Consider the following 57,671-nt stretch of genomic DNA (forward strand, 5'->3'; position numbering starts at 1 on the left):
AAGGTGCGGAGAGACACTCCCCCCCCCGCGTTGTGTGGTTGGGGGGGGGTTCCCCCCCCCGCGAAGGGTTTTACTGCGCGTTCAGTGCTTGGCCGTTCACTTCCTTGCTATCCGGCCCCATCAGGTACAGATACACCGGCATGATCTCTTCGGGCAGCGGATTGTTCTGCGGGTTCTCGCTCGGGTAGGCCTGTGCCCGCATCGCCGTGCGCGTGGCGCCTGGGTTGATGCTGTTGGCGCGTACCGGCGCCACGCCTTCCAGCTCGTCGGCCAGGGTCTGCATCAGCCCTTCGGTGGCGAACTTCGACACGCCATAGGCGCCCCAGTAGGCCCGGCCTTTGCGCCCGACGCTGCTGGAGGTGAACACCACCGAGGCGTCGTCCGACAGCTTGAGCAGCGGCAGCAGGGTGCTGGTGAGCATGAAGGTGGCGTTGACGTTGATGTGCATCACCCGCATGAAGTTGTCGCCCGACAGCTGCTCCATCGGCGTGCGCGGGCCGATGATCGAGGCGTTGTTGAGCAGGCCGTCGAGGCGGCCGAACTGCTCCTCGATCATCACCGCCAGTTCGTCGTACTGGTGCGGCAGGGCGGTTTCCAGGTTGAACGGGATGACCGCTGGCTGCGGATGACCGGCGGCTTCGATCTGGTCGTAGACCTCGTTGAGGTTGGCTTCGGTCTTGCCCAGCAGCAGGACCGTGGCGCCCAGGGCGGCATAGGCCTTGGCGGCGGCGGCGCCGATGCCGCGACCGGCGCCGGTGACCAGGATGATCCGGCCTTTGAGCAGGTCGGGGCGGGCGGTGTAGTCGAACATGTGATTTGTCCTTCGGGTTCGGTGATGCGACACAGTCCCTGTGGGAGCGGGTTTACCCGCGAACCCCGGCATAGCCGGGGCCTTGCACCGCGGTGGATTCTTCGCGGGTAAACCCGCTCCCACAGACAGGCGCTGTCAAACGGAAATCAGCAGCCGCAGAGCGCGCTGTCGATCACCTTGCGCAGCTCCAGCGGGTGGTCCACCACCACGTCGGCGCCCCAGTTGTTGGGGTTGTCCTGTGGATGAATATAGCCATAGCGCACGGCGGCGGTGCGGGTGCCAGCATCGCGGCCAGACTCGATATCGCGCAGGTCGTCGCCGACGAACAGCACGCTGGCCGGGTCCAGGTTAAGTGTCTTGCAGGCGAGGATCATCGGCTCCGGGTCGGGCTTGCTGTTCTTCACGTGCTCGGGGCAGATCAGCAGCGCCGAGCGCTCGGCCAGGCCCAGGCGCTGCATGATCGGCTCGGCGAAACGCACCGGCTTGTTGGTGACCACGCCCCACAGCAGGTTGCCGCGCTCGATGTCGGCTAAAAGCTCGGCCATGCCGTCGAACAGCTTGCTGTGCACCGCGCAGTCGCGCTGGTAGCGCTCGAGGAACTCCTGACGCAGGGCCTCGAAGCCATCGGCGTCCGGGTCCATGGCGAAGGTTGCGGCAACCATGGCGCGGGCGCCGCCGGAAATCTCGTCGCGGATGCGCGCGTCGTCGATGGCCGGCAGGCCGCGCTCGGCGAGCATCGCCTGGCAGATGGCGATGAAGTCTGGCGCGGTGTCCAGCAGGGTGCCATCCATGTCGAAGAGTACTGCTCGCAGGCGCATGCTCATTCCTCGCGCAGGGTCTGGATCATGTAGTTGACGTCGACATCGTTGTTCAGCTTGTAGTGTTTGGTCAGCGGGTTGTAGGTGAGGCCGATGATGTCCTTCACTTCCAGGCCGGCAGCACGGCTCCAGGCACCCAGCTCGGAGGGGCGGATGAACTTCTTGAAGTCGTGGGTGCCGCGCGGCAGCATCTTGAGGATGTACTCGGCGCCGACGATGGCCAGCAGGTAGGCCTTGGGGTTGCGGTTGATGGTCGAGAAGAACACCTGGCCACCGGGCTTGACCATGCGGTAGCAGGCGCGGATCACCGAGGACGGGTCAGGCACATGCTCGAGCATTTCAAGGCAGGTGACCACGTCGAACTGCTGGGGCATTTCCTCGGCCAGGGCTTCGGCGGTGATCTGCCGGTATTCGACTTCGACGCCGGACTCCAGCTGGTGCAACTGGGCCACCGCCAGCGGTGCCTCGCCCATGTCGATGCCGGTGACGGTGGCGCCGCGCTGGGCCATCGCTTCACTGAGGATGCCGCCGCCGCAGCCGACGTCGAGCACTTTCTTGCCGGCCAGGCTGACCCGCTCGTCGATCCAGTTGACGCGCAACGGGTTGATGTCGTGCAGGGGCTTGAACTCGCTTTCGCGGTCCCACCAGCGGTGGGCCAGGGCTTCGAACTTGGCGATTTCGGCGTGGTCGACGTTGCTCATCTGAACAGTCCTCTGAAACTTCGATAAAGAGTGTCACGGGGCGGCAGCCGTGGCTGCCGGCCAGTCATTCGTTGTGCCCGCCGATGCGGGCTCCCCAGGCGCGAGCCGTGGCGGCCAGGGCCTGCTCGTCCATCCGCGTCAGGCGGCGGTCCTGCACCAGGGGGTGGCCAGCGACCCAGACGTCCTTGACGCAGTCGCGGCCGGTGGCGTAGATCAGTTGCGAAACCGGGTCGTGCACGGGTTGCTGGGCCAGGCCGGACAGGTCGAACACGGCCAGGTCGGCGGCCTTGCCCGGCTCCAGTGAGCCGGTCACGTCCTCAAGGCCAAGCGCCCGGGCGCCATTGAGCGTGGCCATGCGCAGTGCCCGGTGGGCATCCAGGGCGGTGGCGCTGCCGGCGACGGCCTTGGCCAGCAGGGCGGCGGTGCGGGTTTCGCCGAGCAGATCCAGGTCGTTGTTGCTGGCCGCGCCATCGGTACCGACGGCCACGTTCACGCCGGCCTGCCACAAGCGCTCCACCGGGCAGAAGCCGCTGGCCAGCTTGAGGTTGGATTCCGGGCAGTGGACCACGCTGGTGTTGCTTTCTACCAGCAGCGCCAAGTCTTCGTCGCTGACCTGGGTCATGTGCACCGCCTGCAGGTTGGGGCCGAGCAGGCCCAGGCGAGCAAGGCGCGCCAGCGGGCGCTCGCCGGTGTCGTTGAGCGCCTGCTCGACTTCGCTGGCGGTCTCGTGGATGTGCATGTGCAGCGGCGCGTCGAGCTGGTCGGCGATGATGCGGATTTTTTCCAGGTTCTGGTCACTGACCGTGTAGGGCGCGTGCGGGCCGAGGGCGATGCTGATGCGCGGGTGGTGACGCAGGTCGCCGAACAGCTCGATGGCCAGTTGCAGGCCTTCTTCCGGGGTGCGTGCACCAGGGATCGGGAAGTCCAGCAGGGGCACGGCGATCTGTGCGCGGATGCCACTGCGGTGCACGCGGTCACAGGCTTCGCGGGGGAAGAAATACATGTCGGCGAAGCAGGTGATGCCGCCCTTGAGCTGCTCGGCGATGGCCAGGTCGGTGCCGTCGCGCACGAATGCTTCGTCGACCCAGCGCCCCTCCGCCGGCCAGATGTGCTCCTGGAGCCAGGTCATCAATGGCAGGTCGTCGGCCAGCCCGCGGAACAGGCTCATGGCGGCGTGGCCGTGGGCGTTGACCAGCCCGGGGCTGAGCAGGCAGTCGGGCAGCTCGCGCACCTCGTATGCCCGGGGTGCCCGCTCGCGCGGCCCGAGCCAGGCGATCAGGCCGTCGCGAATACCCAGCGCGTGCCCCGTCAGTACCACCCCTGCCGGCTCCACGGGCACCAGCCATTGCGGTACGAGCAGCAGGTCGAGAGGGGGAGTGGCGGTGGGCATGCGCGGCATATACCTGGGTCGGTTCGGCGAAACGCGCAGTATACCCGAGCGTCCGGGGCTGAGGGTCGCTATAATCGCCGGCTTTTGATGCCAGGGCGACGGGGAGAGGCGATGCGCGAGCAACTTTTGGCGGCGGAGACGGTGACGGGCATCCAGTGGCGCGACGGCGCGTTGCACCTGCTCGACCAGCGCCTGCTGCCGCTCGAGCAGCATTGGCTGACCTGCACCGACGTTGCGGCGGTGGTCGAGGCGATCGGCGACATGGCCGTGCGCGGCGCTTCGGCGATCGGCATCTGCGCCGCCTACGGGCTGGTGCTGGCGTTGCGTCAGCGGCTGGCGGAAGGCGACGGCTGGGAAGAGGCCCTGGAAGAAGACTTCATGATGCTGGGCGAGTCGCGCCCGACGCCGGCCAACCTGTTCTGGGCGCTTAACCGAATGCGTGAACGCCTGCAGCGCCTTCGCCCCGAAGAGGACGTGCTGGCGGCGTTGGAGGCCGAGGCGGTCGCCATCCATGAAAGCGATCGGGAGGCCAACCTGACCATGGCCCAGTTCGGTGTCGAGCAGATCCGCAAGCACCAGGGCAGCGAGCAGGTGCTGCTGACTCATGGCAATGCCGGGGCGCTGGCCAGCGGTGGTTTCGGTACCGCGCTGGGGGTGATCCGGGCCGCGGCGCTGGAAGGCATGGTCGAGCGGGTCTACGCCTGTGAGTCGCGCCCGTGGTTGCAGGGCTCGCGCCTGACGGCCTGGGAGCTGGCCGCCGATGGCGTGCCGGTGACTGTGGTCGCCGATTCTGCCGCCGGGCACCTGATGAAGGTCAAGGGCATCACCTGGGTGGTGGTCGGTGCCGACTGTATCGCCGCCAATGGCGACGTGGCGGCGAAGATCGGCACCTATCAGATGGCGGTAACGGCGATGCACCATGGTTTGCGCTTCATGGTGGTGGCACCGAGCACCAGCATCGACCTGAACCTGGCCACGGGCGAAGACATCCCGCTGGAAGTGCGCGGTGAAGAAGAGCTGCTGGAGGTGGAAGGCATCCAGGTGACGGCCGATGTCGAGGCCTACAACCCGGTGGTGGATGTCACGCCGGCCGACCTGATCGATGTGATTGTTACCGAAAGAGGCGTGGTCGAGCGCCCGGATACCGCGAAAATCGCCCAGCTGATGTGCCGCAAACGCCTGCATTGAGAGGGTTTCGGTGGCTTTGCCCTCTCCAAATGGATGGGGCTGTTGCGGGGCGCGGCGGCATCCTGCCATATCTCCCATGCGCCCAGCCTTTGTGGTAACATCCGGCAGTTTCCAAGGCCGCTCGTTGAGGCGGCCTTCATTGCGCAGATCCATGGCACAACTCATTGATTTGTCGTATGTCGTCGCACCCCTATGCGCTGCGGCGGCGAGCTTCGTTCGTCCTTCGAGGGATCAGGCGAAGTTTCACCAGAAAAAGGAATCAGGCTTCTCATGGGCGAACTGGCCAAAGAAATCCTCCCGGTCAATATCGAAGACGAACTGAGACAGTCTTACCTCGACTACGCGATGAGCGTGATTGTCGGGCGAGCGCTGCCCGATGCGCGTGACGGCTTGAAGCCCGTGCATCGTCGCGTTCTGTATGCGATGAGCGAACTGGGCAACGACTGGAACAAGCCGTACAAGAAATCCGCCCGTGTGGTCGGTGACGTGATCGGTAAGTACCACCCCCACGGCGACACTGCCGTGTACGACACCATCGTGCGCATGGCGCAGCCGTTCTCGCTGCGCTACCTGCTGGTCGATGGCCAGGGCAACTTCGGTTCGGTGGACGGCGACAACGCCGCGGCCATGCGATACACCGAAGTGCGCATGTCCAAGCTGGCCCACGAGCTGCTGGCCGACCTGCACAAAGAGACCGTCGACTGGGTGCCCAACTACGACGGCACCGAGCAGATCCCGGCGGTCATGCCGACCCGTATCCCCAACCTGCTGGTCAACGGTTCCAGCGGTATCGCCGTGGGCATGGCCACCAACATTCCGCCGCACAACCTGGGCGAAGTGATCGATGGCTGCCTGGCACTGATCGACAACTCCGATATCACGGTCGATGAGCTGATGCAGTTCATCCCGGGCCCGGACTTCCCGACGGCCGGCCAGATCAACGGTCGCCAGGGCATCATCGAGGCCTATCGCACCGGCCGTGGCCGCATTTATATGCGCGCCCGCTCCGAGATCGAAGACATCGACAAGGTCGGTGGTCGCCAGCAGATCGTCATCACCGAGCTGCCTTACCAGCTGAACAAGGCGCGTCTGATCGAAAAGATCGCCGAGCTGGTGAAAGAGAAGAAGATCGAAGGCATCACCGAGCTGCGCGACGAGTCCGACAAGGACGGCATGCGCATCGTCATCGAGCTGCGTCGCGGCGAGGTGCCGGAAGTGGTGCTCAACAACCTCTACCAGCAGACCCAGCTGCAGAGCGTGTTCGGCATCAACATCGTTGCCCTGATCGACGGTCGCCCGCGCCTGCTCAACCTCAAGGACCTGCTCGAAGCCTTCGTTCGCCACCGCCGCGAAGTGGTGACCCGGCGTACCGTGTTCGAGCTGCGCAAGGCCCGCGAGCGTGGCCATATCCTTGAAGGCCAGGCTGTCGCACTGTCCAACATCGACCCGGTCATCGCCCTGATCAAGGCTTCGCCGACGCCTTCCGAGGCCAAGGAAGCACTGGTTGCCATGGCCTGGGAATCCAGCGCCGTGCAGGTGATGGTCGAGCGCGCCGGTGCCGAGTCGTGCCGCCCGGAAGACCTGCCGGAGCAATACGGCCTGCGCGAAGGCAAGTACTACCTGTCGCCGGAACAGGCCCAGGCCATTCTCGACCTGCGCCTGCACCGCCTGACTGGCCTGGAGCACGAGAAGCTGCTGGCCGAGTACCAGGAGATTCTCGAGCAGATCGGCGAGCTGATCCGCATCCTCAGCAGCGCCGAGCGCCTGATGGAAGTGATCCGCGAAGAGCTCGAAGCGATTCGCGCCGAGTACGGCGATGCCCGCCGCACCGAAATCCTCAATGCCAGCCACGACCTCAACTACGGCGACATGATCCCGGAAGAAGAGCGCGTGGTGACCATCTCCCACGGTGGTTATGCCAAGACCCAGCCGCTGTCCGCCTACCAGGCCCAGCGCCGTGGTGGCAAGGGCAAGTCGGCTACCGGCGTCAAGGATGAGGACTACGTCGAGCACCTGCTGGTCGCCAACAGCCACGCCACCCTGTTGCTGTTCTCCAGCAAGGGCAAGGTGTACTGGAAGAAAACCTACGAAATCCCAGAGGCTTCCCGCGCCGCTCGCGGTCGTCCGCTGGTCAACCTGCTGCCGCTGGAAGAAGGTGAGCGCATCACCGCCATGCTGCAAATCGACCTGGAGGCGCTGCAGCAGCACGCAGACCCTGAGGAAGAGCTGGAGGACAGCGATGACAGCGTGATCGAAGGCGAGCTGGTAGAAGCCGAGGAGATCGACGAGGAAGACGGCGACACGCCAGAGTGGGTTGCCGAAGCGACAGGCGCCTACATCTTCATGGCCACCGCCTCCGGTACCGTCAAGAAGACCCCGCTGGTGCAGTTCGCCCGTCCGCGTTCCAATGGCCTGATCGCCCTGAAGCTCAAAGAGGGTGACACCCTGATCGCCGCGGCCATCACCGACGGCGCCAAGGAAGTCATGATGTTCTCGGACGCCGGCAAGGTGATCCGTTTCGCCGAGAGCGTCGTGCGTGAAATGGGCCGTACCGCCCGTGGCGTGCGTGGCATGAAGCTGGGCAAAGGGCAGCAGATCATCTCGATGCTGATCCCTGAGTCCGGCGCACAGATCCTCACCGCCTCCGAGCGTGGCTTCGGCAAGCGTACCCCGCTGTCCAAGTTCCCGCGTCGCGGCCGTGGTGGCCAGGGCGTGATCGCCATGGGTACCAAGGGGCGCAACGGCCTGCTGGTCGGCGCTATCCAGGTGCAGGAAGGCGAAGAGATCATGCTGATCTCCGACCAGGGCACACTGGTGCGCACGCGGGTTGGCGAGGTGTCCAGCCTGAGCCGTAACACCCAGGGTGTGACGCTGATCAAGCTGGCTGCCGACGAGACGCTGGTGGGCCTGGAGCGTATCCAGGAGCCGTCCGAGGACGAACTCGATGATGTAATCGAGACGGACGAGGAGGGCGCACCGCTCGACGCGGTGGATGCCGCTGACGAGGACAGCGCCGGCGCTGAAGAGGCGCCGCAAGAGTAAGCAAGTGCAACAACCCGAACGGGGCGACCAAGGTCGCCCCGTTTGACTGATTAGCGTCGGCAGCGTCCTGAAGGGCGGTGCAATACCCTGTGGGAGCGGGTTTACCCGCGAAGGCGTCGCCGCGGTGCAAGCCCCGGCCATGCCGGGGTTCGCGGGTGAACCCGCTCCCACAGGGTTCTGTGCAGTATCGAAGATTGCAGATTTGTACTATTTGGCAGAGCGAGAGTGGATGTGAGCAAACGAGCCTTTAACTTCTGCGCAGGCCCTGCCGCGCTTCCTGATGCCGTCCTGCAGCGTGCCCAGGCAGAAATGCTGGACTGGCGCGGCAAGGGTCTGTCGGTGATGGAAATGAGCCATCGCAGCGACGACTACGTGGCCATCGCCGAGAAGGCCGAGCAGGACCTGCGTGACCTGCTGTCCGTCCCCTCCAACTACAAGGTGCTGTTCCTGCAGGGTGGCGCCAGCCAGCAGTTCGCCGAGATCCCGCTGAACCTGCTGCCGGAAAATGGCACTGCGGACTATGTCGAGACCGGTATCTGGTCGAAAAAGGCCATCGAGGAAGCGCGTCGTTTCGGCAACGTCAATGTCGCCGCCAGCGCCAAACCCTACGACTACCTGGCCATCCCGGGCCAGAACGAGTGGCAGCTGAGCAAGAACGCCGCCTACCTGCACTACGCCTCCAACGAGACTATCGGTGGCCTGCAGTTCGACTGGGTGCCCGAGGCCGGTGACGTGCCGCTGGTGGTCGACATGTCCTCCGACATCCTCTCGCGCCCGATCGATGTGTCGCAGTTCGGCCTGATCTACGCCGGCGCGCAGAAGAACATCGGTCCGAGCGGCCTGGTGGTGGTAATCGTGCGTGAAGACCTGTTGGGGCGTGCCCGCAGCAGCTGCCCGACCATGCTCGACTACAAGGTTTCGGCCGACAACGGTTCGATGTACAACACCCCGGCCACCTATTCCTGGTACCTCTCGGGCCTGGTGTTCGAGTGGCTCAAGGAGCAGGGCGGCGTCGAGGCCATGGAGCAGCGTAACCGGGCGAAGAAGGACCGTCTCTACGGTTTCATCGACGCCAGCGAGTTCTACACCAACCCGATCAGCGTCAATGCCCGTTCGTGGATGAACGTACCGTTCCGCCTGGCCGACGAGCGTCTGGACAAGGCTTTCCTGGCCGGCGCCGACGCCCGTGGCTTGCTGAACCTCAAAGGCCACCGCTCGGTTGGCGGCATGCGCGCCTCGATCTACAACGCCCTGGGCCTGGAAGCGGTCGAGGCGCTGGTGGGTTACATGGCTGAATTCGAGAAGGAGCACGGCTGATGTCCGAACAGGAACTCAAGGCCCTGCGCGTACGCATCGACAGCCTCGACGAGAAGATCCTCGAGCTGATCAGCGACCGCGCGCGCTGCGCCGAAGAAGTGGCGCGGGTCAAGACCGCCTCGCTGGCCGAAGGCGAGAAGCCGGTGTTCTATCGCCCTGAGCGCGAAGCTGCCGTGCTCAAGCGCGTGATGGAGCGCAACAAGGGTCCGCTGGGCAACGAAGAGATGGCGCGGTTGTTCCGCGAGATCATGTCGTCGTGCCTGGCGCTTGAAGAGCCGTTGAAGATTGCCTACCTCGGCCCCGAAGGGACCTTCACCCAGGCCGCGGCCATGAAGCACTTCGGCCATGCCGTGGTCAGTCGCCCGATGGCGGCCATCGACGAAGTGTTCCGCGAAGTGGCGGCCGGTGCCGTCAACTTCGGCGTGGTGCCGGTGGAGAACTCCACCGAGGGTGCGGTCAGCCATACCCTGGACAGCTTCCTCGAGCACGACATGGTGATCTGCGGTGAGGTCGAGCTGCGCATCCACCATCACCTGCTGGTGGGCGAGAACACCAAGACCGACAGCATCACCCGCATCTACTCCCACGCCCAGTCGCTGGCCCAGTGCCGCAAGTGGCTGGACGCGCATTACCCGAATGTCGAGCGCGTCGCGGTTTCGAGCAACGCCGAGGCAGCCAAGCGGGTCAAGGGTGAGTGGAACTCGGCGGCGATCGCCGGCGACATGGCGGCGAACCTGTATGGCCTGACCCGCCTGGCCGAGAAGATCGAGGATCGCCCGGACAACTCCACGCGCTTCCTGATGATCGGTAACCAGGAAGTGCCGCCGACCGGTGACGACAAGACGTCGATCATCGTTTCCATGAGCAACAAGCCGGGCGCCCTGCACGAGCTGCTGGTGCCCTTCCATGAGAACGGCATCGACCTGACGCGCATCGAGACCCGTCCTTCGCGCAGCGGCAAGTGGACTTACGTGTTCTTCATCGACTTCGTCGGCCATCACCGCGATCCGCTGATCAAGGCGGTGCTCGAGCAGATCAGCCAGGAGGCTGTGGCGCTGAAGGTGTTGGGTTCTTATCCGAAAGCGGTGCTCTGAGGGTTGCTTGAGCGCCCATCGCGGGGCAAGTCGCATCGGCGCACCGCCGCTCCCACGCTTCAGGAGTGGGAGCGGGCTTGCCCCGCGATGGGCCTCACAGACTGTCTTGATTTCTGAACAGGGTTCGCACTCGTGGTAGATGCCGTAACAAATAAATCCACCCCGCTCATCGGTCGCCTGGTCGTCGTCGGCCTCGGCCTGATCGGCGGCTCTTTCGCCAAAGGCCTGCGCGAGAGCGGCCTGTGCCGCGAAGTGGTCGGTGTCGATCTGGATGCCGAATCGCGCAAGCAGGCGGTGGTGCTGGGTGTGGTCGACCGCTGTGAGGCAGACCTGGCTGCGGCCTGTGTCGGTGCCGACGTGATCCAGCTGGCCGTGCCGATCCTGGCGATGGAGAAGGTTCTGGCGCGTCTGGCGCAGCTCGACCTTGGCGATGCGGTCATCACCGATGTCGGCAGCGCCAAGGGCAATGTGGTGCGCGCCGCCCGTGAGGCCTTCGCCGCAGGCCTGTCGCGCTTTGTCCCGGGCCACCCGATCGCCGGTTCCGAGCAGAGCGGGGTGGAGGCTTCCAATGCCGCGCTGTTCCGCCGGCACAAGGTCATTCTCACGCCATTGGCTGAAACCGACCCGGCTGCCCTGGCCCTGGTCGATCGGCTGTGGCGCGCGCTGGACGCCGATGTCGAGCACATGCCGGTGGAGCGCCACGACGAAGTGCTGGCTGCCACCAGTCACCTGCCACACCTGCTGGCATTCGGCCTGGTCGACTCGCTGGCCAAGCGCAATGAAAACCTGGACATCTTCCGGTACGCTGCGGGGGGCTTCCGCGATTTCACGAGAATCGCCGGCAGCGACCCGATCATGTGGCATGACATCTTCCTCGCCAACCGGGAAGCGGTCCTGCGTACTCTCGATACATTTCGCAGCGACCTCGACGCCTTGCGCGACGCGGTCGATGCTGGAGACGGGCACCAACTGCTGGGTGTGTTCACCCGCGCCCGGGTTGCCCGCGAGCATTTCAGTAAAATCCTTGCCCGCCGGGCCTATGTGGACGCTATGAACGCCAACGACCTGATTTTCCTGGCCCAACCTGGTGGCCGCGTATCCGGACGGATTCGCGTACCGGGCGACAAATCGATTTCCCACCGTTCGATCATGCTCGGCTCCCTGGCCGAAGGCACCACCGAAGTCGAAGGCTTCCTCGAAGGTGAAGATGCGCTTGCCACTTTGCAGGCGTTCCGTGACATGGGTGTGGTCATCGAGGGCCCGCAACATGGCCGCGTGACCATTCACGGTGTCGGGCTGCACGGCCTGAAGCCGCCGCCTGGCCCGCTCTATGTCGGTAACTCCGGCACCTCGATGCGCCTGCTCTCGGGCCTGCTGGCCGGCCAGCCGTTCGACGTGACCATGACCGGCGACGCTTCGCTGTCCAAGCGCCCGATGAATCGCGTGGCCAACCCGCTGCGCGAAATGGGCGCAGTGGTGGAAACCGGCCCGGAAGGGCGTCCGCCGCTGACCATCCGTGGTGGCGCCAAGCTCAAAGCCCTGACCTACACGCTGCCGATGGCCAGTGCCCAGGTTAAGTCCTGCCTGCTGCTGGCGGGTCTGTACGCCGAAGGCACCACCACCGTCACCGAACCGGCCCCGACCCGTGACCACACCGAGCGCATGCTGCGTGGCTTCGGCTACTCGGTTGCTTCGAATGGCCCGGTGGCCTCGCTGCAGTCCGGCGGCAAGCTCACCGCGACCCGTATCGAAGTGCCGGCGGACATCTCTTCCGCAGCGTTCTTCCTGGTGGCTGCTTCGATCGCCGAAGGTTCCGAGCTGGTCCTGGAGCATGTCGGCATCAACCCGACCCGTACCGGCGTGATCGACATCCTGCGCCTGATGGGCGGCGACATCACCCTGGAGAACCAGCGTGAAGTCGGCGGCGAGCCGGTGGCCGACCTGCGTGTGCGTGGCGCCAAGCTCAAGGGCATCGACATCCCTGAAGAGCTGGTGCCGCTGGCCATCGACGAGTTCCCGGTGCTGTTCGTCGCTGCCGCCTGCGCCGAAGGGCGTACCGTGCTGCGCGGTGCCGAAGAGCTGCGGGTCAAGGAATCGGATCGCATCCAGGTGATGGCCGACGGCCTGATCACCCTGGGCGTGAAGTGCGAGCCTACCCCTGACGGCATCATCATCGATGGCGGCCAGATCGGCGGCGGTGAAGTGCACGGTCACGGTGACCACCGTATCGCCATGGCTTTCAGCATCGCATCGTTGCGCGCCACTGCACCGATCGTCATTCATGACTGCGCCAACGTCGCCACGTCGTTCCCCAACTTCCTGGCACTGTGCAAGGAAGTCGGTATTCGCGTCGCAGAAGAGGGCAAGTCGTGAATTCGCAAGCGCCGGTCATCACCATCGACGGGCCAAGCGGCTCGGGCAAGGGTACGGTCGCAGGGCTGCTGGCCCGTGAGCTGGGCTGGCGTCTGCTCGACTCCGGCGCGTTGTATCGCCTGCTGGCATTCAATGCCAGCAACCACGGTGTCGACCTGACCAACGAAGAGCTGCTCAAGGCCCTGGCGGCCCATCTGGACGTGCAGTTCATCGCCGCCGAGCCTGGCAAGCTGCAGCAGATCATTCTCGAGGGTGAGGATGTCAGCAACGTCATCCGCACCGAAACGGTTGGTGCCGGCGCCTCGATGGTCGCCTCGCTGCCGGCGGTGCGTGAGGCGCTGCTGCAGCGCCAGCGCGCTTTCCGTGAAGCGCCCGGGCTGATCGCCGATGGCCGTGACATGGGTACGGTGGTGTTCCCGGACGCGCCGTTGAAGGTGTTCCTCACCGCCAGTGCCGAGGAGCGTGCCCGTCGCCGTTACCTGCAGTTGAAGGGCAAGGGCGAAGATGTTAGTCTGTCGAGTCTGCTAGATGAGATCCGTGCGCGTGATGAGCGCGACACCCAGCGCGCAGTGGCCCCGCTCAAACCGGCGGCCGATGCGATCCAGCTGGATTCCACGGAGTTGTCCATCGAGCAGGTGCTGCAACGCATCAGAAGCGAGCTCGCCCTGCGCGACTTGGTCTGATGGAGAGGAGAGCGGGCAGGGGCACCAGTCAACGTCCTGTCAGCACTTCTTAACTTAACGAAACCCACATTGTCTGGAATGTGGCTATGGGCGTTTTTTTCGCCCGAATCTACAGGAATTAAAATGAGCGAAAGCTTTGCAGAACTCTTTGAAGAAAGCCTGAAAACCCTCAATCTTCAGCCGGGTGCCATCATCACCGGTATCGTTGTCGACATCGACGGCGACTGGGTTACCGTACACGCTGGCCTGAAGTCCGAGGGTGTCATCCCGCTCGAGCAGTTCTACAACGAAGCTGGCGAACTGACCATCAAGGTCGGTGACGAAGTTCACGTTGCGCTGGACGCGGTCGAAGACGGCTTCGGCGAAACCAAGCTGTCCCGTGAAAAAGCCAAGCGCGCTGAGTGCTGGATTGTTCTGGAAGCTGCTTTCGCTGCTGAAGAAGTGGTCAAGGGCGTTATCAACGGTAAGGTTAAAGGCGGCTTCACTGTCGACGTTAACGGCATCCGTGCGTTCCTGCCGGGCTCCCTGGTTGATGTCCGCCCAGTGCGCGACACCACCCACCTCGAAGGCAAAGAGCTGGAATTCAAGGTCATCAAGCTGGACCAGAAGCGCAACAACGTTGTCGTTTCCCGTCGCAGCGTCCTGGAAGCCGAAAACAGCGCCGAGCGCGAAGCTCTGCTGGAATCGCTGCAGGAAGGCCAGCAGGTCAAAGGTATCGTCAAGAACCTCACCGACTACGGTGCGTTCGTTGACCTGGGCGGCGTCGATGGTCTGCTGCACATCACCGACATGGCCTGGAAGCGTATCAAGCACCCGTCCGAGATCGTCAACGTTGGCGACGAGATCGACGTCAAGGTCCTGAAGTACGATCGTGAGCGCAACCGCGTTTCGCTGGGTCTGAAGCAACTGGGTGAAGATCCATGGGTTGCTATCAAAGCCCGTTACCCAGAGAGCACTCGCGTGACTGCTCGCGTTACCAACCTGACCGACTACGGCTGCTTCGCTGAGCTGGAAGAAGGCGTTGAAGGTCTGGTACACGTTTCCGAAATGGACTGGACCAACAAGAACATCCACCCGTCGAAAGTCGTTCAGGTTGGCGACGAAGTGGAAGTCATGGTTCTGGACATCGACGAAGAGCGTCGTCGTATTTCCCTGGGCATCAAGCAGTGCAAGTCCAACCCATGGGAAGACTTCTCCGGCCAGTTCAACAAGGGTGACAAGATCACCGGTACCATCAAGTCGATCACCGACTTCGGTATCTTCATCGGTCTGGACGGCGGCATCGACGGTCTGGTTCACCTGTCCGACATCTCCTGGAACGAAGCTGGCGAAGAAGCCGTGCGTCGCTTCAAGAAGGGCGACGAGCTGGAAACCGTCATCCTGTCGGTTGACCCAGAGCGCGAGCGCATCTCCCTGGGCATCAAGCAGCTGGAAGACGATCCGTTCTCCAACTTCGTTTCGATCAACGACAAGGGCGCTATCGTCAAAGGTATCGTCAAGGAAGTTGACGCCAAGGGCGCTATCGTGACCCTGGCCGACGACATCGAAGCTACTCTGAAGGCTTCCGAAATCAGCCGTGACCGCGTTGAAGACGCTCGTAACGTGCTGAAGGAAGGCGAAGAGATCGAAGCCAAGATCATCAGCGTCGACCGCAAGTCCCGCGTCATCAGCCTGTCCATCAAGTCGAAGGACGATGCTGAAGAGCGCGAAGCCATCCAGAGCCTGAAAAACGCTCCGGAAGCGGCTGCCGATACCACCATGGCTGCGCTGCTGCGCGAAGCAATGGCCAAGCAGAACTGAGTTCTGTTTGATCGGTAAGAAAAAGGGCGACTTCGGTCGCCCTTTTTCATGCCTGCAGTTCAGCTGCTGCCGCCCTGGGTTATCGGTAATCGCCGTTCAGGTGGGTTGTAGCCTTATCTTGAATTTTTTCTTTTAGTCAAGAACTACCCTGTTCAAATCTGCCGGAGCGTGCTACAAACTGATTAAGCAATGATCTAGCTGCTTGATAACGAAGGGAAAAATATGACGAAGTCGGAGCTGATCGAACGTATTGTCACCCATCAGGGGCTGCTCTCGTCCAAGGACGTCGAGTTGGCCATCAAGACCATGCTTGAACAGATGTCGCAGTGCCTGGCGACCGGGGATCGCATCGAGATTCGCGGCTTCGGCAGTTTCTCTTTGCACTACCGCGCTCCGCGGGTAGGCCGCAACCCCAAGACCGGCCAGTCGGTCAGCCTCGAAGGCAAATTCGTGCCGCACTTCAAACCGGGCAAAGAGCTGCGGGATCGCGTCAATGAAGACGAGCACGAACCTATCTGAATGCAGGGAGCACTTTGATGCGTAACCTCAAGCGCGCCTTGCTGGTGCTTTTCATGCTGCTGCTTGCGGCCTTGGTGGTGTTTTTCGTGCTGGAGAATCAGCAGTCGGTAGCCCTGGTGTTGTTCGGCTGGTCGGCGCCGGCGATGCCGGTTGCGGTGCTGGTGCTGGCTGCTCTGGTGGTCGGGCTGGCGGTGGGGCCGTTGCTCGGGGCCTACGGTCTGATGCGCGGCAAGCGAAAGATCCGTGCATCTGTACGCAGGGAAATGCTTTCCGATAGCTGAGACTTATCTCACAGCAGGCGTCGTGTTCGTGTTCTTTGTGGCGTGTTGAAGGAGTGGATTAATGGGTCACTTCTTCCATGGCTGCCGAAGGACCCAGCACAATGCACTTTCCCTCGATCTCCCATCATGGCGGTACCCGCGGGGTAACCGGCTCCTGTCATCGGCTTCATCTCGATCCTGTCACCAGCCTGCTGATTGATTGTGGGCTGGAGCAAGGGTTGGAAGTCGCGCCTGGGGTGCGTACCGCCACGCTCGGCTTCGATGTCTCCGGCATCCAGGCCTTGATCGTCACCCATGTCCATCTTGATCACGTCGGTCGCATACCTGCCCTTTTTGCAGCAGGCTTTCGTGGTCCCATCTTTTGCAGTGAGCCATCGGCCAGGTTGTTACCGATCGTCCTGGAGGACGCGTACAGGCTTGGGGTCAGCAATGAACCCGGGCAGGTGGCTCGGTACTTGGCATTTTTGGAGCAGCATATCGTCCCGGTGCCGTTCGAGCGTTGGCAGGTGGTCGTCGAGCGTCCGGCTCTGTGTTGCAGTATCCGGCTTCAGCGGGCAGGGCATCTGCTTGGCTCGGCGTATATCGAGTGCGAGGTGGAGCTGGATGGTAGCAGTACTCGGGTGGTCTTCTCGGGTGATCTGGGGACCTGCGGCAATCCATTGTTGCGTCCGTTGCTGCCGCCAGAGCGCGCCGATGTGCTGGTGCTGGAAAGCACCTATGGCGATCGCCTGCATCCGGATCGCAGTGGGCGGCGTCAGCAGCTGGAAGCGGCTATTGATCGCGCCTTGATTGATCAGGGTACGATCCTGATCCCTGCGTTCAGTCTTGGCAGGACTCAGGAGTTGCTCTATGAGCTGGAGGATTTACTCCATCACAAGAATCTGTTGAACAAGCCGGCCGACGAGGCCGCTGGTGACTTCCCTGGCTGGTCCCATCTGCCTGTGATTCTCGATTCTCCCCAGGCTCAGCGGGTTACCCGCGTGTACAGGGAATTGCATCAATTCTGGCGTTCCGAGGCCAGGGAGCGCTTGGTTCAGGGGCGTGATCCGCTGGGGTTTCGCCAGCTCATCACAGTCGATACCCATGCCCGGCATCAGCAGGTCGTCAACTACCTCAAGAGCACCGGTCGCCCAGCCATCGTGATTGCGGGCAATGGCATGTGTTCGGGTGGGCGGATTGTCAATTACCTCAAGGCCATGCTTGGGGATGCGCGCCATGAGGTCATGTTTGTCGGGTATCAGGCCAAAGGTACGCCAGGGGCGGTAATCCAGGCCAGTGAGGGGGCTGAGGGCTTCGTTTCGATCGACCTGGATGGGCGGTTGTACGAAATTCGCGCCAAGGTAGTGACCTTGGCTGGGTACTCCGGGCATGCGGATCAGGGGGAGTTGGTGCGGTTTGCCATGGGGCGTGGCGATCCGGCCAGGCGCGTGGTGCTCGTGCACGGAGAGGCTGGTGCCAAGCGCGCCTTGTTGCGAGCCTTGAGCGCGCGTCATGGGGAGGTTGGGTGTGCGGTGGAGGTCGTGGTTGCGCAGAGTGATCAGGAACAATAATGGCCATTTGCCTCCGGTTTTTCGGGGGCAGCCCAACCAGCCGATTATCGGCAGTGCATTTTCAGAAGCCATCCCGGCTCAGAACGGGCATAATGCGCCGTTTCCGTCTTGGGTTGTCGAGGTTGCCGAGTTGACCTTGCGGCCTTGAGGGGACTGTAAAGGCGATGCTACAGCCTGAGAAGTTTGTGCATTCCGGCGCGTAGGCCGATGGCGATACCGACCGCGGCGAGCAATAAGTTCATCGACAGTGCCAGGCAAGTGCCTGGCACTGCATACACCGTATTAGTGTTAGAGAAGGGGAGTTTCATCGATATGTCGGTTATCAAGCAGGCGAGCATCGCCAAATTCAAGGGCAAGGATGCGCTGATAGGGATTGTCGGGCTGGGTTACGTAGGCCTGCCCTTGATGCTGCGCTACAACGCTATTGGCTATCGTGTGCTGGGTATCGATATCGATGAAGGCAAGGTTGCCAGCCTGAATGCGGGTAAGAGCTATATCGAGCATATCCCTGCCCAGAGCATCGCTGCCGCTCGAAACAGTGGTTTTGAAGCCACTACCGACTTCAAACGTGTGGCCGAGTGTGACGCCCTGATCCTCTGCGTGCCGACGCCGCTGAACAAGTACCGCGAACCCGACATGAGCTTCGTCATCAACACGACCGAAGCGATCAAGCCGTACCTGCGTGCCGGCCAGGTCGTGTCGCTGGAGAGCACCACCTATCCAGGCACTACCGAAGAAGAGCTGTTGCCGCGTGTTCAGGAAGGTGGCCTGGTCGTGGGCGAAAGCATCTTCCTGGTCTACTCGCCCGAGCGCGAAGATCCGGGTAACCCGAACTTCGAAACCCGTACCATTCCCAAGGTGATCGGTGGCCACACGCCAGCGTGCCTGGAAGTAGGTATCGCCATGTACGAGCAGGCCATCGACCAGGTCGTACCGGTCAGCTCGACCAAAGCTGCGGAAATGACCAAGCTGCTGGAAAACATCCACCGTGCGGTCAACATCGGCCTGGTCAACGAAATGAAGGTCGTCGCTGACCGCATGGGCATCGACATCTTCGAAGTGGTCGATGCTGCGGCAACCAAGCCGTTCGGCTTCACCGCCTACTATCCAGGCCCTGGCCTGGGCGGCCACTGCATTCCGATCGACCCCTTCTACCTGACCTGGAAAGCACGTGAGTACGGCCTGCACACGCGCTTCATCGAGCTGTCGGGTGAGGTCAACCAGGCCATGCCTGAGTATGTCGTCAGCAAGCTGATGGACGGCCTGAACAACAAGGCCAAGGCGCTCAACGGCAGCAAGGTGCTGGTGCTGGGTATCGCCTACAAGAAGAACGTCGATGACATGCGTGAGTCGCCGTCCGTCGAGATCATGGAGCTGCTGGAAGCCAAGGGTTGCCAGGTAGCCTACAGCGATCCGCACGTGCCGGTGTTCCCGAAGATGCGCGAACATCATTTCGACCTTTCCAGCGTCGCGCTGACCGCAGAAAATCTGGCGGCCTTCGACGCAGTGGTATTGGCTACCGACCACGACAAGTTCGATTACGAACTGATCCGTCAGCATGCCAAGTTGGTCGTCGATAGCCGCGGTAAATACCGTGCACCAGAAGCCCATATCATCAAAGCCTGATGACAGGAGTGTTGCAGTGAAACGTTTTGCCCTCATTGGTGCTGCTGGCTATATCGCGCCACGCCACATGCGTGCCATCAAGGACACCGGCAACGAGCTGGTGTCGGCGTACGATATCAACGACTCGGTCGGTATCATCGATAGCCTGTCGCCACAGAGCGAATTCTTCACCGAGTTCGAGCGCTTCAGCGAGCATGCCTGGCGGCTCAAGCGCGATCCTGCCACGGCACTGGACTACGTGGCCGTGTGCTCGCCCAACTACCTGCACCATGCACATATCGCTGCAGGCCTGCGCCTGGGCTGTGATGTGATTTGCGAGAAGCCGCTGGTGCCGACGCCAGAAGTTCTGGATGAACTGGCACAGGTAGAGCGGGAAACCGGTAAGCGTGTCTACAACATCCTGCAGCTTCGCCACCACCAGGCCATTCTCGACCTCAAGGAAAAAGTCGCCCGCGAACAGCGTGACGGCAAGTACGACGTCGAACTGACCTACATCACCTCCCGTGGCAAGTGGTACATGGAGAGCTGGAAAGGCGACCCGCGCAAGTCCTACGGCGTTGCCACCAACATCGGCGTGCACTTCTACGACATGCTGCACTTCATCTTCGGCAAGCTGCAGCGCAACGTGGTGCACTTTGCCAACGACTTCAAGGCTGCCGGTTACCTGGAGTACGAGAAGGCACGTGTGCGCTGGTTCCTGTCGATCGATGCCAATGACCTTCCCGAGTCGGTCAAGGGCAAGAAGCCGACCTACCGTTCCATCACCGTGGACGGTGACGAAATGGAGTTCTCCGAAGGCTTCACCGATCTGCACACCACCAGCTACCAGGAAATCCTGGCGGGCCGTGGTTATGGCATCGAAGATGCCCGCCACTGCGTGGAAACGGTGAACACGATTCGCTCGGCTGCAATCGAGGCGCCGAAGGATCAGGAAGGTCATCCATTCGTTCACGCGCTGCTGCGCTGATCGATGAGTGAAGGGTGGCCGGCATTGGCCACCCGATTCCAGAGACGTTCCTCTACAGGGCCGTGAGTCAACGTGTCAAACGCAAAACCGACAATGCCAGGCGCCAGCTTCCCAGGGCGCGCGCAGAACAGCATCAGACTGGATATCCAGGGCTTGCGCGCGTTCGCTGTTCTGGCTGTTCTGGTCTGTTGCACCGATGCGGCGTGGTTGAAGGCAGGCCTCGTCGGTGTTTGCGTGTTTTTCGTCATTTTGGGTTTCTTCATCACTGCGTTGTTGAGCGAACGCGGTGAAAACGTCGAGCCTGGCGCCTTCCATGCCAGCCGAATCAAGCGGATCTTGCCCGCTTACCTGGCCATGTTGCTGGTTGTCTGCGGTGTGACGGCGATGCCGTTGCTGCCTGCTGACGCGACGATCAGGCGGATTGCGAACAGCGTGCCGGGTGTGACGTTCATCGACATGTCCGCCGCCGAGCTGTTCAAACAGGCCCCTTACTATCAAGGTGCCTTGATATACCTGGACAATCACTACCTCAACCCGTTGGGCGCACGCGAGTACGGCCATGTTGCGGCAGGCCAGTTCAGGCAGGTTTTCAACCCGTTAATTGCAAACAAGAGCTCTGAGCCATGAACCATTATCAGCATGCCACTGCCATCGTGGATGAGGGCGCGCAGATCGGTAAGGATTCCCGCGTCTGGCATTTTGTCCACGTTTGCGGCGGGGCCAGGATCGGTGCCGGTGTTTCCCTGGGCCAGAACGTGTTCGTGGGCAACAAGGTGGTGATCGGCGATCATTGCAAGATCCAGAACAATGTCTCGGTCTATGACAACGTCACGCTTGAAGAAGGCGTGTTCTGTGGCCCGAGCATGGTCTTTACCAATGTCTACAACCCGCGCTCGCTGATCGAACGCAAGAGCGAGTACCGCAATACGCTGGTGCGCAAAGGGGCCACGCTGGGTGCCAACTGCACCATCGTCTGCGGTGTGACCATTGGCGAATACGCCTTCGTCGGCGCTGGTGCGGTGATCAACAAGGACGTGCCGGCCTATGCCCTGATGGTGGGTGTGCCGGCTCGTCAGATCGGCTGGATGAGCGAGTATGGCGAACAGCTGGAACTGCCCCTCGAAGGCCAGGGGCGCGCGGTGTGCGAGCACAGCGGCGCGAACTACGTATTGAATGGCAAGGTGCTCGCCAAGGAGAGCGAACAATGATCGAGTTCATCGATTTGAAGGCCCAGCAGGCCATCATCAAAGACAAGATCGACGCCGGTATCCAGCGCGTCCTGTCACACGGCCAGTACATCCTCGGCCCTGAAGTGGCCGAGCTGGAAGAGCGCCTGGCCGCGTTCGTCGGCAGCAAGCACTGCATCAGCTGCGCCAACGGTACCGATGCCTTGCAGATCGTCCAGATGGCGTTCGGCATCGGCCCGGGTGACGAGGTCATCACACCTGGCTTCACCTACATCGCGACTGCGGAAACCGTTGCGTTGCTGGGCGCCAAGCCGGTCTACGTGGATGTCGACCCACGCACCTACAACCTCGACCCGGCGAAGCTGGAAGCGGCCATCACGCCCCGTACCAAGGCGATCATCCCGGTTTCCCTGTATGGCCAGTGCGCCGACTACGATGCGATCAATGCCATTGCCGCCAAGCACGGCATTCCGGTCATCGAGGATGCCGCACAGAGCTTTGGTGCCAGCTACAATGGCAAGCGCTCGTGCAACCTGACCACCGTCGCCTGCACCAGCTTCTTCCCGAGCAAGCCCCTGGGCTGCTACGGCGACGGCGGTGCCATCTTCACCAATGACGACGAACTGGCCAAGGTGCTGCGACAGATCGCCCGGCATGGCCAGGACCGCCGCTATCACCACATTCGTGTTGGCGTGAACAGCCGTCTGGACACCCTTCAGGCGGCGATTCTGCTGCCCAAGCTGGAAATCTTCGAAGCCGAGCTGCAACAGCGCCAGCAGGTCGCCGAGCGCTATGCGCATCTGCTCGAGCAGCAGGGGATTGCCGCGCCATTCATCGCCGAAGGCAACACCTGTGCATGGGCCCAGTACACCGTACAGGTCGAAGCGCGCGACAGCGTCCAGGAGCAGCTCAAGCAGGCCGGCGTACCAACGGCCGTGCACTATCCGATCCCGCTCAACCAGCAGCCGGCGGTCAAGGACGAGCAGGCCAGCCTGCCCGTTGGTGATGCGATCGCCCGCAAGGTCATGAGCCTGCCGATGCATCCTTATCTTACCGAGACCGACCAGCAAGCCATCTGCGCTGCACTGGCGGCCGCCACCCGTATTTAAAGGAGTACACCCCGTGAAAGTCCAAGGTTCCAAGATCCTCGTCATCGGCGGCGCCGGTTTCATCGGCAGCTTCGTGGTTTCCGAGCTGCTCAAGGAAGGCGCCGAACAGGTCGTCATCTACGACAACCTCGCCCGTGGCAAGCTCAGCAATGTCGCCGAGCAGCTGAAAGACCCGCGTTGCACCATGTACCCGCACGGCGGCGACATCCGTGAGATCGACCTGCTCAACGATGCCATGAAAGGCATGGACGGGGTCATCCACCTGGCCGCGATGTGGCTGCTGCACTGCAAGGACTTCCCGCGCACCGCGTTCCACGTGAACATCGAAGGCACCTTCAACGTGCTCGAAGCCTGCGTGAACAACAACATCAAGCGCCTGGTCTACTCCTCGTCGGCTTCGGTGTACGGCGACGCCGTACAGGTACCGATGACCGAAGACCATCCGTTCAACAACCGCAACTTCTACGGCGCCACCAAGATCGCCGGCGAAGCCATGTGCCATGCCTACCATGACCGCTTCGGCCTGAGCTATGTCGGCCTGCGCTACATGAACGTCTACGGCCCGCACCAGGACCAGACCGCCGCCTACACCGGCGTAATCCCGATCATGCTGAACAAGATCGATGCCAACGAAGGCCCTGTCATCAATGGCGACGGCACCCAGGCCTACGATTTCATCTACGTCGAGGACGTCGCCCGCTGCAACGTCAAGGCGCTGGAATCCGAAGTCACCGACCAGTTCTACAACGTCGGCACCGGCGTGCAGACCAGCATCAAGGAACTGTGCGACACCATCCTCGACCTCAAGGAGTCCGAGCTGGTGGTGCAGTACCGTCCGTACAGCGCCGACGACGCCCGCCGCATGGTGCAGAACCGTATCGGCTGCCCGAAGAAGGCCATCGCCGACCTGGGCTTCACCTACCAGTACGAGCTGCGTGAAGGCCTGCAGAAACTGATCGACTGGCGTGCCGAGAACGGGGCGGAGTGATTCTGATGGAAAAGCGCAATATCGCAATCTCGCTGCCATGCACGGGTGAAGAAGAGTGGCAGGCCACCCGCGAGCCGCTGATGAGCGGCTGGCTGACCCAGGGCCCTAAAGTCGCCGCCTTCGAAAAGGCCTTCGCCGAGCGCCATCAGGTGCCGCATGCCCTGGCAGTGACCTCGTGCACCACCGGCCTGCACCTTGCGCTGGCCGGCCTGGGCATCGGCCCTGGCGATGAGGTGATCGTTCCGGCCTTCACCTGGGTGGCCACCGCCAACGTCGTCCTGTACTGCGGTGCTACGCCGGTATTCATCGACGTCGACCCGCAGACCTTCAACCTCGACCTCGAGCAGATCAAGGCCAAGGTCAGCGACAAGACCCGCGCGGTGATTGCCGTGCATCTGTTCGGCCGTTGCCTGGACATCGATACCCTGCGCGCCGCGCTGCCGCCGTCGGTGGCCATCGTCGAAGACGCCGCCTGCGCCGCAGGTGCCAGCTGGAAAGGGCGTCCTGCCGGTAGCCTGGGTGATGTCGCCGCATTCTCGTTCCACCCGCGCAAGTCGGTCACCACGGGCGAGGGCGGCATGGTCACCACCGCCAACGCCGAACTGGCCGAACAGATGAACCAGTTGCGCAACCACGGTGCGTCGCTCTCTGAAGAGCAGCGTCACCATGGCCCGCGCCCGTACCTGCTGCCAGAGTTCAACCTGCTCGGCTTCAACTACCGCATGACCGACCTGCAAGGTGCGGTCGGCCTGGTGCAGCTGGCCAAGCTCGACGGCTTCATCGATGAGCGTGAGCAGTGGGCCCAGTACTACTGCGAGCAGCTGTCGGGCATCGACTGGCTGCGTCTGCCGACCGTCCCGGAAGGCGGGCGTCACGGCTGGCAGGCGTTCGTGCTGTATGTCGACCCGGCCAAGGCGCCAATGCCGCGCAACGAGATGATGGAGATCCTCCAGGCCAAGGGTATCGCTACCCGCCCGGGCACCCACGCGGTGCACATGCTGGCTTACTATCGTGACCGTTTCGACCTCAAGCCGGAAGACTTCCCGGCGGCGCGTGACTGCAACGATCACAGCATGGCGATTCCGCTGCACAACCGGATGGTTGCGGAAGACTATGCCTACGTGGTCGAGGCGATTCGCCAATTGGGCTGACGGTCAGGCAGGTCCCCGGTGGTAGACCGGGGGGCAATATCCGAGGCGGTGGTCCGGGAGCAGGGAGGCTTCCGGTCCACCGCCTTCACGAATTTCAGGAGCAGCAAAACGCATGTGTGGCATCACCGGCCTCATTCATCTCAACAACAACCCGGTTTCCCCGGTTGTCCTGCAGCGCATGACGGATGCAATCGCTCATCGCGGGCCGGATGGCGAAGGGCACTGGATCGAAGGGAATGTCGGGTTGGGGCATCGTCGCCTGGCGATCATCGACCTGTCGCCGGCCGGGCATCAGCCGGTTGCCTCGGTGTCCCAGCGTTACGTGATGGCCTATAACGGGGAGGTCTACAACTTCCGCGAGTTGCGTACGGAGCTCGAGACGCTGGGCTATCAGTTCCGCTCCCGCACGGATACCGAGGTGGTCCTCAATGCGTTGATCGCCTGGGGGACGAAAGCCCTCGAGCGCTTCAACGGTATGTTTGGGCTGGCCTTGTGGGATCGTCAGGAGCAGACCTTGCTGCTGGCCCGTGACCGTTATGGCATCAAACCGCTCTACTATGCGTTTCAGGGCCAGACCCTGGCCTTTGGCTCCGAGCAGAAGGCGATTCTCGCCATCCCCGAATTCAAGCGCAGCCTCGACAAGGAAGCGCTGCTCGAGTATTTCACTTTCCAGAACATCTTCACCGACAAGACGCTGCTCAACGATGTGAAGCTGATGCCGGCCGGGCATTACGCCGTGCTCGATATGAAGCGCGCAGGTACGCCAGCCCTGAAGCTGACGCAGTACTGGGATTACGATTTCCGCGAGCCTGAGCACAAGCACAGTGACCAGGAGTATCGCGAGGAGCTCGATCGTCTGTTCCGCCAGGCCGTCAATCGGCAGCTGGTAACGGATGTCGAGCTGGGCAGCTACCTGAGCGGCGGCATGGACTCCGGCTCCATCACCGCGATTGCCGCCAAGTCCTACCCCTACATGAAGACCTTTACCTGCGGTTTCGACCTCAACTCGGCGTCCGGCATCGAGATGGGCTTCGACGAGCGCAGCAAAGCGGAATACATGTCTTACCACTTCAAGACCGAGCATTATGAAATGGTCCTGAAAGCGGGGGACATGGAGCGCATCCTGCCCAAAGTGGCCTGGCACCTGGAAGAACCCCGGGTTGGGCAGAGCTATCCGAACTATTACGCGGCGCAACTGGCCTCGAAGTTCGTCAAGGTGGTCATGTCCGGCGCAGGCGGGGATGAAATCTTTGCCGGCTACCCATGGCGCTACTACCGTGCGGTGGTCAACGACGACTTCGAGCACTACATCGACAAGTACTACCAGTTCTGGCAGCGGCTGATTCCGAACAGCCAGATCCGTCAGGTGTTTTCACCGATCTGGCAGGATGTGAAGCATGTATGGACGCGCGATATTTTCCGTGACGTGTTCAAGCACCATGCGGAAAACCTCTACACGCCGGAAGACTATATCAACCATTCGCTGTACTTCGAGGCGAAGACCTTCCTGCATGGCTTGCTGGTGGTCGAAGACAAGTTGAGCATGGCCCATGGCCTCGAAAGCCGCGTGCCGTTCCTCGACAATGACCTGGTTGATTTTGCCATGCGCTGCCCGGTGCACCTGAAGCTGAACAACCTGTCCAATGTCATTCGACTCAACGAGAACGAGGCCGGCAGCAAGACCGCCAAGTATTTCGAAAAGACCCGCGACGGCAAGCAGATCCTGCGCGACGTGATGTCGAACTACATTCCCGGTGATGTCACCAAGGCTGAGAAGCAAGGCTTCTCCGCTCCGGATGCCAGCTGGTTCAAAGGCGAAAGTATCGATTTCCTGCGGGCCACCATCGATAACGACCGGTCGCCGCTGTATCAGGTCATGGACAAGAAAGCCATCAGAGGCCTGGTGGACGAGCACCTGACCGGTAGCAGCAACCGCCGGCTGCTGATCTGGTCGCTGCTTAACGTTAATTCCTGGTTGGAGCAATCCGGTGTTTATTGAGGATCGTTCAGGCGCTGCGATGGCCGAGGCACTGGATGCTTTCGTCATCGGCAGCCCTACTTCGCTTATCTATGCAACATCCGGCTTCATGGGGTTGGTCGCCGACCACCTGGGGGCCCAGGCCCGTTGCCTGTTCTGCCTTGAAGGGGAGCGCGTGGTCGCGGTCCTTCCGTACCTGGTAAAGGAAGGGCACCTCGGCAAGGTCTACAACTCGCTTGCCTACTACGGCAGCAATGGCGGTGTGATTCAGGTCGAGCGCAACGACGAAGTCGCGGGTGCGCTGGTCGAGTTCTTCTATCAGTTGGCCGAGCGTGAGGGTGCTGTTAGCGCCACCTTGATCTCGAACCCGCTGGAGCCGTTTGCCGTCTATGAGCGTCACAGCAAGTACGATTGCCGCGATGAGCGCATCGGGCAGATCACCCACCTGCCGGCACTGGCGAACATCGATGAACTGATGAGCCGTTTCAGTGACCCGCGGCCGCGCAACATTCGCAAGGCCATCAAGGAAGGCGTCACCATCCGCGAAGGCCGCAGCCAGGCGGATGTGGACTTCCTGTTCACTACCCACGTCGAAAACATTACGGCGATTGGCGGGCTGAGCAAGCAGCGCTCGTTCTTCGATGCCATTCCAGCCTTTGTCGATGCGCAGAACTGGAAGATCTTCGTTGCTGAAAAAGACGGCCAGCCCGTCGCGGCGTTGCTGTTGTTCTACCACAACCGTACCGTCGAGTACTTCACGCCGGTGATCGTCGAGTCGGCGCGCAGCACGCAGGCGCTTGCCTTGATCGTGTACACGGCGATGCAGGATGCCATCGCCAATGGCTTTGCAAACTGGAACTGGGGCGGCACCTGGCTTTCCCAGGGCGGGGTGTATGACTTCAAGAAGAAGTGGGGCACCAGCGACTACCCGTATTACTACTACACCCGGATTTTTGATGCGTCCTTGAAAACACGCTCCCGACAGGAGCTGTTGGAGGGTTATCAAGGCTTCTTCCTTCTTCCATTCTCCGAGCTGGGGGCGTGATGAAATCAAAAAAATTGGTGATTGTGGGCACCGGGCTGTTTGCCGAGGTGGCCGGCGATTACTTCAATGAGTTCTCCGACTATCAGGTTGTTGCCTACGCCTGCCACCGTGAGTACCGGAACGCCGAAGCGATTTACGGGTTGCCACTGGTCGCGGTCGAGGATCTGCCCGGCCTTTACCCTGCCGCCGAGGTCGAGGTGTTCGTGGCCATTGGCTACGCGAAGATGAACCACGTGCGTCGACGGGTGTACGAGGAGATGGTTGCGGCGGGCTACCGCTGTGCGACGTTCGTGCACCCCAGCGTCAAAGTCTGGAGTTCCAATACCTTGGGCGACAATGTCTTCATCTTTGAAGACAATACCTTGCAGCCCTATGTCTCCATCGGCAGCAACACCATGCTGTGGAGTGGCAATCACATTGGCCACCACAGCACGATCGGGCACCACAACTTCATCAGTTCCCATGTCGTGATTTCCGGGTCCTGCGTGATCGGCGATCACGTGTTCATCGGCGTCAACGCAACGCTCAGGGACAGCCTGAAGATTGCCGACGAAACCTTGATCGGTGCCGGCGCCTTGTTGATGAAAAACACGAAACCCAAAGAGGTTTACATTGAGGAGCGCACCCGTGCGCACAAGTTGAACTCTGAGGAGATTGGTTTCTGATGGCTGTCGATTCGCAACTCAAACAAATTGAAGCGATGTATTCCGATAACCTGCGCAAGATGGGTGAGGATTCGCGTTCGGTGGGCTGGAACACCGAAGCGTGCCAGAAACTGCGCTTCTCCAAATTGGCGGCCGTGCTCGATGCTGCAGGCGAGCCGTTTTCCATCAACGACCTGGGTTGTGGTTACGGCTCCATTCTGGATTTCCTGGAAAAGGACCTGGGCTGCGAAGTGTCCTGCTACCACGGCTATGACATCAGCCAGGAGATGCTCGATGCCGCGGCCAAGCGCCTGTCGGTGCACCCAGCCGACAAGATCGACCTGCGTCTCGCCAAGGAAGTGACCAGCCTGGCGGACTACTCGTTCGTTTCGGGTACCTACAATGTGCGCTTCGATGCCTCTTATGAAGAGTGGGAAGCGTACATCAAGGAAAGCCTCCACACGCTCGACAAGCACAGCTCGAAAGGCTTCGCCTTCAACTTGCTGACCTCCTATGTCGACTGGGAAGAACCGCACTTGTTCTACGGCAAGTCGGTCGAGTGGTTCGACTACTGCAAGAAGCACTTCTCGCGCAAAGTGGCTCTGCTGCACGATTACGACCTGTGGGAATGGACCATTGTGGTGAAGAAATGAACTGGCAAAGGATTGGCAGGATTTTCACTGCCTCTGGCCAGTTCGAGTGGATGAACAGTCATACCGCGTGCCCGGTGCCGTATCGCATCGACGAACGCCGTTACCGTATCTACTTCGGCACAAGGAACACCAGCGGCCATCCCAGCGTGGGTTCGCTGCTGATCGACCTTGAGCAACCGACGGCGGTCTTGCAGTTGTCCGACGCCCCCCAGCTCACGCATGGGGCGAGGGGGATGTTCGATGACAACGGCGTCTACCCCGGGCCGATCCTCAAGGTCAACGGCCAGGACTGCATGTACTACATGGGGCGTAGCAATGGCGAGGACGGCCTTTACTACATGTCGGTCGGCCTGGCCGGCCTGACTGCCGATGGCGAGCTTGCCCGGCTGTTCAAAGCGCCCGTCCTGGGGCGTAGCGAGCATGATCCCTGGATGACCTCCACGCCCTGCGTGCTTGAGCGCGACGGGCTGTTCCGCATGTGGTACCTGTCGGGTATCGGCTGGGACAGCGCGTCGGTATCCCGCTATCACATCAAGTATGCCGAGTCCGCCGATGGCGTGACCTGGCAGCGTGATGGCCGGGTCGCGATCGACTTCGAGCCTGGCGAGACCAACATCGCCTCTCCCGCGGTCTGGCAGGAGAATGGCAAGTACCACATGATCTTCTGCGCCAGCGCCGCAGCCGCCCAGAACAGCAAGGGCTACGGCCTGTTCCACGCCGAGTCCGATGATGGCTGCCAATGGCAGCGTAAAGGTGCCGTCAATCTGGAGGGCGGGGACAACGAAGCGTGGGACTCGGAAAGCCGGGCCTACCCTTCGGTGTTCATCGAGGGCGGGAAAATCTACCTGCTGTATTCGGGCAATGCGAATGGCAAGGCCGGCTTCGGCATCGCGGTGAGGGATTATCATGGCTAACCCGTTGCACCTGACACTGGATGTGGACTGGGCGCCCGATGCCGTTATTGACCATGTTGCCGAGCTGATCCTTGCACAAGGCGTGAAGGCTACCTGGTTCGTTACCCACTGGTCCCCTGCAATCGAGCGCCTGGCCCAGCATCCGGCGCATTTCGAGCTGGGCATCCACCCGAACTTCCTCAAGGGCAGTTCGCACGGGGAGAGCGTTGCAGACGTCGTGGCGTTCTGCCGCGACATGCTGCCGAAGGCGCGCAGTGTCAGAGCCCATTCGCTGTGCATGAACGGCGAGATCATGGCCGCGTTCTGCCGTTCTGCCGATATCGGCGTCGACAGCAGTCTGTTCATGCCCGGGGTGGAAACGATCGAACCCTTCGTGTTCGAAACGGCCGCTGGCCGAGTGGTGCGAGTCCCGGTCTATTGGTCCGACGACTACCAGTTGGCGGCGAACCAGGCGAATTTCACCCTGCCGCAGCCTGCTGCGACGGGGGTGAAGGTGTTCATGTTCCACCCGATACATGTATTTCTGAACTCACCGGACTTTTCGTACTACGAGTCGCGCAAGGGGCTGATCTTCTCGGGGGCAGCCGAGCCTGAGCAACTCACTACGGTGCGCCACCCTGGAGAAGGTGTGGGCAGCAGTTTCGAGGCACTTCTGCGCCTGCTGAAAAACAACGGCGGCGGCGGCCACATGTCTGACTTCTGCGCGTAAGGAAATACCCATGAAATCCCATGCTACCCATGCACGGCTAAAAAAAAACGCGCTGCGTCTGATCGAAGACCTGCGCCTTGATCTGAGTGGGCTCACCGTCTACACCGAGGCGGCTTCCGGCTCCTACCTGGCATCGCCGGTACTGGCTGCCCTGGCGGGTGCCCAGGTGGTCGCACAGGCGCGCGACTCTCGCTATGGCATGGCCAGCGATGTGATTGCCAACACCCAGGCGCTCGCCGACTTTTGCGGTGTGGGTGACCGTATCAGCTATACGGCGTCGCGGGACCACGTGGCGCTGGGGCAGGCGGACATCGTCACCAACAGTGGTTTCGTGCGGCCGATCGACAAGGACCTGATTGGGGCCCTGAAGCCGACTGCGGTCATTCCACTGATGTGGGAAACCTGGGAGTTCCGCAGTTCTGATTTCGATCTCGATTTCTGCAAGGCCCAGGACATCCTGACCTTGGGCACCAATGAGCATCACCCGGATTGCAACATGATGCCCGTCTGCGGGCATCTGGCACTCAAGCTCATCTATGAGCTGGGTTACGAAGGCTTTGGCACGCGTGTGCTCGTCCTCGGCAATTCGCCGTCGCCGGGCAAGGTCATCGCCGAGCAACTGCGGGCGCTGGAGATGGATGTCGTGTGGTTCTCGTCCACTGACGAGAGCGACTATCGCTATGAAGACCTGCAGGCCTATTTCGACAAAGAAGGCAAGCGGGTCGACGTGATCCTGTTGGCCGAGCACATGCACGGGCACAAGTTGCTGGGCGAGGGGGGCTATCTGGACCTTGGCGCCGTGGCGCAATTGAATCCAGAGCTCGCCATTGGCGTGATCGCAGGCAATGTCGATGGGGCCGAGCTTGCGGCATCGGGTTTGCACTACTACCCCACCTTGATCCAGCCATTCGGTTTCATGACCTACCAGCCTTATGCGCTCGGCGAATACCCGGTTCTGCTGCTCTACGCGGGCGGTTTGAAAGTAGGGGAAGCGATGGCGCGTGCCCGCCTGAGTGGCATGCCTGTGGCGTCGGCGTGCCAGGTTGCGCTGGATAACAGCCCGGCGATGGACTTCATAGGGGGTGATGCATGGCTGAAGGTCTGAACGACACTTTGTTGCTCGAGCTGCGAAAGCTGGCCACCTGCCTGCGTGAGCACACCAAGGGTACCTACAACCGGGTGAACCCTTGGTATGAAGACGTGATGCCATGGAAAGAGCGCGGCGAGTTTTGCGCGGGCGCCGGTTCGAATGTCACTGTTTACAATTCAACCACCGTCAGCGGTGACGTGGAGATTGGCCAGGATTCGTGGATCGGCCCTTTCTGTTCGCTGGATGGCGGGACGGTTGGATTGAAGATCGGCCGCAACTGTTCCATTTCCGCTGCCTGCCACATCCTCACCCATGACACGGCCAAATGGGCGCTGAGCATGGGGCGTCACCCCTACGAATATGCCAGGACCGAGATCGGTGATGGTTGCTTCATCGGCAGCTCCAGCGTGATCACCAAAGGTGTCATTCTGGGGCGTTCCTGCCTGGTGGGCGCAGGCAGTGTGGTGACGAAGAGCTTTGGTGACTGTTCCATCATTGCCGGTGTACCTGCCAGGCAGATTGGCAGGGTTGTGATTACTGATGATGACGTGCGCTTTGAATATGATAAGTAAGCTAAGGCTCTACCTGAGCCTTGCCAAGAAAGACATGCTGTTCCTGTGGGCGCTGCTCGAGCGACGTGTTCGCGCTAAATCGGGCGAGCGTGAAGTGGTTCTGTTTGGCCACCCGATCATTTCGCTGGCCTATGTGGGGCATGCGATTCGTCGCGGCGGTTATGCCACCACAGTAATCGTGCCGGGCGTCTACGCCATCAACAAAGCCAGCGACTTTGACATGGTCGCGCCGGCGCCCCTGGCCTTTTACAGAAAGGTCGTGTCGGCTTCGGTTTGGGTCTACTACTTTGACTCCTTCGATTGTTTCTTCGGCTTCTTGAGGTATTGCCCCGGCCTGGTTCGGCGGCTGGTGGGTGCCCGGTTCGTCGTCATGCCCTACGGCGCTGACGCCATGGAATATCAGAAAGTCTCCGATCTGACGCTGCGCCATGCCTTGATGCTCAGTTACCCGAATACTGTCCAGCGCGAAGCGAAAGTTCGCCGGAATGTGGAGCGTTTGACCGGGGCTTCGGATGTGGTAGTGGGGTGCATCAGCCATACCTTCAACCTGCTGAAGTGGGACGTATTGCCCGTTCACTATTACCCGATCGATCTCGAGAAGGTCGATCGCCTGAAGCCGGGAGTGGTCAAGCATGATGTGTTCACGGTTGCCCATTCCCCCAATCACCGAGGTGTGAAGGGCACTCACCTGATTCTCCAGGCGATCGACGAATTGCAGGCGGAAGGGGTGAGTGTCCGGTTGTCGCTGATCGAACGCAGTTCCAATGAAGATGTGATCAGGCAGCTTCATGCTTCGCACCTGTTGATCGACCAGGTGATCGGTGGCGGCTATGCCTTGAGTGCCATGGAAGGCATGGCATGCGGCATTCCGGTGGTCGCCCATATCAGCAAGGAGGTGGCAGAGGTCTTCGAGATCTATTCGTACCTGAACCACTGCCCCATCGTCTCGTGCGAGCGGACGGTTGCCAGTATCAAGGCAGCGATCCTGCGTGCCATGCACGACCATGAGCAGCTGTCTTCGGCTTCTCGCCAGTATGTCGAAACCTTCCATAGCGTTGAGGCATTGGCGCAACTGTGGGCGGCCATCTGTGATCGCAACCGCACTGAAGATTTGATGAACTTTTATCTGGAGCGGCCTTAGGTGAAGTTCATCAAGTCCGTTGCGATTTACGGCGGGGCCGATTTCGTTTCAAAAATCATTGCCTTTCTGACCTTCCCGGTATTGGCAAAAGCGCTGAATCCCGCAGCCTTTGGTCTGCTCGAACTGGCCTTTACCCTGGTCTCCATTTTTGGTCTTTTCGTGGGCTGCGGCATCAATGGCGCGGCCCAGCGTTATTACTGGGAAGGCGATACGTCACGCGAGCGCCAGCGCGACGTGATCAGCACGGGGTTGTACATCCAGATTGGCCTGGGCTTGTGCTTTCTGCTGCTCTACCTCTTCGGTTATTACCTGGCGGTTGAGCAGTTTGGCCTGGTCTCTCCCCTTGGTGCCTGGGGCGGGTTGGCCTGTGTCCTGCTGATTCTGACGGGCCAATGGGTGCAATACCTGCAGGACACCACGCGGCTGCATTTTTCGCCTTGGAGCTTCTTCTCTGTCGCCCTGACATCCAAGGGGCTGACAAGCATCCTCGGTGTTTGCGCGGTGTTGTATTTTGGCGCGGGTGTCCCAGGGCTGCTGATCGCCCAGGTCTGCTCCATGGTGCTGGTGATGCCGCTGGGCTTGTATCTGGTCAGGCGCGATGTCGGCCTGGTGTTCGACAAGCAACTGGCCGTTGAAATGCTCCGTTTTGGCTACCCGTTCATCTTCGTCGGGTTGGCCTACTGGGTATTTGGCGCTATCGATCGCTGGATGCTGACTCTGATGTCCTCGGTGGAGGACACCGGTATTTTCTCGGTAGCCAGTCGATTCGCTTCCATCCTGTTGTTTGTTTCGATGGCATTCGGGCAGGCGTGGAGCCCGTTTGCGCTGAAGTTGAAGCATGACAAGCCCGAGGGTTACCGCGAAGTCTATTACCTGGTGTTGAATGCGCTGATACTGTGCATGGGCTTCCTTGCATTTGCACTGTCCGTGTTTTCCAAGGAAATCGTCCAGTTGACGGTGGGCGACACTTATGTGGGCGCGGTATTGCCTTTTGTCATCCTGGTATTTGGCGTGGCCTTGCAAGCGGCCACACAAGTTACTGCAATCGGTATCTCCCTCGAACGTAAGACGCACTTGTTTGCGCGATTGTCCTGGGCGGCCGTTGCATTGTGTGCCGGTTTGAACTATTTCCTCATTCCATTATGGGGTGGGGTGGGTGCGGCGTGGTCGACCTTTGTTGTTTACCTGTTCCTGAGTTCTTCTTACTTGTACTTTACCCAGCGCCTCCACCCCTTGCCGATAGTATGGTCCAGGTTGATAGTGGCGGTCATTTGCTTTATGATGATGTTTGCTGTTTCTTTGTTGTTGTATGTTAATTTCGCTGCATGGCAATACGTGTTTGTGAAGTTCTTGCTGGTGTTCGGGTTCCTTGCTTTTATTATTGTTGTTTCTCCGGTAAAGAGATATCTACATGCTTTCAAATAAGAAAATTCTGATCACCGGAGCCAGTGGCTTGCTGGGCGGCCGGGCCGTGAAGGTGCTGAGTGCTGCGAACGACGTGTACGCGCTTAGCCATCGCTCGCCGGAAGTTCCGGTGGCAGGTGTCAACTATATTACTTCTGACTTTTCCAGCCATTTCGATTGCGCCGAGTTCCCGGCGCAGGTCGATGTGGTTATTCATTTATCGCAGTCTTCGCGTTTTCGCGAATTCCCTGAGCAAGCGATGAACATATTCAATGTCAACGTCGCTTCTACCGCGCGTCTGCTCGAATATGCGCGGACTGCCGGGTGTAAACATTTTGTCTATGCGTCGTCGGGCGGTATCTATGAAAGTGCCAAGTCCCAGGTCAATGAAAATTCGCCCATCGTTTCCCACGGCAGCCTTGGCTATTACCTGGCCAGTAAGCTGTGTGGTGAACTGTTGGTGAAGAGTTACGTGTCGTCGATGGATGTCTCGATTCTTCGCTTCTTCTTCATGTATGGCGAGGGGCAGCGGCGCTCCATGCTGCTGCCGCGGCTGGTGGACAACGTCCGTGCCGGCAACCCTGTTCAGCTGCAAGGCGAAGAAGGCCTGATGATCAACCCGGTGCATGTCGCTGATGCGGTGCGTGCCCTGGAGTCTGTCATCAGCACCAAGGGCAGCAACACGTTCAACGTGGCGGGGAACGAAGTGGTTTCATTGAAGCAGCTGGCCGGTCAGATCGGGTCAATCGTTGGAACCGTCCCGGCATTCGAGTCTGCAGCAGGCGAAGCGAGCGGCCTGGTGGCTGACATCTCGGCGCTCAAGGCCCTGGGTTGGGCGCCGCAGGTGTCACTGCAAGAGGGCTTGAAAGAGCTACTGTGATGAAAAAGATTCGCGTATTGCACGCCCCCACCGCAGTGGGCGGGAACCCGCCTGCGTTGAGCCGTGAGCTGAAGCGCCTGGGCTGGGACAGCACGTGCTGCATCATCTCGCAGAATTACCTGGCCTACGCGGTGGATAAAGTGCTGGTGCCTTCGCCCGTGGGCTTTTTCAGGTGCGAGTGGCGGCGCTTCTGGTTCATCGTTTCGTGCCTGTGGAAGTATGACGTCATTCACTACAATGCCGGTGTCACGATCGCCACTGCCAATGTGATCGAGTGGCCGCGCGCGGGCATCAACAAACAGTCGTTGAAGCGCTTCATCTATTCCGCCTACCTGCGGGGGCTGCAGTCCTTCGAAGTGTCGCTGTTCAAGTTGTTCGGCAAGCGCTTGTTCGTTACCTACCAGGGCGACGATGCCCGCCAGGGTGGGTATTGCCAGGCGCATTATCCAATCAGCATTGCTTCCCAGGTGGACGAGGGGTATTACTCGGCACGCTCGGACGCCTTCAAGCAACGCAATATCGCCTACCTCGCCAAGCATTGTGAGCAGGTGTACGCGTTGAACCCGGACCTGCTCAATGTGCTGCCGGCGGACGCGAAGTTCGTGCCTTACTCCCACGTCGATTTCAGTGACTGGAAGGCCAGTTATGAAGGGCTGCGCAGTGATCGGCCACTGCGGATTGTCCATGCGCCGACGCATCGGCGTGTCAAAGGTACCGACCTCATCCTCGAGGCCCTGGAGGCGCTCAAGGAAGAGGGTTTTGCGTTCGAATTGATACTGGTCGAAGGGCTGTCGCAGGCTGAGGCGAGAACCCGCTATGAGCAAGCAGATGTGCTGATCGACCAATTGTTCGCCGGGTGGTATGGCGGCCTGGCCGTTGAGTTGATGGCGTTGGGCAAGCCCGTGCTGGTTTATCTGCGCGAAGAAGACCTGCACTTCATCCCGGAGCAGATGCGTGCGGACCTGCCGTTCATCAATGCCAACCCTTTCACCGTCAAGGATCGCTTGCGTGAAGTGCTGGGCATGCCGCGGGAGGCGTTGGTCGACCTGGCGCAGAGGAGCCGCGCCTATGTCGAACGGTGGCACGATCCGAAGCAGATCGCCGCTTTGGTGGCCGACGACTATTTGGCTTCTATCAACACGCGATCGAAGTGAGCAGATTCGAGCAACCATGAAAACCGTTCTGATACTGAGTTTCTCCAATTTGCAGCGCGACCCTCGCGTGCGCCGGCATGCGCAGGCCCTCGAGGGCCAGTTCCGAGTGGTCACTGCCGGTTACGGCGGTGCGCCAGGATATGGCGATGAGCATGTCGAGATTCCGGAGCCCGGCCGTTCAAGCCTGCCGAAAAAAATGGCCAAGGCCCTGTGTCTGCTGTTCAGGCTCTATGCTGCGGTTTTCTGGCTGGACACCGACAAGCGCGCGGCCTTGCAACGCCTCAAGGGGCAGCAGTTCGACCTGATCATCGCCAATGACGCTTCGGCGTTGCCGGTGGCGTTCTCGTTGTCCGGGCAGCAGGTGCCAGTGGTGGCGGACATGCACGAGTTTGCGCCGGGCGAGCAGCTTTCCGGCTGGAAATGGAACCTGTTCTGGAAAGGCTATCCGCGCTACCTGTGCCGTCGATTCCTGCCCAGGGCCAACCATGTACTGACGGTGTGTGACTCCATCGCGGAACTCTATCGTCAAGAGTTCCTTGCGACCTTGCCCGATGTTCTGATGAACTGCCCCAGCTACATAGAGGCCGCCCCTCAGCAGGTCGGGGAGAAGATCCGCCTGATTCACCATGGCCTGGGCTGTCCCAGCCGCAAGCTGGAGTTGATGGCCGAGGCTGCGTTGCAGCTCGATGAGCGTTTCGAATTCGATTTCATGCTGGTCGAGTCGGACAGCGCCTACTGCCAGTGGCTGAGAGAAACCTACGCTGGTGAGCGCATCCGGTTCCGCGAGCCTGTGCCGATGCCGTCGATCCCTCAGGTGCTCAATCGGGACTACGACATCGGGGTGTTCCTGCTGGAGCCCGAGGCAATCAACTACAAGTACGCACTGCCCAACAAACTGTTCGAATTCATGCAGGCACGGCTGGCGATCGCTGTTTCGCCGAGTCACGAAATGGCCAGGCTGGTGCGTTCGACAGAGGTTGGGGTAGTGGCCGAGGACTTTTCCTCGGCGGCCCTGGCCCAGGCGCTCAACGCGCTGGACAAGGCAACGATCATGTCGATGAAGCAGGCTTCCGCTGTGGCTGCGCAACGTTACTGCGCCGAGACGGTGTATTCCGATTTCAAGCGTCTGGCTGACGCCCTTACGAGATAAGTTTGCATGTGTGGAATTTTAGGTGGTGCCTGGTTTGACGGGGCTTCGGTGCCCGTGGGCAAAGTTGACGAGGCGCTGCATACCCTGCGTTTTCGTGGCCCGAACGACAATGGCCGGGAGCTGTATGCCTGCGCGGGTGCCAATGTGGCGCTGGGCCATACGCGCCTGTCGATCATCGACCTGAGTTCCGGCGGCCATCAGCCGATGACCACGGACGACCAGTCGATGTCGATCGTATTCAATGGCGAGATCTACAACTACCGCGAGCTGCGCGCCGAGCTGCAGGCGGCAGGCCAGGCCTTCAAGTCGGACTCCGATACCGAGGTGCTGCTGGCCGCCTGGCGCACCTGGGGGGCTGCATGCCTCGACCGGCTGGTGGGCATGTTCGCCTTCGTCGTCCTGGACCGTAATGCCGGCACCTTGACCTGCGTGCGCGACCCGTTCGGCATCAAGCCGTTCTTTTATGCCGTGGAGCAGGGGAGTTTCCTGTTCGCCTCGGAACTGCCGGCCATCAAGGCCCTGAAGCGCGACAAGGCGCAGCTGAACTGGCAGCGCTCTTACGATTACCTCGTGCACGGCGACTACGACAGTTGCCCGCAGACCTTCTTTGACGGTGTCTCGCAACTGCTGCCAGGCCATATCATGCGCGTCGACCTCAAGTCGGGCGCGCTTGGCGAGCCGCAGTGCTGGTGGCGCCCGACCATTGACGAGCGTCATGACCTGAGCTTTGCCGATGCGGCCGAGAAGGTTCGCGAAGAATTCCTCTCCAGCATTCGCCTGCATCTGCGCAGCGACGTTGCCATAGGTGCGGCCCTTTCCGGTGGTATCGACTCCTCTGCGGTGGTCTGCGCGATGCGCCACGTCGAGCCGGACCTGCCGATCAATACCTTCAGCTACATCGCCCGCGGCAGTGAAGTCAGCGAGGAAGTCTGGGTCGATCGGGTCAATGAACACGTCGGCGCCGTGCCGCACAAAGTGGTGGTCAGCGCCGAGGAGCTTGCCCGCGACCTGGACGACATGATCCTCGCCCAGGGCGAGCCCTTCGGCAGTACCAGCATCTATGCGCAGTACCGGGTGTTCCAGCTGGCCAAGGAGCAAGGTGTGACCGTCACGCTGGACGGGCAGGGCGCGGATGAAATGGCGGCCGGCTACAGCGGCTACCCGGGGCAGCGCTTGCGCAGCCTGGTGGAAAAAGGGCAGTTGGGGCAAGCCTGGCGTTTCCTCGACCAGTGGTCGCAGTGGCCCGGCCGCAGCCGCATGGGCGGCGCCAAGCGTTGCGTTGCCGAAATGACTCAGGGTTCGTTGTACCAGGCCCTGCGCTCGCTGAACGGCATGGGCGCATTGCCTTCCTGGATTCGCAACGAGCCGCTGGCAGAGCGGGGGATCGAGCTGCGCTTCCCGCATCAGCGCGCCGAAGTGACTGCCCGTGGCCGACGCCTTATGGCTGAGCTGGGGTTGTCGCTGACCAAGCGTGGCTTGCCGGCGTTGCTGCGCCATGGTGACCGCAACTCGATGCGCTTTTCCGTGGAAAGCCGTGTACCGTTCCTCACCACGGGCATGGTCGACCTGATGCTTTCGTTGCCGGAGTCGTACCTGATTTCGCCACAGGGCGAGACCAAGTCCGTGTTCCGTGCCGCCATGCGCGGTATCGTGCCCGATGATGTGCTGGATCGGCGTGACAAGATCGGGTTCGCCACGCCGGAGCAGGTCTGGTTGGGCTCGATGCTCGACACGGTTCGCGGTTGGCTGAGCCACGACCTGCGGCTGCCGTTTTTCGATCAGGCGCAGGCCCTGCAAGAGTTCGAGCTGATCATGGCCGGCAAGAAGCCGTTTTCCTGGCAGGTATGGCGCTGGATCAACTTCAGCCGCTGGCACCAGCATTTCATCGAGTGATGCACCACTAAGGCTTTATCTTGAAGCGCATATTGATCATTTCATTTTCCGCCATCCACAGCGATCCGCGGGTCATGCGGCAGGTGCGCCTGCTTGAGGGCGACTATCGGTTGACGGTGGCGGGCTATGGCCCGCGTCCGGACGCCGACATCCAGTTTGTTGCGCTTGAGCGTTCGCCCGCCAGTATCGTGCGCAAGGCGTTCTGGGCCGCCAAATTGATGCTCGGCGCTTTCGACAGCTATTACTGGAACCAGCAGCAGGTACGCAGCGCCATTGCTCAGCTTGGAGCAGAAAAGTTCGACCTGGTCATCGCCAACGATGTGTCCAGTGCGCCACTGGCGTTCAGGCTGGCGGGCGAGGCACCGGTCATGGTCGACGCGCACGAGTACTCCCCCCGTGAGTTCGAGGACAAGCGCTTGTGGCGGATGCTGTTCGGTCGCTACATCAATGACCTCTGCGCCCGCTACCTGCCACGTGCGGCCTCGATGACCACGGTTTGCCGTGGGATTGCCGATGAGTACGCGCGGGTTTATGGGGTCAAGCCCCTGGTGATCCACAACGCGCCCGTTCATCAGCGCTTGGCGCCGACTCCGGTGGAGGAGGGGCGCATCCGCCTTATCCACCATGGTGCCGCCATTCGTTCGCGTCACCTCGCCGTGATGATCGAGATGATGGGCTACCTGGATCAGCGCTTCAGCCTGGATTTCATGCTGATGGACAGCGACCCGGCCTACCTGCTGGAGTTGCGCGAAGCGGCGAAGGGCGATTCGCGCATTCGATTCATCCCGCCTGTGCCGATGCCTGAAATCTGCCAGCACCTCAATGGCTATGACATGGGGGTGTTCTTGCTGCCGCCCGTCAACTTCAACTACGAGCATGCGCTGCCCAACAAGTTCTTCGAGTTCGTGCAGGCTTGCCTGGGCGTGGCGATCGGCCCTTCGCCAGAAATGGCGAACCTCTTGCGGGCCTATGAGTGCGGGGTCGTCGCCGATTCCTTTGCGGCCAGGTCCCTGGCCGCGTCGCTGCAGCAACTGGATGCCGAGGCTGTGACGGCCTTCAAGCAGGCTTCCCATGCCGCTGCGGCCGAGTTGAACTACGAACGCGACGGCGAACGACTGTTGTCGGAAGTGGCACGCCTGGCCTGAAGCCGCGTGCATGGGCGGCAAACCAATCAAAGCAGACGCCGAAACCTGCGGGTTTCGGCGTGCAGGTGCGAGAAGGAGCGGCATTTGAGGGGGATGGCATGAAGGTGCTGTTTCTGCACCCGGCGGGCGCCTTTGGTGGCGCCTCCAAGAGTTTGATCGAGCTGTTCACCTGCCTGAGGTCGATGGGCGTTCAGGGTACCGTGCTGACACCGGGGGGGAGCGCCGTGCCGGCATTCTCCAAGGCCGGCATGTCTGTTCGAACCGTCAAGGGGCTTAGCCAGTTCGACAATACCCGTTACGGTCATTATCGCCGGCTGCGCTGGATCATCCTGCTGCGTGAACTGCTGTTGCTGCCGTTCTCGCTGGCAGCGATCTGGCGCCTGCGCCGCGAGCGATTCGACCTGCTGCATGTCAACGAAATCACGTTGTTGCCGCTGGCCCTGCTGGCCAAGCGTTTGCTGCGGGTGCCAATGGTGGTTCACGTACGCTCACTGCAACGGGCCCCGGGGTCGGATCTGCGTACCCGGATCATCAACGGCTGGCTGCATCGATTCGCCGATGCCGTGGTTGCCATCGACCATACCGTGGCGGCGACGCTGGACCCGCGCCTGCCGGTCACGGTAGTGCACAATGGCCTGGGTATCGATGGCCCTGTCGCTGGCCCCGTTGCGCGGGCAGCCGCGCAGCCCGTGAGCGTGGGGTTCCTGGGGGTGTTGATCGCGCTCAAGGGGGTCTACGAGCTGGTGGAGGCCATGCGCATACTCAAGCAACGGGGTGTCAGGCTGCAGTGCCTCATCGCCGGTGAGAATGCTCGAGAGCTGTCAGGGCTCAAGGCATGGGTGCTCGCGCGGTTGGGTTTTGCCCGTGATGTGCGTGCTGACCTCGAGCGTCTTGTCGACCAGCATGGGCTGCATGAGCATGTCCGGCTGCTGGGCTTCGTGGGTGATGTGCGGACCCTCTATCCGCAGCTCGACATCCTGTGTTTCCCATCGCACCTGGATGCGGCCGGTCGGCCGGTTTTCGAGGCGGCGTTCTACTCGATTCCCAGCGTGGTGGCAGTCGCCAACCCAGTGGCGGACGCGATCATCCACGAAGTGACCGGCCTGGCCATTGCCCGGCCCGACCCTGAATTATTGGCCGATGCCTTGCAGCGCCTGGTCGAAGACGAGGCGCTTCGCCTGAACTTGGGGCGCCAGGCTCGGCAGTGGGCTCAGGACAACTTCGCGATCCTGCCCAACGCCGAGCGAGTGCATCAGCTGTACCTGCAACTCGTGCCATACCCTTCGAGCCCGGAACCGGACAAAAGTAAATGACAGATATCGATTGCATGGTCATTGGCGCGGGCGTCATCGGCCTGGCCTGCGCCGCGCAGATGGCCCGCCAGGGCAACAGCGTCATGCTGGTCGAGCAGGAGTGCAGGATTGGCGAGCATACCTCCAGCCGCAACTCCGAAGTCATCCACGCCGGCATCTACTATGCGCCGGGGTCGCTGAAGGCGCGCCTGTGCGTCGAAGGGCGCGAACTGCTTTACCGCTGGTGCGAGGAGCGCGGGGTGAGCCACCGCCGAATCGGCAAGCTGCTGGTCGCGGTGAGTGAAGCAGAAATCGCTGCGCTCGAGGCATTGCAGCTCAATGCCCGGCGTTCGGGCGTGGAAAGCCTGCAAGACGTGTCGCGGGCCCGCCTGCGTGAGATGGAGCCTGCCGTCACCGGTGTGGCTGCGCTGTTTTCGCCGGAAACCGGGATCATCGACAGCCATGGTTTCATGGAGTCATTGTTGGCCGAAGCGCAGGCCCATGGCGCGGATCTTGCGCTGGAGACGCGGGTCACGCGCATGGCGCCCTCGGCCGAAGGCTGGGTTGTCGAGGGGGTGAGCTGTGGCGAACCCTTCAGCCTCACGGCGCGCAGGGTGATCAATGCGGCCGGGCTGTTCGCCAGCAAGCTGGCCGAGGTGATCGAAGGGCTGGCGTCTGAGCATGTGCCTGCCACCTATTGGTGCCAGGGGCGATACTTCTCCTACGCTGGTCGCGCGCCATTCAACCACTTGGTCTATCCAATGCCTGAGGCCAACACGGCAGGCCTCGGCGTGCACGCTACCCTTGATCTTGGCGGGCAAGTGCGTTTCGGGCCCGATGTCGCCTGGACGCAGTCGTTGGACTATCGGGTGGATGAGTCTCTTTGCGAGGAATTTTCCCACGCTATCAAGAGATATTTCCCATCTATTGATAAGACAAAGCTATCTCCCGGATACAGCGGGATAAGGCCTAAACTTTCCGCTCCAGGCCAGCCAGCTGCCGACTTCATGATCCAGGGGCCAGAAGTACATGGTTTGCCTGGGTTGGTTAATCTTTACGGAATTGAATCACCCGGGCTAACAGCAAGCCTTGCAATTGCACAGCATGTTTCCCGGCTATTTGACTGAGTTTCCTGGCGCCCCATGAAGATCCTCGTTCTTTCGCAATATTTCTGGCCTGAAAGTTTCATCATCAACGACATCGTGCGCACCCTCGACGAGCAGGGGCATGAAGTGGTTGTGGCAACCGGCAAGCCCAACTATCCGGATGGCGACATCTTCGAGGGCTACCAGGCGGGAGGCACGCAGCGCGAACGCTACCTCGACCGTGTAGATGTCGTACGCGTACCGCTGTGGCCTCGGGGGGCGGGAGGGGCGAAGAACCTCATTCTCAACTACCTGTCGTTCGTCCTGGCGGGGCTGTTCTGCCTCCCCTGGTTGCTGCGCAAGCGCCAGTTCGACGCGATTCTGGTGTTTGCGCCGTCGCCCATTCTCCAGGCCATTCCAGCGATACCGCTGAAGTGGATCAAGGGCGCCAGGCTGGCATTGTGGGTGCAGGATCTGTGGCCGGAGAGCCTGGCAGCCACGGGGTTTGTCAAGAATGCTGCGGCGTTGCGCATGGTTGGCTGGCTGGTGCGGGGCATCTACCGTTGTTGCGATACGCTGCTGGTTCAGTCTCGGGCCTTTGTCGAGCCTGTTTCGCGTTATGCCCCGCTGGAGAAGATTGTTTACTACCCCAACTCGATGGATTCACGCACCGAGGTGGCGGCGACCGTTCTGCCCGAGCCTCTGGTCGATGTGCTGGCCAAGCATTTCTGTGTGGTCTTCGCTGGCAATCTCGGTACCGCCCAGGCCCTGGATACGCTGGTTGAGGCCGCCGTTCAGTTGCGAGATGACCCGGATGTGCGGCTGGTGCTGGTGGGCAGCGGCAGTCGGCTGGCCTGGCTGCAGTCGCAAAAAGAGGCACTGGGGCTGGATAACCTGGTGTTGCCCGGGCGTTTCCCCATGGAGTCGATGCCGGCAATCTTCGAGCGATCGGCTGTATTGCTGGTGTCACTCAGCGATCAGGAGATCTTCGCCCAGACGGTGCCGAGCAAGATCCAGGCTTACCTGGCTGCTGGCAGGCCAATCGTAGCCAGCCTTAATGGTGAGGGCGCCAAGGTCGTGATCGAAGCGGGCGCCGGCATGGTCTCGGCCGCCGAGCAGGCAGAGCCACTGGTGAGCAACCTGCGGCGGATGAGGGCCATGGATAAAGACGAGCGTGAACAAATGGGGCGCTCGGGCAGGAAGTATTTCAACGTGCATTTCGATATGGACGCTCAAGTGAAGCGACTCGTGGAGATTCTGTCATGAGTCAATGGATTGCCATCGGATACCGAGCCTTGAAGTTCATCAGGCTGGCACCGGTCGTGCGCAAATGGGGATATTTACGATTATGAGTCTTATGTGGGATTTCAGGGCTTTACCGGTTTATTTAATATTGCTTATCTATTTGCCTGCAGCCTGTCTGGGGCACTTTTTATTCAGGGATGAGGGTTCTCAAACTTTTTTATTCTTGCTCGCTGTTTTCTCCCTCATTTACTGGCTTAGCTACCCTTTCTTTTCTCGACTCTATCGTCTGTTGGCCCGCACGCTGACAGCGCGGTGCCGAATTTCCTCATCCTATTGGCGGGCGTTGGCCGGGCTCAGTGTATTGGCCTATGCCTGTGCGCTGGTCTATGCGGCGTTGCTGGCAGACTCGTTGCCATTGCTGGTAGCGCTCAAAGGCGGCAGCGTGATGGACATTGCCCATTCGCGCAGTCAGTTTCTTGCCGGGCTCGAGAGCTATCAAAGTCTGCTGCGCTATGCAGTGTTCATACTTGGGCGCGCCATCATGCCTCTGGTTCTGGTCGCGGCGTTCATGATGAGGGCGCGTTTCAGGCATGCCCTGCTGGCATTGTTGATCGTGCTTTCACTTTTGGCCATGGAGAAGGCCGCACCGATCTTCATGCTGCTACCGCTGTTGTGCCATTTCGCCTTTGGCAAGTGCCGGAAAACACTGGCGGGCGTCCTGCTGCTCATGATCGCGAGCGTCATGCTGGTTTCGTTTCTGGCGATGGGGGCCAACAGCACCCCGAGCGGCGCCGGAAGCGTGAAGCTGGCCACCCATGAGGAGGCCGCAGTCATGATGATCCCGCCGGGGATGCCGATCGATCGGGCCATGGGGCATCATGCCCGGTCGCTGCTTCCCTATTACCTGCACGAGGAGTACCGGCAGGATGCCTATCTGTTCGACCCGGCTACGGTTTCGGGCAAGCTGACCCTCCTGCTCAACCGTATCATCTGGGTGCCCTACATCACGGCTTATGACTGGCTGGCATTCCAGCGTCTCATTTTCGAAGGCCACACCACCATGGGGCGTTCGATCAGTCTGGTTCACCTGCTGCACGGTGAGCCGAAGATGCCGCTGGAACAGATGGTCTACGTTTTCGAGTACGGCCCATCCCCTGGAGGGGAAGGGGCGTCCAACACGGTATTCTTCGTCGATGCCAAGCTGGCCTTCGGCTGGCCGGGTGTCGTCGTCTATTGCCTGATCTTCACCTTGTGCGCCGCCTGCATTTTCACGTCGGGCAGCCGGGTGCTGATGGTATCGAGCATCGCCTGTTTCCTGGTCGCCGCCGTGAGCTCGCTCACGGCAACCTTGCTCAGCGGTGGTTTGTTCATCTATGTGGTTCTGTCGTTATTGTTGGGCAATGCCATCAGTCGGGAGGCCGCAGGCAAGGAGTCCGGCAAATGAAACCGGGCATGGCAATATCGACCCTGAAAACAGCCAGCGGTCAGTTCTTCGGGCTTTTGTTCGGTGCGGTGGCCATGAAGCTCCTGGCGATTCTGGCCGGGCCGGCGGGGGTTGGGCTGTATTCGGTTCTGCGCCAGCTGCAGCAGGTGCTGTCGTCGGTTGCCTCGGTCGGCGGGCAGAACGCCGTGGTTCAGGGCTTGAGCAGCCAAAGCGGGCCTGCGCGGCAGCGATTCTTCCTGTCGACCCTGTATATCTTCCTGTTGACGAGCTTGCTGGTGGGCGTTGCCGTGTTCGCGGGAGCCGAGCTTATCGCCAACTGGACCTTGGCCGGGTCCAATGTGTCGGCAGTGCGCTGGCTGGTGATTCCCGTCACGCTCGGGGCTTTGCTGTTCTTCCTGCGCGGGGTCCTGACCGCGGACATGCAATATGGATCGGTGGCGCTGATCAACCTGCTCACCGGCGTGGGGAGCGCCGTGGTGGCGTTGCCCGCAGGGCTTGCGTTCACGCGAGGCTATCCGGCGTTTCTGGTGCTGCTGGTGGGCGGCGGGTTGTTGCCAGCGCTGGTGGTCGCATTCATCCATGTTCGCCGCCTGGGTTATCTGGCCAGCTTGCACGATCTCGCACCCAGTGGGGCGGGCTGGGATGCCGCGCGGCGCTTCCTCAGCGTTGCGCTGCCGTCGCTGCTGTCGCTGATGCTGACATTGAGCTGTGTTCTGGCCATTCGCGCCAGGGCCGTCCAGCTCTATGGCCTGGAAGGCGCAGGTCAGTTCGATGCTGCCTGGAGTATCAGCGCCATGTACCTGGCGCTGTTCCTGACGTCGCTGCAGAGCTACCTGCTGCCGGTATTGAGCACGCTCGACAAGGGCGCAGCGTTGCATACCGCGTTATCCAAGGCGTTTCACTTCGCATTGATGTTATCCTTGCCGCTGATCGTCGGCCTGGTCGTGTTCAAGCCGCTGGTGGTGTACCTGCTGTTCAGCGAGGCGTTCATGCCGGCGCTGGATGTGCTGCGCTGGGTGCTGTTGGGGGATTTCGTCCGGGTACTGGGCTGGATCATGTCGACCACCCTGATTGCACGCGCCGACATGAAGGGCTTCGCCCTCGCGGAGGGCTTGTGGAGCCTGGTGTTCGTGTCGCTCGCCTGGATGCTGCTGCCGCTGGGTATCGAGTGGGTCGGCGTGGCTTACCTGGCGGGCTATGTCAGCTACCTGGGCTTCTTGAGTGCGCGTTTATGGCACGCCCACGGCGCACGCCTGGAGTTGCACCGCATCGGTCAGTGGGGGGTCGGCCTGGCCCTGGTCATCCTGGCATCCTGGTTGTGCTGGGGCGAGCACCGGGTAATCGCCTGGCCGCTGTTGATCGTCGTGCCGACGATACTCTTCAGTGGGTATATCATGCAGGCGGACGAGCGCCGGTTCGCCTTGCACCTGGCTAGCCGTTCGCTGAGACGGTTGAAGCAGTTTTCTGGCCGGCGCTGAGTCGGCTTCGGTTTTTGAGGGATGTGATGAAGATTCTGGTTCTGGGTGTAACCGGCATGCTGGGCAATGCCGTTTTTCGCGTGTTCGGTGCAGATCAAGCACACGAAACTTGGGGCACATTGCGCGGCCAGGCGGCTTTGCGTCATTTTCCCCAGGCCAGCCATGATCGTCTGATCAGCGGTGTGGATGTCCTCGACCAGGATGCCCTGGCGGCGGTACTGGGCAAAGTCCGCCCCGACGTGGTGATCAACTGCGTGGGGCTGATCAAGCAGTTGGCCGATGCCAAGGATCCGCTCACGGCGCTGCCCATCAACGCCATGCTGCCGCACCGCCTGGCGCGCCTGTGCAACCTGGCGGGGGCTCGCCTGATTCATGTCAGCACCGATTGCGTGTTTGCCGGGCGCAAGGGCAATTACCTGGAAAGCGACCTTTCCGACGCTGAAGACCTGTACGGTAAATCCAAGTACATCGGTGAGCTGCATGACGCGCCCAACGCGATCACCCTGCGCACCTCGATCATCGGGCATGAGCTGGGTTCCAGCCATGCTCTGGTTGACTGGTTCCTGTCCCAGGAGGGTTCGGTGCGCGGCTTCGGCAAGGCGATCTTCTCTGGCCTGCCTACCGTTGAGCTGGCACGGGTGATGAAGGATTTCGTACTTGCGCACCCAACCCTCAGCGGCCTCTACCATGTCGCCGCCGCCCCGATCGCCAAGCTCGAGCTGTTGCAGCTGGTGGCCAGCCGGTATGGCAAGCAGATCGAAATCCGCCCCGACGATGCCTTGGTCATCGATCGTTCACTGGACGGCTCGCGTTTTCGTGAGGCAACCGGCTATGTCGCGCCGGACTGGCCGGAGCTGATTCGCCGGATGCACGCCGACCGTTGAGGTGTTCCGGCTTTCGTTCAGCGGGTGAGTGACATCCCGTTCGCGGCCGACATCCTATTCACAGCGTTTCAATTCATTCCGTGCAGGCCCAGGCCTGCACGCACCAGCGGGAAGCTACTATGTTCGACAACAAGGTATTGATGATCACCGGGGGTACCGGCTCCTTCGGTCACACGGTGTTGCGGCGTTTCCTCGATACCAATGTGCGTGAAATCCGCATTTTTTCCCGCGATGAGAAAAAGCAGGAAGACATGCGTATCGCCCTGGCCAATGACAAGGTCAAGTTCTACATCGGTGACGTACGCGACAGCGACAGCCTGAAACAGGCCATGGTCGGCGTCGACTACATCTTCCACGCTGCGGCCCTCAAGCAGGTGCCTTCGTGTGAGTTCTACCCGATGGAAGCGGTGCGCACCAATGTCATCGGCACCGAAAACGTGCTCAATGCCGCGATTGCCTGTGACGTCAAGCGTGTGGTGGTGCTGTCGACCGACAAGGCGGTGTACCCGATCAACGCGATGGGCATTTCCAAGGCGATGGCCGAGAAGCTCGTCGTGGCCAAGTCGCGGATGATCCCCCATGGTGGCACCGTGGTTTGCTCGACCCGTTACGGCAACGTCATGGCCTCGCGCGGTTCGGTGATCCCGCTGTTCATCGAGCAGATGCGCAAGGGCGAGCCCCTGACCGTCACCGACCCGGCCATGACCCGTTTCCTGATGTCGCTTGAAGACTCCGTCGACCTGGTGCTGCATGCCTTCGAGCACGGCGAGCAGGGCGACCTGTTCGTGCAGAAGGCCCCGGCGTCGACCGTGGGTGATCTCGCACAGGCCCTGAAGGAGCTGTTTGCCAGTGACAGCCAGGTGCGGGTGATCGGTACCCGGCATGGCGAGAAACTCTATGAGTCGCTGGTCTCTCGCGAAGAGATGGCCAAGGCCGAGGACATGGGGCGCTACTACCGCATTCCCGCCGACAATCGCGACCTCAACTACAAGAAGTACTTCGTTGAAGGCGAGGAGAAGATCTCCGAGCTGGAAGACTACACCTCACACAACACCGAACGCCTCGATATCCCCGGCGTCAAGCAGTTGCTGTTGAAACTGGATTACATCAAGGAGCAACTGAATGCTTAAGGTCATGACCCTGGTCGGTACTCGTCCCGAGCTGATCAAGATGAGCCGGGTGATCGCCGAGCTCGATCGCCAGGTCAACCATGTCCTGGTGCATTCCGGGCAGAATTACGACTTCGAACTGAACCAGGTGTTCTTCGACGACCTGGAAATTCGCAAGCCCGATCATTTCCTCGGTGCCGCCGGTGAGACTGCCGCGCAGACCATCGCCGAGGTGATCGCCAAGGCCGACGCGGTATTCGAGCAGGAACAGCCCGACGCGCTGCTGCTCTACGGGGATACCAATACCTGTCTGGCGGTGATCGCGGCCAAGCGTCGCAAGATCCCGGTGTTCCACATGGAGGCCGGCAACCGCTGCTTCGACCAGCGTGTCCCGGAAGAGCTCAACCGCAAGGTGCTCGACCACCTGTCCGACATCAACATGGTGTTGACCGAGCATGCCCGCCGTTACCTGATCGCCGAGGGTATCCGCCCGGAAACCATCATCAAGACCGGCTCGCATATGCATGAAGTGCTCGAGTACTACATGCCGAAGATCGAAGCCTCCGACGTGCTGGCGCGCAGCGGCCTGGAAGCGGGCAAGTTCTTCATCGTCAGCGCCCACCGTGAAGAGAACGTGGACAGCCCGGACAACCTGCGCGACTTCCTGGCCACCCTGCGTGCCCTGGTGGACCAGTATGGTTACCCGGTGATCGTCTCGACCCACCCACGTACCCGCAAGCGCCTGGAAAGCCTGGGTGAGAGCCTGGACCATCCGCTGATCCGCTTCGTCAAGCCGTTCGGCCTGCTGGACTACATCAAGCTGCAGATGGCTGCGTTCTGTGTACTGTCCGATAGCGGCACCATCACCGAAGAGGCCTCGTTGCTGAACCTGCCGGCGGTGACCCTGCGCAATGCCCACGAACGACCAGAGGGGATGGACGAAGGCACGCTGATCATGAGCGGCCTCAAGGCCGAGTCGGTGCTGGCAGCGGTCAAGGTCATCACCAGCCAGCACCAGTCCGGCCAGCGGCAGATCCCGGTGGTCCCTGACTATGAGGGCGGCCCGGTTTCGCAGCAGGTCGTACGTGTGGTGCTGAGCTACACCGACTACATCAATCGTACCGTCTGGCGTAAAGCCTGAGTGCCCGGCATGACTCAACGGGTCTTCCTGACCGGGGCAACGGGTTTCGTCGGTTCGGCGATCGCTCGGCGTCTGCTGGCTGATGGCTGCGGCTCGCTGGTGTGTGCCGTGCGCAACCAGGCGGCCGATGTTCCGTCGCCCGCGCAGACCGTGGTGTGCCGTGATTTCGCAGTGAATGGCGAGTGGCAAGCGGCATTGTCCGGGGTGGATGTGGTTATCCACAGCGCCGCCCGCGTGCATGTGATGAACGACAGCGAAGCGGATCCATTGGCGGCGTTTCGCCGGGTCAATGTCGAAGGTACCCTTAACCTGGCACGCCAGGCTGTGGCCGCTGGCGTCAAGCGCTTCGTGTTCATCAGCTCGATCAAGGTCAATGGCGAAGGCACGGCAGTTGGCAGTGCCTACCGCGCCGATGATGCGGCTGCGCCCCAGGACCCTTATGGCATTTCCAAGCACGAGGCCGAGCAGCAGTTGCTGCAGTTGGCGGGCGAAGGCGGGATCGAAGTGGTCATCATCCGGCCAGTGCTGGTCTATGGCCCCGGCGTCAAGGCCAACTTCCTGGCCATGATGCGCTGGCTCGACCGCGGCATGGTGCTGCCGTTCGGCGCCATCGCCAACCAGCGCAGCCTGGTTGCGCTGGACAACCTGGTCGACCTGGTGGTGACCTGTGCCGCGCACCCGGCCGCGGCCAATCAGATTTTCCTGGTCAGTGATGGTGAAGACCTGTCGACGACGCAGTTGTTGCGGCGCATGGCCGCAGCCCTGGGCAAACCGGCCCGGTTGCTGCCTATCCCCGCCTGGGTGCTGACCCTGGGCGCCACCTGCCTGGGGCGCAAGGCGCTGTCGCAGCGCCTGTGTGGCTCATTGGCGGTGAATATAGACAAGACCCGCACACTGCTGGGATGGACCCCGCCGGTCAAGGTGGATGCCGCATTGGCGGCCACTGCACGGCACTATCAGGACGCTGTTCGCTCATGATCTATTGGCTACTTCTTCTGGTTGTCGTCTTTTCGCTGGCGATGACGGCGCTGCTGCGCCGTTATGCCTTGGCCAGAAGCATCATCGACATCCCCAACGCCCGCAGTTCCCATACGCTGCCGACACCTCGCGGTGGTGGCGTGGCGATCGTGGTGGCGTTCCTGCTGGCACAACCCGTGCTGGCCTGGGCGGGCCTGCTGGACAGTGCCGCGCTCGTGGCGTTGTTCGGCGGCGGGCTGCTGGTCGCGGTCATCGGTTTCATGGATGACCATGGGCACATCGCCGCACGCTGGCGCCTGCTTGGGCATTTCTGTGCGGCGATCTGGGTGCTGGCCTGGCTGGGCGGCCTGCCACCGCTGCAGGTGTTCGGCACGACCTTGTCACTGGGCTGGGTCGGCCATGTACTGGCGGCGTTCTACCTGGTCTGGATGCTCAACCTGTACAACTTCATGGATGGCATCGACGGCCTTGCCAGCGTCGAGGCAATCACGGCCTGCCTGGGGGCTTGCCTGCTCTACGGGTTGTCGGCGGCTGCACCGTTGATCTGGGTCCCGCTGGTGCTGGCGGGCTGTGTTGCCGGCTTCCTGTTCTGGAACTTCCCGCCGGCGCGGATCTTCATGGGGGACGCCGGTAGCGGCTTCCTGGGTATCGTGCTGGGGGGGCTGACCCTTGTCGCCGCCTGGCAGTCATCACAACTGTTCTGGGCCTGGCTGATTCTGCTGGGCGTGTTCGTGGTCGATGCGACGTTTACCCTGGGCCGGCGCCTGTTGCGAGGAGAGAAGGTATACGAGGCTCATCGCAGCCATGGTTATCAGTTCGCCTCGCGCCGTTACAAGAGCCACAAGCGAGTGACCCTGGCGGTACTGGCAATCAATCTGCTGTGGTTGCTGCCAGTCGCTGTTGTTGTCGTTCAATGGCAACTGGATGGTTTGCTGGGGCTGTTGATCGCGTATAGTCCTTTGCTTGTATTGGCGCTCAAGTTCGACGCTGGCAAGCAAGAAAGCTAAAAGCATATCGGCCATGACCGGTATCATGCAGTCACCGTGTTTACTGAATATTGACGTCATATCCGCTGGATGCGGAGGCGGGATCAACTCTGATGATGGATAAATTGAGGGCAGCCCTGCTGGGGCTGCCGCGTCGCTACAAACGGGCGCTTCAGGTCGCTGCAGACCTGCTGCTGGTCTGGGCTGCGCTGTGGATGTCGTTCATTGTGCGCCTGGGGTTCGATGACGCCGGCAGCCCGGTGCTCAACCATCCGTGGCTGTTCCTGGCCGCCCCCGCGATCGCCATTCCGATCTTCATCCGTTTCGGCATGTACCGGGCGGTGATGCGGTACTTCGGCAACGATGCACTCATGGTCATCTTCAAGGCCGTCGGGCTGTCATCGTTGCTGCTGGCGCTGGTCGTCTACTGGTACAGCAACCATGCAACCCTGGTGCCCCGGTCGATCGTCTTCAACTACTGGTGGTTGAGCCTGGTCATGGTCGGCGGCCTGCGCCTGGTCATGCGCCAGTACTTCATCGGCGACTGGTTCACCACCGCCCAGTACGTGCCTTTCACCAACCGTGACGACGGCTTGCTGCGGGTGGCGATCTACGGTGCCGGGGCGGCGGGCAACCAGCTTGTGGCCGCCTTGCGGATGGGGCGCTCCATGCGCCCCGTGGCGTTCATTGACGACGATCCGAGCATTGCCGACCGGGTTATTTCCGGCCTGCCGGTGTTCAAGTCACGCAATATCCAGCGCATGATCGATGCCACCGGTGCCCAGGAAATCCTCATGGCGCTGCCTTCGGCCAGCCGGGGCCGCCGGCGGGAAATCCTGACCTACCTCGAGGGCTTTCCGCTGCATGTGCGCAGTGTGCCCGGGCTCATGGACCTGGCCAGTGGCCGAGTCAAGGTCGACGACATTCAGGAAGTCGACATCGCCGACCTGCTGGGGCGCGATGCGGTACCGCCCGAGGCCGGCCTGCTGCAGCGCTGCATCACCGGCAAGGTGGTGCTGGTGAGCGGTGCCGGTGGTTCGATCGGTTCTGAGTTGTGCCGGCAGATCATGGGGCTCGGGCCGACCACCTTGCTGTTGTTCGAACACAGTGAGTTCAACCTCTACAGCATCCTCACCGAGCTGGAACAGCGTTGCCAGCGCGAGTCGTTGAGCGTGCGCCTGCTGCCGATCCTTGGCTCCGTGCGCGACGCCGACAAGCTGTTGCATGTGATGAAAACCTGGCATGTCGAGACCGTTTACCACGCGGCCGCCTACAAACACGTGCCGATGGTCGAGCACAACATCGCCGAAGGCGTGCTGAACAACGTCATGGGAACGCTGCATGCCGCGCAGGCGGCGATGCAGGCCGGTGTCGCCAACTTCGTGCTGATCTCCACCGACAAGGCCGTGCGCCCCACCAATGTCATGGGCAGCAGCAAGCGCCTGGCCGAGATGATCCTGCAGGCGCTGAGCCGGGAGAGCTCCCCTGTGCTGCTGGGCGACAATCACAATGTCTCGCAGATCAACTCCACCCGCTTCACCATGGTGCGCTTCGGCAACGTACTGGGTTCGTCGGGTTCGGTGATCCCGTTGTTCCGCCAGCAGATCAAGGCCGGTGGACCGTTGACCGTGACCCACCCGAAGATCACCCGCTATTTCATGACCATCCCGGAAGCCGCGCAACTGGTGATCCAGGCCGGCTCCATGGGGCAGGGCGGTGATGTGTTCGTGCTGGACATGGGCGAGCCGGTGCGAATCGTCGAACTGGCGGAGAAGATGATCCATCTCTCGGGCCTGAGCGTACGCAGCGAGCGCAACCCTGCGGGGGACATCGCCATCGAATTCACTGGCCTGCGCCCGGGCGAGAAGCTCTATGAGGAACTGCTGATCGGCGACAACGTCGAGGCCACTCGCCATCCGATGATCATGAGCGCCCACGAGGACCACCTGGCGTGGGAAGCGCTCAAGGAGCGCCTTGGCCAGTTGTTGACGGCGGTGGCGGCGGATGATTACGGGCGGGTGCGCCAATTGCTGCGGGAAACCGTGAGCGGTTATGCACCAGATGGCGAGATCGTCGACTGGATCTACCAGCAGCGTCGGCTGGAACCTTAGGAAAAAGCCCGGCTTGATGCCGGGCTTTTCTTTGCTTCAAAGCTTTGAATTATCTCGAAAAATACTCGCACCTTGAGCGGTTTGCCGTGGCAAGCATGGCCATCTACCGTAGCAGGGCAACCAAGGAAACGTTGCCTTTCAATAAGCCTCAAGGAGTGACTTCCCATGCGTAACACTGTCCTGTCGTATCTGCTGCTCCCGCTTTTTACCTGCCTGTCCTTTTCGCTCAGCGCTGCCCCCACCAGCATGCCTGCCGAGCCGGTGCCTGCAGTGGCGCCGGCCCAGTCGGCAAACAGCCGGGTAGATCTGAACACGGCCGATGCGCAAACCCTGCAAAAAGCGCTGAACGGCATCGGTCAGGCCAAGGCACAGGCCATCGTCGCCTACCGTGAGGCCAACGGGCCGTTCACCTCCGTGGATGAACTGCTGGAGATAAAGGGCATAGGCAACGCGCTGCTGGAGCGCAATCGTGACAAGCTGATGGTCGAGTAAAGGTGGCAGGAGCCGATCGGTACCCGGCTGGTCGGCTCTTCATGACGGCAATGCCTATTCAGCGGTCTTGCGCATCCTTGGCATCCGCCTCGGCATTGCGCTCGTGAACTTTCTTCAACTGTTCATCGGTCAACGGCAGTTTTTTCGCCGTATCACGCAGCATCATCAGTCCGCCAACGATCGAGCCAAGGGCGACGATGAGTATCAACCAGGCATACCAAGGCATCGGTGTTCTCCTGCAAACTGTAGATGACAGCACCTGCATGGCATTCGAACCATGGCCGTGTGCGATGGTTCAATTATAGGAGTGGCCCACTGCCAGGCCAATTCTCATGACCCGCGGCCCCCAAAGGCCATGCCACTTCGTTTACAATGCGCGCCGTTTACGACTTGCCAAGAGACCGCGCCCATGTCCGCCTGCCAGACGCCCCTGATCGTCGCCCTGGATTTCCCTACCCGTGACGCCGCCCTGAAGCTGGCTGACCAGCTCGATCCGGCGCTGTGCCGGGTCAAGGTCGGCAAGGAACTGTTCACCAGCAGCGCTTCGGGGATTGTCGAGACCCTCTGCAGCAAGGGTTTCGAAGTGTTCCTCGACCTCAAGTTCCACGACATCCCCAACACCACGGCGATGGCGGTCAAGGCCGCAGCCGAAATGGGCGTGTGGATGGTCAACGTACACTGCTCCGGTGGCCTGCGCATGATGTCGGCCTGCCGTGAGGAGCTGGCCAAGCGCAGCGGCCCGCAGCCACTGCTGATCGGCGTGACCGTGCTGACCAGCATGGAGCGTGAGGACCTGGCGGGCATTGGCCTGGATATCGAACCGCAGGAGCAGGTATTGCGCCTGGCGGCACTGGCCGAGAAGGCCGGGATGGACGGCCTGGTGTGCTCCGCGCTGGAGGCACCGGCGCTGAAGGCAGCGCACCCGTCGCTGCAGCTGGTCACCCCGGGCATCCGCCCGGCGGGCAGTGCCCAGGACGACCAGCGCCGGATCCTGACCCCGCGCCAGGCGCTGGATGCAGGTTCCGACTACCTGGTGATCGGTCGCCCGATCAGCCAGGCGGCGGATCCGGCGCAGGCGCTGGCCGCTGTGGTCGCCGAAATCCGCGGCTGATTCGAGCCTGCCGGGGCTGCCTTGCAGCCCCGGGGTTTCAGACCTTCAACACCAGCTTGCCGAAGTTCTCCCCGCTGAACAGCTTGAGCAGTGTCTCCGGGAAAGTTTCCAGCCCCTCGACCACATCCTCCTTGCTTTTCACCTTGCCGCTGGCCAGCCAGCCGGCCATCTCCTGTGCGGCCTTGCCGTACTCCTTGACGTAGTCCATCACCACGAAGCCTTCCATGCGCGCACGGTTGACCAGCAGCGCGAGGTAGTTGGCCGGGCCTTTGACCGCTTCCTTGTTGTTGTACTGGCTGATGGCGCCGCAGATCACCACCCGCGCCTTGAAGTTCAGGCGCGACAGCACCGCGTCGAGAATATCGCCGCCGACGTTGTCGAAGTAGACGTCCACGCCCTTCGGGCATTCACGCTTGAGGCCCGCCTGCACGTCCTCGGCCTTATAGTCGATGACGCCGTCGAAGCCCAGTTCGTCGAGCAGGTACTGGCATTTCTGCGCGCCGCCGGCGATGCCGACCACGCGGCAGCCCTTGAGCTTGGCGATCTGCCCGGCAATGCTGCCCACCGCGCCTGCCGCACCGGAGATCACCACGGTGTCGCCTTCCTTGGGCTGGCCGACGTCGAGCAGGGCGAAGTAGGCGGTCATGCCGGTCATGCCCAGGGCGGAGAGGTAGCGGGGCAGGGGGGCCAGCCGTGGGTCGATCTTGTGCAGGCCCTGGGGTTCGCCGGTGAAGTAGTCCTGCACGCCCAAGGCGCCGCTGACGTGGTCACCGGGCTTGTAGTCCGGATGCTGCGAGGCAACCACTTCTCCCACGCCGAGGGCGCGCATCACCTGGCCCAGGCCTACTGGCGGGATATACGACTTGCCTTCATTCATCCAGCCGCGCATGGCCGGGTCGAGGGACAAGTACAGGTTCTTCACCTGGATCTGGCCCGCGCCGGGTTGGTCAGCCGGCACCTGCTCGAAGGTAAAGTCGTCGCGGCGCACGGCGCCGACCGGACGCTTTGCCAGCAGGAAACGGCGGTTGGTCTGGGGCATGGCGGATTCTCCTGAACAGGGTAAAAGGTGGCTGATGATCGGCTGTGATTATGTACTGCGTCACGCAAAATCACCGCAAACGATAGTAGTCCAACCGTGCCCCTGATGATGCTGCCCAGCCGGCAGGAGGGCTGACTAGACTCTGCCTCGACTCAATTTCTCCATGCAGGAGCCAGTGATGAGCATGACGTTCTCCGGCCAGGTAGCCCTGGTCACCGGTGGTGCGGCGGGTATCGGCCGGGCGACAGCCCAGGCGTTCGCCGCCCAAGGGCTGAAAGTGGTGGTGGCCGACCTCGACGCGGCCGGCGG

General features: G+C 61.4%; 52 protein-coding genes (1 of these 52 running past the window's edge). 46 read left to right on the plus strand and 6 right to left on the minus strand.

What is annotated here, in order from left to right; genetic code table 11:
- Positions 1 to 70: 70 nt before the first annotated feature.
- The 4 genes from ACO6VM_RS10900 to ACO6VM_RS10915 all read right to left on the minus strand — a co-directional run bounded on the left by ACO6VM_RS10900 (position 71) and on the right by ACO6VM_RS10915 (position 3,720).
- Complete coding sequence (locus ACO6VM_RS10900; RefSeq protein WP_110992514.1) at positions 71 to 811, minus strand: YciK family oxidoreductase; 741 nt, start codon at positions 809 to 811, stop codon at positions 71 to 73.
- A 146-nt stretch (positions 812 to 957) separates the two neighbouring features.
- Positions 958 to 1,629: an N-acetylmuramic acid 6-phosphate phosphatase MupP gene (gene mupP, locus ACO6VM_RS10905; RefSeq protein ID WP_390967685.1), complete on the minus strand. Its 672-nt coding sequence runs from the start codon at positions 1,627 to 1,629 to the stop codon at positions 958 to 960.
- Between the two features lie 2 nt (positions 1,630 to 1,631).
- Entirely contained in the window at positions 1,632 to 2,330 is a 699-nt protein-coding gene (ubiG, locus tag ACO6VM_RS10910) for a bifunctional 2-polyprenyl-6-hydroxyphenol methylase/3-demethylubiquinol 3-O-methyltransferase UbiG (RefSeq protein ID WP_110992516.1), read from the minus strand.
- A 64-nt stretch (positions 2,331 to 2,394) separates the two neighbouring features.
- Positions 2,395 to 3,720 (minus strand): TRZ/ATZ family hydrolase, encoded by a 1,326-nt coding sequence (locus ACO6VM_RS10915; protein ID WP_422403243.1) that lies wholly within the window; start codon positions 3,718 to 3,720, stop codon positions 2,395 to 2,397.
- Positions 3,721 to 3,831: 111 nt separating this feature from the next.
- Between ACO6VM_RS10915 and mtnA the strand changes: the two genes are divergently transcribed.
- The 44 genes from mtnA (at position 3,832) to ACO6VM_RS11135 (ending at position 55,212) form a co-directional block, all read left to right on the plus strand.
- Positions 3,832 to 4,908 (plus strand): S-methyl-5-thioribose-1-phosphate isomerase, encoded by a 1,077-nt coding sequence (gene mtnA, locus ACO6VM_RS10920; RefSeq protein ID WP_401057716.1) that lies wholly within the window; start codon positions 3,832 to 3,834, stop codon positions 4,906 to 4,908.
- A gap of 270 nt (positions 4,909 to 5,178) precedes the next feature.
- On the plus strand, positions 5,179 to 7,950 hold the full coding sequence (gene gyrA / locus ACO6VM_RS10925; protein ID WP_390967688.1) for a DNA gyrase subunit A: 2,772 nt from the start codon (positions 5,179 to 5,181) through the stop codon (positions 7,948 to 7,950).
- A gap of 231 nt (positions 7,951 to 8,181) precedes the next feature.
- On the plus strand, positions 8,182 to 9,267 hold the full coding sequence (gene serC, locus ACO6VM_RS10930; protein ID WP_390967689.1) for a 3-phosphoserine/phosphohydroxythreonine transaminase: 1,086 nt from the start codon (positions 8,182 to 8,184) through the stop codon (positions 9,265 to 9,267).
- Positions 9,267 to 10,361, plus strand: a complete 1,095-nt coding sequence (pheA, locus tag ACO6VM_RS10935; protein WP_125463104.1) for a prephenate dehydratase — start codon at positions 9,267 to 9,269, stop codon at positions 10,359 to 10,361. Before serC ends, pheA begins: the two co-directional genes overlap by 1 nt.
- A gap of 132 nt (positions 10,362 to 10,493) precedes the next feature.
- Positions 10,494 to 12,734 carry a bifunctional prephenate dehydrogenase/3-phosphoshikimate 1-carboxyvinyltransferase gene (locus ACO6VM_RS10940; RefSeq protein ID WP_422403244.1) on the plus strand — a complete coding sequence of 747 codons (2,241 nt, stop codon included), beginning with the start codon at positions 10,494 to 10,496 and terminating at the stop codon, positions 12,732 to 12,734.
- Entirely contained in the window at positions 12,731 to 13,417 is a 687-nt protein-coding gene (cmk, locus tag ACO6VM_RS10945; RefSeq protein ID WP_110992523.1) for a (d)CMP kinase, read from the plus strand. Before ACO6VM_RS10940 ends, cmk begins: the two co-directional genes overlap by 4 nt.
- A 123-nt stretch (positions 13,418 to 13,540) precedes the next feature.
- A complete protein-coding gene (gene rpsA, locus ACO6VM_RS10950) occupies positions 13,541 to 15,217 on the plus strand; it encodes a 30S ribosomal protein S1 (protein WP_110992524.1) in 1,677 nt (558 codons plus the stop codon).
- A 222-nt stretch (positions 15,218 to 15,439) separates the two neighbouring features.
- Positions 15,440 to 15,736, plus strand: a complete 297-nt coding sequence (gene ihfB, locus ACO6VM_RS10955) for an integration host factor subunit beta (RefSeq protein ID WP_110992525.1) — start codon at positions 15,440 to 15,442, stop codon at positions 15,734 to 15,736.
- Positions 15,737 to 15,753: 17 nt separating this feature from the next.
- Complete coding sequence (locus ACO6VM_RS10960; protein WP_401057718.1) at positions 15,754 to 16,017, plus strand: lipopolysaccharide assembly protein LapA domain-containing protein; 264 nt, start codon at positions 15,754 to 15,756, stop codon at positions 16,015 to 16,017.
- A gap of 101 nt (positions 16,018 to 16,118) precedes the next feature.
- Complete coding sequence (locus ACO6VM_RS10965) at positions 16,119 to 17,567, plus strand: MBL fold metallo-hydrolase RNA specificity domain-containing protein (protein ID WP_401057719.1); 1,449 nt, start codon at positions 16,119 to 16,121, stop codon at positions 17,565 to 17,567.
- Positions 17,568 to 17,879: 312 nt separating this feature from the next.
- Positions 17,880 to 19,193, plus strand: coding sequence for a UDP-N-acetyl-D-glucosamine 6-dehydrogenase (gene wbpA / locus ACO6VM_RS10970; RefSeq protein ID WP_347149055.1), 1,314 nt, complete (start codon positions 17,880 to 17,882; stop codon positions 19,191 to 19,193).
- A gap of 16 nt (positions 19,194 to 19,209) precedes the next feature.
- On the plus strand, positions 19,210 to 20,160 hold the full coding sequence (gene wbpB, locus ACO6VM_RS10975) for a UDP-N-acetyl-2-amino-2-deoxy-D-glucuronate oxidase (RefSeq protein ID WP_347149056.1): 951 nt from the start codon (positions 19,210 to 19,212) through the stop codon (positions 20,158 to 20,160).
- 153 nt (positions 20,161 to 20,313) lie between these two features.
- Positions 20,314 to 20,787, plus strand: coding sequence for an acyltransferase family protein (locus tag ACO6VM_RS10980; protein ID WP_401057720.1), 474 nt, complete (start codon positions 20,314 to 20,316; stop codon positions 20,785 to 20,787).
- Positions 20,784 to 21,368: a UDP-2-acetamido-3-amino-2,3-dideoxy-D-glucuronate N-acetyltransferase gene (wbpD, locus tag ACO6VM_RS10985; RefSeq protein ID WP_347149060.1), complete on the plus strand. Its 585-nt coding sequence runs from the start codon at positions 20,784 to 20,786 to the stop codon at positions 21,366 to 21,368. The genes ACO6VM_RS10980 and wbpD overlap by 4 nt, the downstream gene beginning before the upstream one ends.
- The gene (locus ACO6VM_RS10990) at positions 21,365 to 22,456 is read left to right on the plus strand and encodes a DegT/DnrJ/EryC1/StrS family aminotransferase (protein ID WP_401057721.1); all 1,092 of its coding nucleotides are present in this window, start codon (positions 21,365 to 21,367) and stop codon (positions 22,454 to 22,456) included. The genes wbpD and ACO6VM_RS10990 overlap by 4 nt, the downstream gene beginning before the upstream one ends.
- A gap of 13 nt (positions 22,457 to 22,469) precedes the next feature.
- Entirely contained in the window at positions 22,470 to 23,444 is a 975-nt protein-coding gene (locus tag ACO6VM_RS10995) for an SDR family NAD(P)-dependent oxidoreductase (RefSeq protein ID WP_401057722.1), read from the plus strand.
- A gap of 5 nt (positions 23,445 to 23,449) precedes the next feature.
- Entirely contained in the window at positions 23,450 to 24,595 is a 1,146-nt protein-coding gene (locus tag ACO6VM_RS11000; protein WP_422403245.1) for a DegT/DnrJ/EryC1/StrS family aminotransferase, read from the plus strand.
- A 112-nt stretch (positions 24,596 to 24,707) separates the two neighbouring features.
- The gene (gene asnB, locus ACO6VM_RS11005) at positions 24,708 to 26,594 is read left to right on the plus strand and encodes an asparagine synthase (glutamine-hydrolyzing) (RefSeq protein ID WP_347149067.1); all 1,887 of its coding nucleotides are present in this window, start codon (positions 24,708 to 24,710) and stop codon (positions 26,592 to 26,594) included.
- 19 nt (positions 26,595 to 26,613) lie between these two features.
- Complete coding sequence (locus ACO6VM_RS11010; protein ID WP_401057724.1) at positions 26,614 to 27,618, plus strand: GNAT family N-acetyltransferase; 1,005 nt, start codon at positions 26,614 to 26,616, stop codon at positions 27,616 to 27,618.
- A complete protein-coding gene (locus tag ACO6VM_RS11015) occupies positions 27,618 to 28,283 on the plus strand; it encodes an acetyltransferase (protein WP_422403246.1) in 666 nt (221 codons plus the stop codon). Before ACO6VM_RS11010 ends, ACO6VM_RS11015 begins: the two co-directional genes overlap by 1 nt.
- Positions 28,283 to 28,915 carry a class I SAM-dependent methyltransferase gene (locus tag ACO6VM_RS11020; RefSeq protein WP_401057725.1) on the plus strand — a complete coding sequence of 211 codons (633 nt, stop codon included), beginning with the start codon at positions 28,283 to 28,285 and terminating at the stop codon, positions 28,913 to 28,915. The genes ACO6VM_RS11015 and ACO6VM_RS11020 overlap by 1 nt, the downstream gene beginning before the upstream one ends.
- Positions 28,916 to 28,965: 50 nt before the next feature.
- Positions 28,966 to 29,829 (plus strand): hypothetical protein, encoded by an 864-nt coding sequence (locus ACO6VM_RS11025; RefSeq protein ID WP_422403247.1) that lies wholly within the window; start codon positions 28,966 to 28,968, stop codon positions 29,827 to 29,829.
- Positions 29,822 to 30,538, plus strand: coding sequence for a hypothetical protein (locus ACO6VM_RS11030; protein WP_422403248.1), 717 nt, complete (start codon positions 29,822 to 29,824; stop codon positions 30,536 to 30,538). The genes ACO6VM_RS11025 and ACO6VM_RS11030 overlap by 8 nt, the downstream gene beginning before the upstream one ends.
- 10 nt (positions 30,539 to 30,548) lie before the next feature.
- Positions 30,549 to 31,643, plus strand: a complete 1,095-nt coding sequence (locus ACO6VM_RS11035) for a hypothetical protein (protein WP_401057728.1) — start codon at positions 30,549 to 30,551, stop codon at positions 31,641 to 31,643.
- Positions 31,628 to 32,200, plus strand: a complete 573-nt coding sequence (locus ACO6VM_RS11040) for an acyltransferase (protein WP_422403249.1) — start codon at positions 31,628 to 31,630, stop codon at positions 32,198 to 32,200. The genes ACO6VM_RS11035 and ACO6VM_RS11040 overlap by 16 nt, the downstream gene beginning before the upstream one ends.
- Before the next feature lie 34 nt (positions 32,201 to 32,234).
- Entirely contained in the window at positions 32,235 to 33,341 is a 1,107-nt protein-coding gene (locus tag ACO6VM_RS11045) for a glycosyltransferase (RefSeq protein WP_422403250.1), read from the plus strand.
- A complete protein-coding gene (locus ACO6VM_RS11050; RefSeq protein ID WP_401057730.1) occupies positions 33,342 to 34,766 on the plus strand; it encodes a flippase in 1,425 nt (474 codons plus the stop codon). It abuts the gene before it with no gap.
- Positions 34,753 to 35,625 carry an NAD(P)-dependent oxidoreductase gene (locus tag ACO6VM_RS11055; RefSeq protein ID WP_347149082.1) on the plus strand — a complete coding sequence of 291 codons (873 nt, stop codon included), beginning with the start codon at positions 34,753 to 34,755 and terminating at the stop codon, positions 35,623 to 35,625. Before ACO6VM_RS11050 ends, ACO6VM_RS11055 begins: the two co-directional genes overlap by 14 nt.
- Positions 35,625 to 36,779: a glycosyltransferase family 1 protein gene (locus ACO6VM_RS11060; protein ID WP_347149084.1), complete on the plus strand. Its 1,155-nt coding sequence runs from the start codon at positions 35,625 to 35,627 to the stop codon at positions 36,777 to 36,779. The genes ACO6VM_RS11055 and ACO6VM_RS11060 overlap by 1 nt, the downstream gene beginning before the upstream one ends.
- Before the next feature lie 16 nt (positions 36,780 to 36,795).
- The gene (locus ACO6VM_RS11065; RefSeq protein ID WP_401057731.1) at positions 36,796 to 37,929 is read left to right on the plus strand and encodes a glycosyltransferase; all 1,134 of its coding nucleotides are present in this window, start codon (positions 36,796 to 36,798) and stop codon (positions 37,927 to 37,929) included.
- Positions 37,930 to 37,935: 6 nt separating this feature from the next.
- Positions 37,936 to 39,822 carry an asparagine synthase (glutamine-hydrolyzing) gene (asnB, locus tag ACO6VM_RS11070; protein ID WP_401057732.1) on the plus strand — a complete coding sequence of 629 codons (1,887 nt, stop codon included), beginning with the start codon at positions 37,936 to 37,938 and terminating at the stop codon, positions 39,820 to 39,822.
- A gap of 20 nt (positions 39,823 to 39,842) precedes the next feature.
- Positions 39,843 to 40,967 (plus strand): glycosyltransferase, encoded by a 1,125-nt coding sequence (locus tag ACO6VM_RS11075; RefSeq protein WP_401057733.1) that lies wholly within the window; start codon positions 39,843 to 39,845, stop codon positions 40,965 to 40,967.
- A 98-nt stretch (positions 40,968 to 41,065) separates the two neighbouring features.
- On the plus strand, positions 41,066 to 42,280 hold the full coding sequence (locus ACO6VM_RS11080; protein ID WP_422403251.1) for a glycosyltransferase family 4 protein: 1,215 nt from the start codon (positions 41,066 to 41,068) through the stop codon (positions 42,278 to 42,280).
- Entirely contained in the window at positions 42,277 to 43,386 is a 1,110-nt protein-coding gene (locus tag ACO6VM_RS11085) for an NAD(P)/FAD-dependent oxidoreductase (protein ID WP_401057735.1), read from the plus strand. The genes ACO6VM_RS11080 and ACO6VM_RS11085 overlap by 4 nt, the downstream gene beginning before the upstream one ends.
- A gap of 15 nt (positions 43,387 to 43,401) precedes the next feature.
- Positions 43,402 to 44,610, plus strand: coding sequence for a glycosyltransferase family 4 protein (locus ACO6VM_RS11090; protein ID WP_401057737.1), 1,209 nt, complete (start codon positions 43,402 to 43,404; stop codon positions 44,608 to 44,610).
- 268 nt (positions 44,611 to 44,878) lie between these two features.
- Positions 44,879 to 46,033 (plus strand): hypothetical protein, encoded by a 1,155-nt coding sequence (locus tag ACO6VM_RS11095; RefSeq protein ID WP_401057739.1) that lies wholly within the window; start codon positions 44,879 to 44,881, stop codon positions 46,031 to 46,033.
- Positions 46,030 to 47,511: an oligosaccharide flippase family protein gene (locus tag ACO6VM_RS11100; RefSeq protein ID WP_401057741.1), complete on the plus strand. Its 1,482-nt coding sequence runs from the start codon at positions 46,030 to 46,032 to the stop codon at positions 47,509 to 47,511. Before ACO6VM_RS11095 ends, ACO6VM_RS11100 begins: the two co-directional genes overlap by 4 nt.
- A gap of 26 nt (positions 47,512 to 47,537) precedes the next feature.
- On the plus strand, positions 47,538 to 48,395 hold the full coding sequence (locus ACO6VM_RS11105) for a dTDP-4-dehydrorhamnose reductase family protein (RefSeq protein WP_401057743.1): 858 nt from the start codon (positions 47,538 to 47,540) through the stop codon (positions 48,393 to 48,395).
- Between the two features lie 119 nt (positions 48,396 to 48,514).
- The gene (locus ACO6VM_RS11110; RefSeq protein WP_401057745.1) at positions 48,515 to 49,525 is read left to right on the plus strand and encodes a polysaccharide biosynthesis protein; all 1,011 of its coding nucleotides are present in this window, start codon (positions 48,515 to 48,517) and stop codon (positions 49,523 to 49,525) included.
- Positions 49,518 to 50,645 (plus strand): non-hydrolyzing UDP-N-acetylglucosamine 2-epimerase, encoded by a 1,128-nt coding sequence (wecB, locus tag ACO6VM_RS11115; RefSeq protein ID WP_401057747.1) that lies wholly within the window; start codon positions 49,518 to 49,520, stop codon positions 50,643 to 50,645. The genes ACO6VM_RS11110 and wecB overlap by 8 nt, the downstream gene beginning before the upstream one ends.
- A 9-nt stretch (positions 50,646 to 50,654) precedes the next feature.
- Positions 50,655 to 51,623 (plus strand): UDP-glucose 4-epimerase family protein, encoded by a 969-nt coding sequence (locus ACO6VM_RS11120; RefSeq protein ID WP_401057749.1) that lies wholly within the window; start codon positions 50,655 to 50,657, stop codon positions 51,621 to 51,623.
- Positions 51,620 to 52,630: an MraY family glycosyltransferase gene (locus tag ACO6VM_RS11125; RefSeq protein WP_401057751.1), complete on the plus strand. Its 1,011-nt coding sequence runs from the start codon at positions 51,620 to 51,622 to the stop codon at positions 52,628 to 52,630. The genes ACO6VM_RS11120 and ACO6VM_RS11125 overlap by 4 nt, the downstream gene beginning before the upstream one ends.
- Before the next feature lie 92 nt (positions 52,631 to 52,722).
- Positions 52,723 to 54,720 carry a polysaccharide biosynthesis protein gene (locus ACO6VM_RS11130; RefSeq protein ID WP_401057753.1) on the plus strand — a complete coding sequence of 666 codons (1,998 nt, stop codon included), beginning with the start codon at positions 52,723 to 52,725 and terminating at the stop codon, positions 54,718 to 54,720.
- Positions 54,721 to 54,885: 165 nt separating this feature from the next.
- A complete protein-coding gene (locus tag ACO6VM_RS11135; RefSeq protein WP_401057754.1) occupies positions 54,886 to 55,212 on the plus strand; it encodes a ComEA family DNA-binding protein in 327 nt (108 codons plus the stop codon).
- Positions 55,213 to 55,270: 58 nt separating this feature from the next.
- Here the strand turns inward: ACO6VM_RS11135 and ACO6VM_RS11140 are convergent, their stop codons facing one another.
- Positions 55,271 to 55,438, minus strand: a complete 168-nt coding sequence (locus ACO6VM_RS11140; protein ID WP_258645515.1) for a DUF2897 family protein — start codon at positions 55,436 to 55,438, stop codon at positions 55,271 to 55,273.
- Between the two features lie 183 nt (positions 55,439 to 55,621).
- On the opposite strand from ACO6VM_RS11140, the gene pyrF reads away from it, so the two are divergent.
- Entirely contained in the window at positions 55,622 to 56,323 is a 702-nt protein-coding gene (pyrF, locus tag ACO6VM_RS11145; protein ID WP_110992544.1) for an orotidine-5'-phosphate decarboxylase, read from the plus strand.
- Between the two features lie 37 nt (positions 56,324 to 56,360).
- Here the strand turns inward: pyrF and ACO6VM_RS11150 are convergent, their stop codons facing one another.
- Positions 56,361 to 57,362, minus strand: a complete 1,002-nt coding sequence (locus tag ACO6VM_RS11150) for an NADP-dependent oxidoreductase (RefSeq protein WP_401057757.1) — start codon at positions 57,360 to 57,362, stop codon at positions 56,361 to 56,363.
- 178 nt (positions 57,363 to 57,540) lie between these two features.
- Here ACO6VM_RS11150 and ACO6VM_RS11155 point away from each other — a divergent pair, with 178 nt between their 5' ends.
- Positions 57,541 to 57,671 carry the 5' end (the start) of an SDR family oxidoreductase gene (locus ACO6VM_RS11155; protein WP_401057759.1) on the plus strand. 631 nt of this gene lie beyond the right edge of the window, so the window shows 131 of its 762 coding nt (coding positions 1–131); its start codon is at positions 57,541 to 57,543; its stop codon lies off the right edge, out of view.

The organism is Pseudomonas sp. GZD-209 (genome assembly GCF_049310485.1).
Lineage (GTDB): Bacteria > Pseudomonadota > Gammaproteobacteria > Pseudomonadales > Pseudomonadaceae > Aquipseudomonas > Aquipseudomonas sichuanensis.

Coding starts and splice junctions, on each gene's coding strand:
- wbpA (WP_347149055.1), top strand. CDS start 17,880: ATGTCGGTTATCAAGCAGGCGAGCATCGCCAAATTCAAGGGCAAGGAT.
- wbpD (WP_347149060.1), top strand. CDS start 20,784: ATGAACCATTATCAGCATGCCACTGCCATCGTGGATGAGGGCGCGCAG.
- ACO6VM_RS10960 (WP_401057718.1), top strand. CDS start 15,754: ATGCGTAACCTCAAGCGCGCCTTGCTGGTGCTTTTCATGCTGCTGCTT.
- ACO6VM_RS11135 (WP_401057754.1), top strand. CDS start 54,886: ATGCGTAACACTGTCCTGTCGTATCTGCTGCTCCCGCTTTTTACCTGC.
- ACO6VM_RS11030 (WP_422403248.1), top strand. CDS start 29,822: ATGGCTAACCCGTTGCACCTGACACTGGATGTGGACTGGGCGCCCGAT.
- ACO6VM_RS11085 (WP_401057735.1), top strand. CDS start 42,277: ATGACAGATATCGATTGCATGGTCATTGGCGCGGGCGTCATCGGCCTG.
- ihfB (WP_110992525.1), top strand. CDS start 15,440: ATGACGAAGTCGGAGCTGATCGAACGTATTGTCACCCATCAGGGGCTG.
- ACO6VM_RS11010 (WP_401057724.1), top strand. CDS start 26,614: ATGGCCGAGGCACTGGATGCTTTCGTCATCGGCAGCCCTACTTCGCTT.
- ACO6VM_RS11015 (WP_422403246.1), top strand. CDS start 27,618: ATGAAATCAAAAAAATTGGTGATTGTGGGCACCGGGCTGTTTGCCGAG.
- ACO6VM_RS11025 (WP_422403247.1), top strand. CDS start 28,966: ATGAACAGTCATACCGCGTGCCCGGTGCCGTATCGCATCGACGAACGC.
- ACO6VM_RS11020 (WP_401057725.1), top strand. CDS start 28,283: ATGGCTGTCGATTCGCAACTCAAACAAATTGAAGCGATGTATTCCGAT.
- ACO6VM_RS11150 (WP_401057757.1), bottom strand. CDS start 57,362: ATGCCCCAGACCAACCGCCGTTTCCTGCTGGCAAAGCGTCCGGTCGGC.
- ACO6VM_RS11100 (WP_401057741.1), top strand. CDS start 46,030: ATGAAACCGGGCATGGCAATATCGACCCTGAAAACAGCCAGCGGTCAG.
- ACO6VM_RS11080 (WP_422403251.1), top strand. CDS start 41,066: ATGAAGGTGCTGTTTCTGCACCCGGCGGGCGCCTTTGGTGGCGCCTCC.
- ACO6VM_RS11035 (WP_401057728.1), top strand. CDS start 30,549: ATGAAATCCCATGCTACCCATGCACGGCTAAAAAAAAACGCGCTGCGT.
- ACO6VM_RS10990 (WP_401057721.1), top strand. CDS start 21,365: ATGATCGAGTTCATCGATTTGAAGGCCCAGCAGGCCATCATCAAAGAC.
- ACO6VM_RS11065 (WP_401057731.1), top strand. CDS start 36,796: ATGAAAACCGTTCTGATACTGAGTTTCTCCAATTTGCAGCGCGACCCT.
- ACO6VM_RS11090 (WP_401057737.1), top strand. CDS start 43,402: ATGAAGATCCTCGTTCTTTCGCAATATTTCTGGCCTGAAAGTTTCATC.
- ACO6VM_RS10965 (WP_401057719.1), top strand. CDS start 16,119: ATGCACTTTCCCTCGATCTCCCATCATGGCGGTACCCGCGGGGTAACC.
- ACO6VM_RS11055 (WP_347149082.1), top strand. CDS start 34,753: ATGCTTTCAAATAAGAAAATTCTGATCACCGGAGCCAGTGGCTTGCTG.
- wecB (WP_401057747.1), top strand. CDS start 49,518: ATGCTTAAGGTCATGACCCTGGTCGGTACTCGTCCCGAGCTGATCAAG.
- ACO6VM_RS11120 (WP_401057749.1), top strand. CDS start 50,655: ATGACTCAACGGGTCTTCCTGACCGGGGCAACGGGTTTCGTCGGTTCG.
- ACO6VM_RS11040 (WP_422403249.1), top strand. CDS start 31,628: ATGGCTGAAGGTCTGAACGACACTTTGTTGCTCGAGCTGCGAAAGCTG.
- gyrA (WP_390967688.1), top strand. CDS start 5,179: ATGGGCGAACTGGCCAAAGAAATCCTCCCGGTCAATATCGAAGACGAA.
- rpsA (WP_110992524.1), top strand. CDS start 13,541: ATGAGCGAAAGCTTTGCAGAACTCTTTGAAGAAAGCCTGAAAACCCTC.
- ACO6VM_RS11140 (WP_258645515.1), bottom strand. CDS start 55,438: ATGCCTTGGTATGCCTGGTTGATACTCATCGTCGCCCTTGGCTCGATC.
- mtnA (WP_401057716.1), top strand. CDS start 3,832: ATGCGCGAGCAACTTTTGGCGGCGGAGACGGTGACGGGCATCCAGTGG.
- ACO6VM_RS11110 (WP_401057745.1), top strand. CDS start 48,515: ATGTTCGACAACAAGGTATTGATGATCACCGGGGGTACCGGCTCCTTC.
- ACO6VM_RS11000 (WP_422403245.1), top strand. CDS start 23,450: ATGGAAAAGCGCAATATCGCAATCTCGCTGCCATGCACGGGTGAAGAA.
- ACO6VM_RS11045 (WP_422403250.1), top strand. CDS start 32,235: ATGCTGTTCCTGTGGGCGCTGCTCGAGCGACGTGTTCGCGCTAAATCG.
- ACO6VM_RS11125 (WP_401057751.1), top strand. CDS start 51,620: ATGATCTATTGGCTACTTCTTCTGGTTGTCGTCTTTTCGCTGGCGATG.
- pheA (WP_125463104.1), top strand. CDS start 9,267: ATGTCCGAACAGGAACTCAAGGCCCTGCGCGTACGCATCGACAGCCTC.
- mupP (WP_390967685.1), bottom strand. CDS start 1,629: ATGCGCCTGCGAGCAGTACTCTTCGACATGGATGGCACCCTGCTGGAC.
- ACO6VM_RS11130 (WP_401057753.1), top strand. CDS start 52,723: ATGATGGATAAATTGAGGGCAGCCCTGCTGGGGCTGCCGCGTCGCTAC.
- ACO6VM_RS11060 (WP_347149084.1), top strand. CDS start 35,625: ATGAAAAAGATTCGCGTATTGCACGCCCCCACCGCAGTGGGCGGGAAC.
- ACO6VM_RS11105 (WP_401057743.1), top strand. CDS start 47,538: ATGAAGATTCTGGTTCTGGGTGTAACCGGCATGCTGGGCAATGCCGTT.
- ACO6VM_RS10900 (WP_110992514.1), bottom strand. CDS start 811: ATGTTCGACTACACCGCCCGCCCCGACCTGCTCAAAGGCCGGATCATC.
- ACO6VM_RS10915 (WP_422403243.1), bottom strand. CDS start 3,720: ATGCCCACCGCCACTCCCCCTCTCGACCTGCTGCTCGTACCGCAATGG.
- pyrF (WP_110992544.1), top strand. CDS start 55,622: ATGTCCGCCTGCCAGACGCCCCTGATCGTCGCCCTGGATTTCCCTACC.
- asnB (WP_401057732.1), top strand. CDS start 37,936: ATGTGTGGAATTTTAGGTGGTGCCTGGTTTGACGGGGCTTCGGTGCCC.
- ubiG (WP_110992516.1), bottom strand. CDS start 2,330: ATGAGCAACGTCGACCACGCCGAAATCGCCAAGTTCGAAGCCCTGGCC.
- asnB (WP_347149067.1), top strand. CDS start 24,708: ATGTGTGGCATCACCGGCCTCATTCATCTCAACAACAACCCGGTTTCC.